The sequence below is a fragment of the Actinoallomurus oryzae genome, from assembly GCF_039541955.1.
Taxonomy (GTDB): domain Bacteria; phylum Actinomycetota; class Actinomycetes; order Streptosporangiales; family Streptosporangiaceae; genus Actinoallomurus; species Actinoallomurus oryzae.
Genome location: NZ_BAABHF010000012.1, coordinates 114,163 through 169,423, shown reverse-complemented (window position 1 = coordinate 169,423; position 55,261 = coordinate 114,163). Strand labels below are relative to the sequence as shown.

56 protein-coding genes (2 of these 56 running past the window's edge) are annotated in these 55,261 nt (G+C 71.3%); 25 read left to right on the top strand and 31 right to left on the bottom strand.

Going from position 1 to position 55,261, the window contains the following annotated elements; translation table 11 throughout:
• The 9 genes in view from ABEA10_RS08105 to ABEA10_RS08065 are tightly spaced (at most 19 nt apart) and all read right to left on the bottom strand, a layout consistent with a single transcriptional unit that may run on beyond the window.
• A protein-coding gene (locus ABEA10_RS08105) for a (Fe-S)-binding protein (RefSeq protein WP_329252367.1) crosses the window boundary here: on the bottom strand, positions 1–573 show its 5' portion. 129 nt of this gene lie to the left of the window's left edge; the window shows 573 of its 702 coding nt (coding positions 1–573); it begins with the start codon at positions 571–573; its stop codon lies beyond the left edge, outside the window.
• Positions 574–577: 4 nt separating this feature from the next.
• Complete coding sequence (locus ABEA10_RS08100; RefSeq protein WP_345459504.1) at positions 578–1,378, bottom strand: amidohydrolase family protein; 801 nt, start codon at positions 1,376–1,378, stop codon at positions 578–580.
• Positions 1,375–2,292 (bottom strand): aldo/keto reductase, encoded by a 918-nt coding sequence (locus ABEA10_RS08095; protein ID WP_345459501.1) that lies wholly within the window; start codon positions 2,290–2,292, stop codon positions 1,375–1,377. Before ABEA10_RS08095 ends, ABEA10_RS08100 begins: the two co-directional genes overlap by 4 nt.
• A 2-nt stretch (positions 2,293–2,294) precedes the next feature.
• On the bottom strand, positions 2,295–3,308 hold the full coding sequence (locus ABEA10_RS08090; RefSeq protein WP_329252357.1) for an ABC transporter permease: 1,014 nt from the start codon (positions 3,306–3,308) through the stop codon (positions 2,295–2,297).
• Positions 3,295–4,830: a sugar ABC transporter ATP-binding protein gene (locus tag ABEA10_RS08085; protein ID WP_345459498.1), complete on the bottom strand. Its 1,536-nt coding sequence runs from the start codon at positions 4,828–4,830 to the stop codon at positions 3,295–3,297. Before ABEA10_RS08085 ends, ABEA10_RS08090 begins: the two co-directional genes overlap by 14 nt.
• On the bottom strand, positions 4,827–5,876 hold the full coding sequence (locus tag ABEA10_RS08080) for a sugar ABC transporter substrate-binding protein (protein ID WP_329252353.1): 1,050 nt from the start codon (positions 5,874–5,876) through the stop codon (positions 4,827–4,829). The genes ABEA10_RS08085 and ABEA10_RS08080 overlap by 4 nt, the downstream gene beginning before the upstream one ends.
• Positions 5,877–5,886: 10 nt before the next feature.
• Positions 5,887–6,618 carry an SDR family NAD(P)-dependent oxidoreductase gene (locus ABEA10_RS08075; RefSeq protein WP_345459494.1) on the bottom strand — a complete coding sequence of 244 codons (732 nt, stop codon included), beginning with the start codon at positions 6,616–6,618 and terminating at the stop codon, positions 5,887–5,889.
• Between the two features lie 19 nt (positions 6,619–6,637).
• The gene (locus ABEA10_RS08070; protein ID WP_345459491.1) at positions 6,638–7,921 is read right to left on the bottom strand and encodes an enolase C-terminal domain-like protein; all 1,284 of its coding nucleotides are present in this window, start codon (positions 7,919–7,921) and stop codon (positions 6,638–6,640) included.
• On the bottom strand, positions 7,918–8,757 hold the full coding sequence (locus ABEA10_RS08065; RefSeq protein ID WP_345459488.1) for a fumarylacetoacetate hydrolase family protein: 840 nt from the start codon (positions 8,755–8,757) through the stop codon (positions 7,918–7,920). The genes ABEA10_RS08070 and ABEA10_RS08065 overlap by 4 nt, the downstream gene beginning before the upstream one ends.
• Positions 8,758–8,959: 202 nt before the next feature.
• On the opposite strand from ABEA10_RS08065, the gene ABEA10_RS08060 reads away from it, so the two are divergent.
• Both ABEA10_RS08060 and ABEA10_RS08055 read left to right on the top strand, forming a co-directional pair.
• A complete protein-coding gene (locus ABEA10_RS08060) occupies positions 8,960–9,679 on the top strand; it encodes a FadR/GntR family transcriptional regulator (RefSeq protein ID WP_345459485.1) in 720 nt (239 codons plus the stop codon).
• Positions 9,676–10,011, top strand: a complete 336-nt coding sequence (locus ABEA10_RS08055) for an L-rhamnose mutarotase (protein ID WP_345459483.1) — start codon at positions 9,676–9,678, stop codon at positions 10,009–10,011. Before ABEA10_RS08060 ends, ABEA10_RS08055 begins: the two co-directional genes overlap by 4 nt.
• A gap of 185 nt (positions 10,012–10,196) precedes the next feature.
• Here ABEA10_RS08055 and ABEA10_RS08050 read toward each other — a convergent pair whose 3' ends face one another.
• From ABEA10_RS08050 to ABEA10_RS08025, 6 genes are all read right to left on the bottom strand, one after another.
• Positions 10,197–10,832, bottom strand: a complete 636-nt coding sequence (locus ABEA10_RS08050; protein ID WP_345459480.1) for an MBL fold metallo-hydrolase — start codon at positions 10,830–10,832, stop codon at positions 10,197–10,199.
• A gap of 56 nt (positions 10,833–10,888) precedes the next feature.
• On the bottom strand, positions 10,889–12,148 hold the full coding sequence (lysA, locus tag ABEA10_RS08045) for a diaminopimelate decarboxylase (protein ID WP_345459477.1): 1,260 nt from the start codon (positions 12,146–12,148) through the stop codon (positions 10,889–10,891).
• Positions 12,145–12,423: an Lrp/AsnC ligand binding domain-containing protein gene (locus ABEA10_RS08040; protein WP_345459474.1), complete on the bottom strand. Its 279-nt coding sequence runs from the start codon at positions 12,421–12,423 to the stop codon at positions 12,145–12,147. Before ABEA10_RS08040 ends, lysA begins: the two co-directional genes overlap by 4 nt.
• 173 nt (positions 12,424–12,596) lie before the next feature.
• On the bottom strand, positions 12,597–12,890 hold the full coding sequence (locus ABEA10_RS08035; RefSeq protein ID WP_329262195.1) for an iron-sulfur cluster biosynthesis family protein: 294 nt from the start codon (positions 12,888–12,890) through the stop codon (positions 12,597–12,599).
• A 120-nt stretch (positions 12,891–13,010) separates the two neighbouring features.
• On the bottom strand, positions 13,011–13,961 hold the full coding sequence (locus ABEA10_RS08030; RefSeq protein WP_345459471.1) for an LLM class F420-dependent oxidoreductase: 951 nt from the start codon (positions 13,959–13,961) through the stop codon (positions 13,011–13,013).
• A gap of 12 nt (positions 13,962–13,973) precedes the next feature.
• Complete coding sequence (locus tag ABEA10_RS08025; RefSeq protein ID WP_345459468.1) at positions 13,974–14,747, bottom strand: SDR family oxidoreductase; 774 nt, start codon at positions 14,745–14,747, stop codon at positions 13,974–13,976.
• Positions 14,748–14,829: 82 nt separating this feature from the next.
• Here ABEA10_RS08025 and ABEA10_RS08020 point away from each other — a divergent pair, with 82 nt between their 5' ends.
• Positions 14,830–15,624 (top strand): SDR family oxidoreductase, encoded by a 795-nt coding sequence (locus ABEA10_RS08020; RefSeq protein WP_345459465.1) that lies wholly within the window; start codon positions 14,830–14,832, stop codon positions 15,622–15,624.
• A 9-nt stretch (positions 15,625–15,633) separates the two neighbouring features.
• On the top strand, positions 15,634–16,614 hold the full coding sequence (locus ABEA10_RS08015) for a phosphotriesterase family protein (protein ID WP_345459462.1): 981 nt from the start codon (positions 15,634–15,636) through the stop codon (positions 16,612–16,614).
• Here ABEA10_RS08015 and ABEA10_RS08010 read toward each other — a convergent pair.
• A complete protein-coding gene (locus ABEA10_RS08010) occupies positions 16,604–17,473 on the bottom strand; it encodes a LysR family transcriptional regulator (RefSeq protein WP_345459459.1) in 870 nt (289 codons plus the stop codon). The two genes, ABEA10_RS08015 and ABEA10_RS08010, sit on opposite strands and share 11 nt — an antisense overlap.
• Before the next feature lie 72 nt (positions 17,474–17,545).
• Between ABEA10_RS08010 and ABEA10_RS08005 the strand changes: the two genes are divergently transcribed.
• The 5 genes from ABEA10_RS08005 (at position 17,546) to menC (ending at position 23,409) form a co-directional block, all read left to right on the top strand.
• Positions 17,546–18,847 (top strand): MFS transporter, encoded by a 1,302-nt coding sequence (locus ABEA10_RS08005; protein ID WP_345459456.1) that lies wholly within the window; start codon positions 17,546–17,548, stop codon positions 18,845–18,847.
• Between the two features lie 198 nt (positions 18,848–19,045).
• Complete coding sequence (locus ABEA10_RS08000) at positions 19,046–20,098, top strand: MCE family protein (RefSeq protein ID WP_345459453.1); 1,053 nt, start codon at positions 19,046–19,048, stop codon at positions 20,096–20,098.
• A gap of 171 nt (positions 20,099–20,269) precedes the next feature.
• Positions 20,270–21,457 carry an RNA-guided endonuclease InsQ/TnpB family protein gene (locus ABEA10_RS07995; protein ID WP_345459451.1) on the top strand — a complete coding sequence of 396 codons (1,188 nt, stop codon included), beginning with the start codon at positions 20,270–20,272 and terminating at the stop codon, positions 21,455–21,457.
• Between the two features lie 90 nt (positions 21,458–21,547).
• On the top strand, positions 21,548–22,309 hold the full coding sequence (locus tag ABEA10_RS07990) for a GNAT family N-acetyltransferase (protein ID WP_345459448.1): 762 nt from the start codon (positions 21,548–21,550) through the stop codon (positions 22,307–22,309).
• Positions 22,306–23,409 (top strand): o-succinylbenzoate synthase, encoded by a 1,104-nt coding sequence (gene menC / locus ABEA10_RS07985; RefSeq protein ID WP_345459445.1) that lies wholly within the window; start codon positions 22,306–22,308, stop codon positions 23,407–23,409. The genes ABEA10_RS07990 and menC overlap by 4 nt, the downstream gene beginning before the upstream one ends.
• Here menC and ABEA10_RS07980 read toward each other — a convergent pair.
• Positions 23,406–23,945: a cysteine dioxygenase family protein gene (locus ABEA10_RS07980; RefSeq protein ID WP_345459442.1), complete on the bottom strand. Its 540-nt coding sequence runs from the start codon at positions 23,943–23,945 to the stop codon at positions 23,406–23,408. The genes menC and ABEA10_RS07980 overlap by 4 nt on opposite strands.
• Before the next feature lie 101 nt (positions 23,946–24,046).
• On the opposite strand from ABEA10_RS07980, the gene ABEA10_RS07975 reads away from it, so the two are divergent.
• Positions 24,047–24,934, top strand: a complete 888-nt coding sequence (locus ABEA10_RS07975; RefSeq protein ID WP_345459439.1) for a LysR family transcriptional regulator — start codon at positions 24,047–24,049, stop codon at positions 24,932–24,934.
• Positions 24,935–24,955: 21 nt separating this feature from the next.
• On the opposite strand, the gene ABEA10_RS07970 is transcribed toward ABEA10_RS07975, so the two are convergent.
• Positions 24,956–26,005, bottom strand: coding sequence for an aldo/keto reductase (locus tag ABEA10_RS07970; protein ID WP_345459436.1), 1,050 nt, complete (start codon positions 26,003–26,005; stop codon positions 24,956–24,958).
• An 84-nt stretch (positions 26,006–26,089) separates the two neighbouring features.
• Here ABEA10_RS07970 and ABEA10_RS07965 point away from each other — a divergent pair, with 84 nt between their 5' ends.
• Complete coding sequence (locus tag ABEA10_RS07965; RefSeq protein ID WP_345459433.1) at positions 26,090–26,713, top strand: TetR/AcrR family transcriptional regulator; 624 nt, start codon at positions 26,090–26,092, stop codon at positions 26,711–26,713.
• Between the two features lie 43 nt (positions 26,714–26,756).
• On the opposite strand, the gene ABEA10_RS07960 is transcribed toward ABEA10_RS07965, so the two are convergent.
• The 3 genes from ABEA10_RS07960 to ABEA10_RS07950 all read right to left on the bottom strand — a co-directional run bounded on the left by ABEA10_RS07960 (position 26,757) and on the right by ABEA10_RS07950 (position 28,942).
• The gene (locus ABEA10_RS07960) at positions 26,757–27,260 is read right to left on the bottom strand and encodes a dihydrofolate reductase (protein ID WP_345459430.1); all 504 of its coding nucleotides are present in this window, start codon (positions 27,258–27,260) and stop codon (positions 26,757–26,759) included.
• A complete protein-coding gene (locus ABEA10_RS07955) occupies positions 27,257–28,054 on the bottom strand; it encodes a thymidylate synthase (RefSeq protein WP_329252280.1) in 798 nt (265 codons plus the stop codon). Before ABEA10_RS07955 ends, ABEA10_RS07960 begins: the two co-directional genes overlap by 4 nt.
• 75 nt (positions 28,055–28,129) lie before the next feature.
• Positions 28,130–28,942, bottom strand: a complete 813-nt coding sequence (locus ABEA10_RS07950; RefSeq protein ID WP_345459421.1) for a crotonase/enoyl-CoA hydratase family protein — start codon at positions 28,940–28,942, stop codon at positions 28,130–28,132.
• Positions 28,943–29,081: 139 nt separating this feature from the next.
• Here ABEA10_RS07950 and ABEA10_RS07945 point away from each other — a divergent pair, with 139 nt between their 5' ends.
• From ABEA10_RS07945 to ABEA10_RS07920, 6 genes are read left to right on the top strand one after another with little or no spacing between them, the layout of a single operon-like run.
• Entirely contained in the window at positions 29,082–30,701 is a 1,620-nt protein-coding gene (locus ABEA10_RS07945) for an acyl-CoA synthetase (protein ID WP_345459417.1), read from the top strand.
• Positions 30,698–31,639 (top strand): Zn-ribbon domain-containing OB-fold protein, encoded by a 942-nt coding sequence (locus ABEA10_RS07940; RefSeq protein WP_345459414.1) that lies wholly within the window; start codon positions 30,698–30,700, stop codon positions 31,637–31,639. The genes ABEA10_RS07945 and ABEA10_RS07940 overlap by 4 nt, the downstream gene beginning before the upstream one ends.
• Entirely contained in the window at positions 31,636–32,679 is a 1,044-nt protein-coding gene (locus ABEA10_RS07935) for a thiolase domain-containing protein (protein ID WP_345459411.1), read from the top strand. The genes ABEA10_RS07940 and ABEA10_RS07935 overlap by 4 nt, the downstream gene beginning before the upstream one ends.
• Positions 32,680–32,683: 4 nt before the next feature.
• The gene (locus tag ABEA10_RS07930; RefSeq protein WP_345459408.1) at positions 32,684–33,841 is read left to right on the top strand and encodes a thiolase domain-containing protein; all 1,158 of its coding nucleotides are present in this window, start codon (positions 32,684–32,686) and stop codon (positions 33,839–33,841) included.
• A gap of 20 nt (positions 33,842–33,861) precedes the next feature.
• Entirely contained in the window at positions 33,862–35,439 is a 1,578-nt protein-coding gene (locus tag ABEA10_RS07925; protein ID WP_345459405.1) for an acyl-CoA synthetase, read from the top strand.
• Between the two features lie 19 nt (positions 35,440–35,458).
• Positions 35,459–36,103: a hypothetical protein gene (locus ABEA10_RS07920; protein ID WP_345459402.1), complete on the top strand. Its 645-nt coding sequence runs from the start codon at positions 35,459–35,461 to the stop codon at positions 36,101–36,103.
• A 9-nt stretch (positions 36,104–36,112) separates the two neighbouring features.
• Here ABEA10_RS07920 and ABEA10_RS07915 read toward each other — a convergent pair whose 3' ends face one another.
• Complete coding sequence (locus tag ABEA10_RS07915) at positions 36,113–36,544, bottom strand: hypothetical protein (RefSeq protein ID WP_345459399.1); 432 nt, start codon at positions 36,542–36,544, stop codon at positions 36,113–36,115.
• A 213-nt stretch (positions 36,545–36,757) separates the two neighbouring features.
• Here ABEA10_RS07915 and ABEA10_RS07910 point away from each other — a divergent pair, with 213 nt between their 5' ends.
• Positions 36,758–37,231 carry a MarR family winged helix-turn-helix transcriptional regulator gene (locus ABEA10_RS07910; RefSeq protein ID WP_345459396.1) on the top strand — a complete coding sequence of 158 codons (474 nt, stop codon included), beginning with the start codon at positions 36,758–36,760 and terminating at the stop codon, positions 37,229–37,231.
• 119 nt (positions 37,232–37,350) lie between these two features.
• Positions 37,351–38,385, top strand: a complete 1,035-nt coding sequence (gene add / locus ABEA10_RS07905; RefSeq protein WP_345459393.1) for an adenosine deaminase — start codon at positions 37,351–37,353, stop codon at positions 38,383–38,385.
• 61 nt (positions 38,386–38,446) lie between these two features.
• On the opposite strand, the gene ABEA10_RS07900 is transcribed toward add, so the two are convergent.
• The 5 genes from ABEA10_RS07900 to ABEA10_RS07880 form a co-directional block, all read right to left on the bottom strand.
• Positions 38,447–39,121 (bottom strand): hypothetical protein, encoded by a 675-nt coding sequence (locus ABEA10_RS07900; RefSeq protein WP_345459390.1) that lies wholly within the window; start codon positions 39,119–39,121, stop codon positions 38,447–38,449.
• An 8-nt stretch (positions 39,122–39,129) separates the two neighbouring features.
• Complete coding sequence (locus tag ABEA10_RS07895; protein ID WP_345459387.1) at positions 39,130–39,477, bottom strand: hypothetical protein; 348 nt, start codon at positions 39,475–39,477, stop codon at positions 39,130–39,132.
• 25 nt (positions 39,478–39,502) lie between these two features.
• Positions 39,503–39,844 (bottom strand): YbaB/EbfC family nucleoid-associated protein, encoded by a 342-nt coding sequence (locus ABEA10_RS07890; RefSeq protein WP_345459384.1) that lies wholly within the window; start codon positions 39,842–39,844, stop codon positions 39,503–39,505.
• 490 nt (positions 39,845–40,334) lie between these two features.
• Positions 40,335–40,784: a hypothetical protein gene (locus ABEA10_RS07885; RefSeq protein WP_345459381.1), complete on the bottom strand. Its 450-nt coding sequence runs from the start codon at positions 40,782–40,784 to the stop codon at positions 40,335–40,337.
• Positions 40,785–41,069: 285 nt separating this feature from the next.
• Positions 41,070–42,182, bottom strand: a complete 1,113-nt coding sequence (locus ABEA10_RS07880; RefSeq protein ID WP_345459378.1) for an NAD(P)H-dependent flavin oxidoreductase — start codon at positions 42,180–42,182, stop codon at positions 41,070–41,072.
• A 205-nt stretch (positions 42,183–42,387) separates the two neighbouring features.
• Here ABEA10_RS07880 and ABEA10_RS07875 point away from each other — a divergent pair, with 205 nt between their 5' ends.
• Positions 42,388–45,210 (top strand): ATP-binding protein, encoded by a 2,823-nt coding sequence (locus ABEA10_RS07875; RefSeq protein WP_345459374.1) that lies wholly within the window; start codon positions 42,388–42,390, stop codon positions 45,208–45,210.
• Between the two features lie 122 nt (positions 45,211–45,332).
• Here the strand turns inward: ABEA10_RS07875 and ABEA10_RS07870 are convergent, their stop codons facing one another.
• A complete protein-coding gene (locus tag ABEA10_RS07870) occupies positions 45,333–45,905 on the bottom strand; it encodes a DUF429 domain-containing protein (protein WP_345459371.1) in 573 nt (190 codons plus the stop codon).
• Between the two features lie 627 nt (positions 45,906–46,532).
• On the opposite strand from ABEA10_RS07870, the gene ABEA10_RS07865 reads away from it, so the two are divergent.
• Positions 46,533–48,983 (top strand): M4 family metallopeptidase, encoded by a 2,451-nt coding sequence (locus ABEA10_RS07865; protein WP_345459368.1) that lies wholly within the window; start codon positions 46,533–46,535, stop codon positions 48,981–48,983.
• Positions 48,984–49,133: 150 nt separating this feature from the next.
• On the opposite strand, the gene ABEA10_RS07860 is transcribed toward ABEA10_RS07865, so the two are convergent.
• A complete protein-coding gene (locus ABEA10_RS07860) occupies positions 49,134–50,108 on the bottom strand; it encodes a CU044_5270 family protein (protein WP_345459365.1) in 975 nt (324 codons plus the stop codon).
• 3 nt (positions 50,109–50,111) lie between these two features.
• On the bottom strand, positions 50,112–50,717 hold the full coding sequence (locus ABEA10_RS07855) for an RNA polymerase sigma factor (RefSeq protein WP_345459362.1): 606 nt from the start codon (positions 50,715–50,717) through the stop codon (positions 50,112–50,114).
• Between the two features lie 106 nt (positions 50,718–50,823).
• Between ABEA10_RS07855 and ABEA10_RS07850 the strand changes: the two genes are divergently transcribed.
• Positions 50,824–50,991 (top strand): hypothetical protein, encoded by a 168-nt coding sequence (locus tag ABEA10_RS07850; RefSeq protein ID WP_345459359.1) that lies wholly within the window; start codon positions 50,824–50,826, stop codon positions 50,989–50,991.
• Positions 50,992–51,057: 66 nt separating this feature from the next.
• Positions 51,058–52,410 (top strand): M1 family metallopeptidase, encoded by a 1,353-nt coding sequence (locus ABEA10_RS07845; RefSeq protein WP_345459356.1) that lies wholly within the window; start codon positions 51,058–51,060, stop codon positions 52,408–52,410.
• A 49-nt stretch (positions 52,411–52,459) separates the two neighbouring features.
• On the opposite strand, the gene ABEA10_RS07840 is transcribed toward ABEA10_RS07845, so the two are convergent.
• Positions 52,460–53,935: a hypothetical protein gene (locus tag ABEA10_RS07840; RefSeq protein ID WP_345459353.1), complete on the bottom strand. Its 1,476-nt coding sequence runs from the start codon at positions 53,933–53,935 to the stop codon at positions 52,460–52,462.
• A gap of 346 nt (positions 53,936–54,281) precedes the next feature.
• Here ABEA10_RS07840 and ABEA10_RS07835 point away from each other — a divergent pair, with 346 nt between their 5' ends.
• Together ABEA10_RS07835 and ABEA10_RS07830 are read left to right on the top strand one after the other, a co-directional pair.
• Complete coding sequence (locus ABEA10_RS07835) at positions 54,282–54,938, top strand: response regulator transcription factor (protein WP_345459350.1); 657 nt, start codon at positions 54,282–54,284, stop codon at positions 54,936–54,938.
• On the top strand, positions 54,935–55,261 hold the 5' end (the start) of the coding sequence (locus ABEA10_RS07830) for a sensor histidine kinase (RefSeq protein ID WP_345459347.1). The gene runs 792 nt beyond the window's last position; 327 of the gene's 1,119 nt are visible here — the first part of the coding sequence; its start codon is at positions 54,935–54,937; the stop codon falls past the right edge of the window. Before ABEA10_RS07835 ends, ABEA10_RS07830 begins: the two co-directional genes overlap by 4 nt.

Below are 55,261 nucleotides of genomic sequence, written 5' to 3'. Positions count from 1 at the left end.
GCCGGTGTCGAGCACGCCGCGTACCTTGTCGGAGCACATCGCGGCCGAGACCGCCGGGTTCTTCAGCGAGAACGTGCCGCCGAAGCCACAGCACTCCTCCGCCCCGCCGAGCGGGAGGAGCGTCAGCCCGCGCACCGAGGACAGCAGGTCCAGCGGGCGCGACCCGACCTTCAGCGAGCGCAGCGAGTGGCAGGTCGGGTGGTAGGTGACGGTGTGCGGGAAGTACGCCCCGACGTCGGTCACGCCGAGGACGTCGACGATGAACTCCGTCAGCTCGTAAACCCCGCCGGGCGGTGCGACGCCGAGGGTGGGGTACCACTCGCGGACCATCGCCGCGCACGAGCCGGACGGCACGATGACGGCCTCGTAACCGCCGAACGTGGAGACGAAGCGCCGGGCCATCGGCCGCGCGTCGTCGCGGTAGCCGGTGTTGAAGTGCATCTGGCCGCAGCACGTCTGGCCGGGCGGGAAGTCGACCTCGCAGCCGAGCCGCTCCAGCAGCCGGACGACCGCCTTGCCCGTCTCGGGGAAGAGCGTGTCGTTGACGCAGGTGAGAAAGAGCGCGACGCGCATAAGGTCAACTTAGTCCGTAGACCCGGCGGGCGGTTCCGCCCATCACCTCGAACGCGTCGTCGCCCGGGACCACCTCTTCGACCAGAGCGGTCACCTGGGCGGGCGTGGCCGCCAGTGTGCACACCGGCCAGTCGGAGCCGTACATCGTCCGGCTCGCGCCGAACACCGCCAGCACGTGACGCGCGTACGGCAGGATGTCGGCCGGTTTCCAGTCCGGTGCCGCCTCGGTGACCAGGCCCGACAGTTTGACGGTGACGTTGGGCAGGGCCGCCATCTCGGTGATCCAGCCGGCCCACGGCTCCCACATGCCATGTGCGATGTCCGGTTTGCCGGCGTGGTCGAGGACGAAGGACACCTCGGGCAGCCGGCGCGCCAGGTCGAGGGCCGCGGTCGCCTGCGGCGGCTTGACCAGCAGGTCGTAGACGAGTCCGGCGGCGCCGACGGCCGCGACGCCGCGTACCACGGACGGGCGGGTCAGCCACCCGGGGTCCGGCTCGTCCTGCGCGAGATGCCGGATGCCGACGAGCGGCCCGGCGGCCTTCAGGTCCGCGAGGCGCTCGGCCACGTCCGGTGCCGTGAGGTCGGTCCAGCCGACGACGCCCGCCACGGGCGCGGCGAGGAGCTCGCGGGTCTCCGCCTCGTCCATCACGGCCTGTACGACGACGCTCTCCCGCGCCGGAACGGCCTCGGTGTAGCGGGCGAGGTCGAAACGGCCCCGGATCGGGTCGGCCCACGGCCCGTCCATCCAGGAGTAGTCCCGTACGGCCGTGTCCCAGAGGTGGTGGTGCGCGTCAACGTGAATCAAAGCTCGTCCCAGAGGGTGTCGGGGATGTCCAGTTCGAGCAGGTCGGCGTTGTCGTCGACCTCGGCGGCGGAGCGGCAGCCGGCCAGCACGGAGGCCACGGCCGGATGCCGCAGCGGGAACCGCAGGGCGGCGGCGCGCAGCGGCACCCCGTACGCGGCGCAGGTCTCCTCCAGCCGCGTCACCCGCGCCCGCAGCTCGGGCGGGGCCGGCCGGTAGTCGTACCGGGTGCCGCCCGCGAGCAGCCCGGTGTTGTAGACGCCGCCGACGACGACCGACGTGCCGCGACGCTCGCAGGCGGGCAGCAGGTCCTCCAGCGCCGACCGGTCCAGGAGCGTGTAGCGGCCGGCGCACAGGACGACGTCAAGGTCGAGGCGTTCGACGAACCGGGTCAGCATCGCGGACTGGTTCATGCCGGCCCCGATGGCGCGGACGACCCCCTCCTCGCGGAGCGCGGCCAGCGCCGGGTACGCCGAGGCGTACACCTCTTCCTCGTGGTCGTCCGGGTCGTGCAGGAAGACGATGTCCACGTGGTCGGCCCCGAGACGCTCCAGCGACTCGTGCAGCGACCGCCGGACGCCCTCGGCGCTCCAGTCCCACACCCGGCGCAGCGGCGGCGGATCGGCGAAGTCCTCCGGTTCCGGCGGCTCGCCGGAACCCAGCGGGACGAGCAGCCGCCCGACCTTCGTGGAGATCACGCACCCGCCGGGCAGGGCGGCGCCGAACCGGCGCTCGCCCCGCCCGGCGCCGTAGTGCGGCGCGGTGTCGAAGTAGCGGATCCCCCGCTCGTACGCCCGCCGTACGGTCGCGGTGGCCTCGGCGTCGGAGACCGCCTGGTACAGGCCGGCGATCCCGGCACCGCCGAGGCCCAGCGTGGTGACCTCGACCGTCGTGTCACCGAGTCGGCGCAGTTCCATCCCTAGTCCTGTGCCTGTCCCGAGGTGATCCGGCTGATGATCAGGGCGATCAGGATGATCGCTCCGTTCAGCGCGTTGATCCACTGAGCCGGTACGCCGGCCAGGGTCAGCACGTTCTGGATCATGTAGAGCAGCAGGATGCCGGTGAAGGCGCCGAAGACCGTGCCGCGTCCGCCGTTCAGCGAAACGCCGCCGATGACCGCCGCCGCGAACACCGTGAAGATCGCGCCGTTGCCCTGGCTGGCGGCCACCGACGCGAGACGGCCGGTCAGGAGCAGGCCGCCGAGGGCGGCGAGCAGCCCGCCGAGCACGAGTGTCGACCACAGGACCCGGTCCACCCGGATGCCGGCCGCGCGGGCAGCGTCGGCGTTGCCGCCGACGGCGTACAGCGACCGGCCGAACCGCGTGTAGCCGGTCACCACGATCGCGACGGCGTACAGGATCAGGCAGATCCAGACCGAGGCCGGCAGGCCGATCCACACGGCGTTGCCCAGGTAGATCATCGAGCTCGGCAGGTTGAAGAACGTCTTGCCGCCGGTGATGCCGGTGAGCAGGCCCCGCAGCACGATGAGCATGCCGAGCGTGACGATGAAGCCGTTGAGGCGGAACCGCACGATCAGCAGGCCGTTCACCGCGCCGATGACCGCGCCGACGGCCAGCGTCAGCGGGATCGACCACGCGCCGGACAGCCAGCCGAGGCCGTGCGCGACGCCGGGCGCGAGCGTCATCCACGCCGCGATGCCCGGGGCCAGGCCGAACGTCGACTCCAGCGACAGGTCCATCCGCCCGCAGATCAGCACGAGCGCCTCGGCCAGCACCAGCAGCGAGATCTCCGACTGCTGCTGCAGGACGTTGACGAGGTTGTCCCAGTGCAGGAACACCGGGCTGACGAAGTAGCCGACGATCGCGATCACGATGATCGCCGGCACCAGCGCGAGGTCACGCAGGCGCGCCAGCCGGGGCGCGGCGATCCGGTTCCCGGCCGGTGCGGCGACGACCGTCTCAGTTTCCGTCACGGATGCCCTCCATTGCGGCGATCAGCTCGTGGTCGGCCCAGCCCCGGGGCATCTCGGTGACGATCTCGCCCTTGAACAGGACGATCACCCGGTCGCACGGCCGAAGGTCATCGAGGTCGTCGGAGACGACGAGCACGCCGGCGCCGCGTGCCGCGGCGGCCGAGGCCGCCGCGAGCAGCGTCTCCTTGGCCCGTACGTCGACGCCGGCGGTCGGCTGGAGCAGCACCAGCGCCGTCGGGTCGCCCGCGAGCGCGCGGGCCATCACGACCTTCTGCTGGTTCCCGCCGGACAGCGCGGCGACGGGCTGTCCGGGGCCGGCCGCCTTGATGGTCAGCCGCTCGATCGCCTCGGCGCCGAGGCGGTCGCGCCGCCGCGACCCGACGAACCCGAACCTGCCGAGGCGCTCCGGCACGGTGAGCGTGGCGTTCTCGGCGATCGACAGGTCGGGGACGAGGCCCTCTCGGTGGCGGTCCTGCGGGACGAACCCGGCGCCGGCCTTCAGCGCGGCGGGCACGCTGCCCGGCCGGGGCCGTACGCCGCCGATCTCGACCGTGCCCGAACCGGCGCGGCGCAGGCCGACGATGGACTCGCCGACGGCCATCTTCCCCGAGCCGCCCGACCCGGCCAGCCCGACGACCTCGCCGGCCGCGACCGTCAGCGACACGTCGTGGAAGACACCCGGCAGGCCGAGGCCGTCGACCCGCAGCGCCGGCGTGGCGCCCTCCGGCGGCGCCGGGCGTTCGGCGGGCGGCTCGATCAGGCCGGTCGCCTCCCCGGTCATCGCGGCGACGAGCGCCGGCTTGTCCAGCTCGGCCACGGGCGAGGTGACGATGTGCCGCGCGTCGCGCATCACCGTGACGGTGTCGCACACCTCGTACACCTCGTCGAGGTGGTGGCTGATGAACAGGAACGTCACCCCGGCCTCGCGCAGCGAGCGCATGCGGGTGAACAGCCGCTCGATCGCGCTGCCGTCGAGCTGCGCGGTCGGCTCGTCCAGGATGATGAACCGCGAGCCGTGCGACAGGGCTCGTGCGATCTCCACGAGCTGGCGCTGTTCGACGCTGAGCCGCTCGGCCGGGGCCCGTACGTCGACGTCGACCTCCCAGGCGTCGAGGAGCTCGCGGGCCCGGCGGCGGAGCCCGCCCCAGGAGATCAGGCCCGCCCCCTGCCGGTTCAGATAGAGGTTCTCGGCGACGGACAACGAGGGGATGACGGTGGAGCGCTGGTAGACGCAGGCGACGCGGCTGCGCCACGCCTCGCGGTCGGCCACCGGCGGCGCGGGCTCGCCGCCGAACTCCACCGATCCGGAGTCCGGCGGCACCAGGCCGGTGAGGACCGACACGAGCGTCGACTTGCCCGCGCCGTTGCGGCCGACGAGCGCGTGCACCTGCCCGCCGGTCACCTCCAGCGACACCTCATCCAGCGCGACGGTCACCCCGAACCGCTTGCTGATCGCGTGTGCTGCCGCGACCGGCCGTGTCGTCTCCGCACGGCCGGCCGCGGCGCCTTCGGGAGCCGTCATTTGATTTGATTGCCCCAGAGCGAGGGGTCGGTCGACTTCAGCGAGCCCGGGTAGGACCCGTCCTTGGTGACCAGCGGCGCGGGCAGCTGGTCCTCCAGCACGCCTGGCCGCGGCGCGACGATGGTCGAGCCGTGGTCGGTCTTGCCGGGGGAGAACTTCTGCCCGGCGATGGCGGCCTTGATGTAGTACAGCGCGTACTTGGCGTACAGGTCGGCGGGCTGGGACACGGTCGCGTCGATCTGCCCGGCCGCGATCGCCTTCATCTCCTCGGGGATGCCGTCGTTGGAGATGATCGCGATGTGCTTGGGGTTACTCGGCGGGACCAGCAGGCCCTTCTGCTTGAGCACGTTCAGCGTAGGGGCGAGGAACGCGCCACCGGCCTGCATGTAGATCCCGTTGATGTCGGGGTTGGCGGCGAGGGCGGTCTGCAGCTTGTTCGCCCCGACGTCACCCTTCCACTCGGTCGGCAGGCCGATGACCTTGATGTTCTTGTAGTTCTGCGCCATGCACTGGTTGAAGGCATCGGTACGGTCGCGGCCGTTGATCGAGGCCAGGTCGCCCTCCAGCATGGCGACCTTGCCCTTGCCCTTCAGCGTGTCGCCGAGGAACTTGCAGGCCTTCTGCCCGTACGCCACGTTGTCGGCGCGGACGACCATGTACACGTCACCCTTGTCGGGGCGGGTGTCGACGCTGACGACGGGGATCTTCTTCTGTTTGAGCTGGCTCAGGGTGGGGGCGACCGCGGCGGTGTCCTGCGGGGCGAGGACGACGCCCTTGACGCCCTGGCCGATGAGCGTCTGGACGTTGGCGGTGAGCTTGGCGATGTCGTTCTCGGAGTTGGTGGTCTTCAGGTCCAGGCCGAGCTGCTTGCCGAACTGCGGAACGTACTTGATGTACGAATTCCAGAAGTCGGTGTCCGAGCGGGGGTAGTCGACTCCGACGACCTTGCCCCCTCCCGCACCACCGCCGCTGCTGTTGTTGCAGGCCGACACCAGCAGCGCTGCGGCGGCGAGCGAGGCGCCGGCCGCGAGGGTCTTTCGCTTCATAGCGATCTCCTCAGGATTTGTCTGGTCGCAGTCGCAGGCCGTCCATGCCCCCGTCGACCGCCAGCGCCGTTCCTGTCGTGGCCGACGCGAGCGGGCCGGCCAGGTAGGCGATCGCCGCGGCGACCTCCTGCGCACTGACCAGGCGCCCGGTCGGCTGGCGGGCCTCCAACGCGGCCCGTTCCGCTTCGGGGTCGTCGGCCGCCTCCAGCAGCCGGCCGATCCACGGTGTGTCCGCGGTTCCGGGATTCACGCAGGTGACGCGGATCCCCTCCCGCAGGTGGTCCGCCGCCATCGCGCGGGTGAGCGACAGCACGGCACCCTTCGTCGCCGAGTACAGCGCCCGGGCCGGCAGCCCTGCGGTGGCCGCGATCGAGCAGGTGTTGACGATCGCGGCATGCTCGGATCGGCGCAGGTACGGCAGGGCGGCCCGGCTCGTCCGCACCATGCCGAACACGTTCACGTCGAAGACGCGCCGCCACTCGTCGTCGTCGTTGTCCTCGACCGTGCCCTGCGCGCCGATGCCCGCGTTGTTGACCAGGACGTCGAGGCCGCCGAGGTGCTCGGCCGCGTCCTCGACCGCCGCACGGACCTGCGCGTCGTCCCGGACGTCCGCCTTGACCCCGTACAGCGGCTCCGGCGGGCCGGACAGGTCCAGGCAGGCGACGGACGCGCCGCGTTCGGCGAGCAGCCGCGCGGTGGCGAGCCCGATGCCGGACGCGCCGCCGGTGACCAGCGCTCTCATGCCGGTGAACTCCACGGTGTCATGACCTCCAGACAGGGCCGTCGGGATAGGCGTACTCGGCTCGGCTCTCGGCCTTGATCTCGGCCGACATCCCCGGGGCGTCCGGCGCGAGATAGTGGCCGTCGCGCACCCGTACGGGATCGGTGAAGTGCTCGTGCAGGTGGTCGACGTACTCGATCACGCGGTCCTGGGTGGAGCCGCTGACCGCGAGGTAGTCGAACATGGACAGGTGCTGGACGACCTCGCACAGGCCGACGCCGCCGGCGTGCGGGCAGACCGGCACGCCGTACTTGGCGGCGAGCAGCAGGATCGCGACGTTCTCGGTGACGCCGGAGACCCGGCACGCGTCGATCTGCAAAAAGTCGATCGCGTCGGCCTGGAGCAGCTGCTTGAAGATCACCCGGTTGGCGACGTGCTCGCCGGTCGCGACCCGCACCGGGCGCACGCCCGCGCGGACCGCGGCGTGGCCGAGGACGTCGTCGGGGCTCGTCGGCTCCTCGATCCACCACGGGTCGTACGGCTTGAGCGCGTTGACCCACGTGATGGCCTGCTCGACGTCCCAGCGCTGGTTGGCGTCGATCGCGATCCGGATGTCCGGGCCGACCGCCTCGCGGGCCAGGCGCATGCGGCGTACGTCGTCGTCCAGGTCAGAGCCGACCTTGAGCTTGATCTGGGTGAAGCCGTCGGCGACCGCCTCGCGGGAGAGGCGTACAAGCTTGTCGTCGGTGTAGCCGAGCCAGCCGGGCGTGGTCGCGTACCCGGGATAGCCGGTGGCGAGCAGCGCGGCCTCGCGCTCGGCCCGCCCGTCCCGGGCCGTCCGGAGCAGGTCGAGGGCCTCGGCGGGGCGCAGCGCGTCGGTGAGGTACCGCCAGTCGACGAGGTCGACGACCTGCTCGGGCGGCAGGTCCGCCAGCAGCCGCCAGACGGGCTTGCCCGCGACCCGGCCGGCGAGGTCGAACGCGGCGTTGATCAGGGCGGCGGCGGCCATGTGCACGACGCCCTTCTCCGGGCCGAGCCAGCGCGTGTGCGAGTCGTGGGTCAGCCGCCGGGCGAACTCCCCCAGGTCGGCCGGGTCCAGCTCACGGCCCACGACGAGGGGCGCGTACGCCTCGATGGCCGCGGTGCACACCTCGGTGCCCCGCCCGATGGTGAAGCAGAAGCCGTGCCCCTCCGCGCCCGTGTCGGCGTGCAGCACGGCGTACGCGGCCGAGTAGTCGGGGTCGGGGTTCATGGCGTCCGAGCCGTCGAGCCGCCGTGAGGTCGGGAACCGGACGTCGTGGACGTCGAGCGATGTGATCCTCATGCCAGCCTCTGCCGCTGCCGGCCGAGGCCGTCGATCTCCAGCTCGACGACGTCGCCCGTGCGGAGGTACGGCGTGCCGGGGCGGGCCATCGCGACCCCGGCCGGGGTGCCGGTGTTGATGACGTCACCGGGGTCCAGCACCATGAACTGGCTGAGGTACCAGATCAGGTGGTCGATCCCGAAGATCATGTCCTTGGTGTTGCCGTCCTGGCGCAGCTCGCCGTTGACCCAGAGCCGCAGGCCGAGGTTCTGCGGGTCGGAGACCTCGTCGGCGGTGACGAGGTAGGGCCCGAGCGGGTTGAAGGTCTCGCAGGACTTGCCCTTGTCCCAGGTGCCGCCGCGTTCGAGCTGGTACTCACGCTCGGAGACGTCGTTGGCGATCGCGTAGCCCGCGATGAGGGCGCGCGCCTCCTCCGGCGAGTCCAGGTAGCGGGCGCGGCCCTTCAGCACGACGGCGAGCTCGACCTCGTAGTCGGTCTTCTCGCTGCCGCGCGGGATGAGGACGTCGTCGGTCGGCCCGACGACGGTGTTGACGGCCTTCATGAAGATGATCGGCTCGTCCGGGATCGCGGCCCCGGTCTCCGCGGCGTGGTCGCGGTAGTTCAGGCCGATGCAGACGACCTTGCCGGGCCGCGCCACGGGCGCGCCGACCCGCTTGGTGTTCTGGATCCGGGGCAGCTCACCCGCCTCGTACGCGGCCCGCAGATCGTCCAGACCGGTCGCGAGGAAGGCGGGGTCGATGTCGCGGGTCACGCCGGACAGGTCGAGGAGCGTCCCGTCCTCGGCCAGAATCGCGGGCCGTTCGGCGCCCTCCGGTCCGACACGCAGCAGCTTCACGGAGCCGTCCTTCCTGGATCGTGTACTGGTCCGACCTCTGAGTCAGTCATCGGACCTCTGGTACGGACATGACACCATCAACCGCCGATCTCCTGGCAATACCCTGTGACAGATTTGTTACATTGCACGGATTGGTCGGATCTGTCACGCTCGTACAGAATGCTGCTCAAGATGCTGATCAGGCGCGGGGAGGGAGGAGCGAGTGCCGGATGAGACCGCCGCCAGGACCACGGTCACCGAGCGGGCGATCGAGAAGATCAAGGCCAAGATCGCTTCCGGGGAGCTGGAGCCTGGGCAGCGGCTGCCGACCGAACGCGACCTCGCGGCCGAGCTCGGCCTGTCGCGCAGCTCGATGCGCGAGGCGATCCGGGCGCTGACCGTCATGGGCGTGCTGGAGGCCCGGCACGGCGCGGGCATCTACGTCACCCGGCTGGAGCCGGGCGACCTGCTGGAGACCTTCGGTGTGGTGGCGGAGATCTCGCGGGGCTCGACGCTGCTGCACCTCGTCCAGGTCAGGAAGATCCTCGAACCGGCGGCGGCCGCCGCCGCGGCGGCCCGCATCGACGAAGCCGGCCTGGCCCGCCTGCGCGCCGAGATGAACGCGATGGAGCGCGGCACGACCGCCGAGGAGATCGTGGGGCACGACCTGGAGTTCCACCGGATCATCACCGAGGCCGCGGCGAACCCGGTGCTGGCGGCGATCCTCGGCGGCCTGAACAGCCGCACCTTCCGCGCCCGGGTGTGGCGGGGGTACCGGGAGGAGGGCGTGTTCCCGCGGACGTTCACCGAACACGACCAGATCTACCGCGCCCTGGCCGAACGCGACCCGGACGGCGCCCGCGTCGCGGCGGCCGTCCACATCGGCGCGGTCGAGGACTGGGCCCGCCGCCAGGCCGGCGAGGATCCCTCAGGAGTCGAGTGAAGGAGGACGGATCGTTGCGGATCGCGCTGCACACACGCCTCGCACCGGGGCGTGAGGAGGAGTACGAAGAGGCCCACCGGTCGGTGCCGGCGGAACTCGTGGCCGCCATCAGGGCGGCGGGCGCCCACGACTGGACGATCTGGCGCGACGGCCTGGACCTGTTCCACGTCATCGACTGCGACGACTACGCGGCCATGCTGGCCGCCCTGGAGAACCTCCCGGTCAACGTCGCCTGGCAGGCCCGGATGGCGGGCTACCTCGACGTGATCCACGACTACTCCGACGCGGACCAGAGCCTCCCCGAGGTCTGGCGCCTCCCGCCCGAAGCCTGACCAGACCGTTGCGGTCGCGGCCGTTCTCGTCCTGACGGGCGGGCTGCTAGGCGCCCGGTTCGACCTCGTTGATGTCGCCTGGTACCCCGTCGGCGTCATCCCGTTGGTGACCGCGCATTGGTTCCTCCGGGCCCGCACCCGTTCCCGAACAGAGCTGACACCCGCTGAGCCCTAGCCTCAATGGACTAGATCTCCACGGACTCGCCCGGCCGCAGTCGTTGGAAGTCGGCGTCCTGTCGTTTGCCCTCGCCGGAGAGTTGGCTCTCCAGCAGGCCCAGGCCGGCCTCGTTCAGCAGGCCGTCGTGCACCGCGTACGCACGCCGGGGTTCGACCTCCCGCAGGTACTGGATCATCTCCGGGGCCTTCATCCACGGCGCCTGGCCGGGGACCAGCAGCGTCGGCGCCCGTACGACGGTGAACGCGTCGCCGGGGTGGAAGACCTCCTCGTCGATGAAGAAGCCCACGTTGTCCACCGGCGGCACGTCCGGGTGGACGATCTCGTGCTTCTGCCCGACGACGGAGACCTCGAAGCCCGCGATGGTGAGCGAGTCGCCCTCCCCGACCGCACGGACCCGGTCGCCGACGTCGCCGAGGATGCCGGCGACGGCCCGGCACGTGTAGACGGTGAGACGCGGATCGTCGGCCAGGGCCCGGCGCAGGCGCTCGGCCTCCAGGTGGTCGAAGTGCTCGTGCGTGATGAGCACGGCCTCGGCGCCTGTGATCGCCTCGTCCTCCGGCGTGAGGCCACCGGGGTCGATGACGAGAGTGCGATCGTCCTTGCGCAGGCGCACGCAGGCGTGGCCCAGCTTGGTCAGCTGCATTCCTCTCACCTCATCTTTCGGCTCCAACGATCTTTTCACGCCGTCCTGGTCCCGGCTCAGCCGACGTCGCGGCGGATCAGGTCTTCCAGGGTCTCGCGGCGGACCAGCGGCCGGGCGCGCCCGCCGCGTACGGCGACGACCGGCGGCCGGGCGACCTGGTTGTAGTTGGAGGCCATCGAGTGGTGGTACGCGCCGGTGCACGGCACGGCGAGCAGGTCGCCCGGCCGTACGTCCGCGGGCAGCGGCACGTCCGCGGCGATCACATCGCCCGCCTCGCAGTGCCGCCCGACGACCGTGGCCGGGGCCTCGCCCGCGCCCGACCCCGGCCCGATCCGGGCGACCGAGTAGCGGCTGCCGTACAGGGCGGGCCTGGGGTTGTCGCTCATGCCGCCGTCGACCACGACGAACGTCCGGGCGCCGTGCTTGACCGCGACGACCCGGTAGAGCGTCACGCCCGCGGACGCGACGATCGCACGGCCGGGCTCGACGGTCAGCGATGGTGCGGGGACCCCGCGTACGGCGCACTCCTGCGCGACGGCCGCGACCACGCGGCCGGCGAAGGTGTGGACGTCGAGGCCGTGCTCGTCCGGCCGGTACGCCACCGCGTGGCCGCCGCCGAGGTTCAGCTCCGGCAGGCCGCCGAACCCCGCCATGAAGGCGACGAGCCGCCGCGCCGCCGTCTCGTAGCCGTCCGGCTCGCCGATCTGCGAGCCGAGGTGGCAGTGCAGGCCGGCGAGCGCGAGCGCGGGCTGGCCGAGCACGCGGCGTACGACGTCGCCGGCGGCGCCCGAGGCGAGGGACAGCCCGAACTTCTGGTCCTCGAGGCCGGTCGCCATCGCGCGGTGGACGTGCGGGTCGACCCCGGGTGTCACCCGTACGAGGACCTTCCGCGGGTGACGGCGGTCGCCGGCCAGCGCGGCCAGGCGCGCCACCTCCCCCGCCGAGTCGACCACGATCCGCCCCACGCCGTACTCCAGCGCGGCGGCCAGGTCCTCCGGCGTCTTGCCGTTGCCGTGCAGCAGGATCCGCTCGGCCGGGAAGCCGACCGACCGGGCCAGGGCGAGCTCGCCGGCGGAGCACACGTCGAGCCACAGGCCCTCCTCGTCCACCCAGCGGGCCATGGCCCGGCAGAGGAACGCCTTGCCCGCGTACGCGACGCGGTGCGGGTGGAGGGCCTTGCGGTACTCACGGCACCGGTGCCGTACGTGCTCCTCGTCGAGGACGTAGACGGGGGTGCCGAAGCGCTCGGCGATCTCGGTGAGGGGCACGCCGCCCACGGAGTGCGCGGGATCGGCGGTGAGGGGCCAGATGTTCATCGGTCGCCCAGGGGCACGCGGTGCAGGACCAGGGTGGTGGAGGTGTGACCGCCGGCGTTGCGCAGCTCGTTCACGGCGCTGTCGAGGTCGGCGAGGGCCGGGCAGGTGAGGCGTACCTCGTAGTCGCAGTCGCCGGCGAGACGCCAGGCGTCCATGACGGCGGGTTCGGCGCGCAGGTGCCTCTCGAAGACCTCGTGCTCGGCGCCGCCCACCAGCCGCACTCGGACCAGCGCCACCAGTGCGCTCGGCGCCGGCGGGTGCCCCATGACATCCATGCGAGCGACGTTAGGGACGAAAACGGCAGGTCGGGCGGGTACGTACGGATCCCTCACGCCCGCGGGCGCGTCATTGACGCGTTCCTAACGGCCCCCCGGAACACCAGCCGGAACGCCGTTCGGAACGCCGATCGCCCCGGACCAGGCGGTCCGGGGCGATCGGCTCCGTTCGGTCAGACGGACTTGTCGGCGAGGCGGAACGTCACATCTCCCTGTTCGTCGACGCTCGCGTCGAGTGTCATCTCGTCGAGGATCGACGCGGCGTCCGGTTCGAGGTAGACACGCGCCCCCTGTTCCTCGACGACCTCGTCGCCCGCCTGGGGGCCCTCGGCCACCGCCAGGGCCAGTGTGCCCGCCTGCTCGGGCTCGGACTGCGTCGCGATCCGCAGCCCGGTCTGCGGAGAGAGCTCGGGTTGGCTTGTGACGGTACGGATCACCTGAACCGCCGAGTCGGTCAGCGTGAGCACAGTCAACAGCTCCTTCTGGTCGGGTTTGTGAGCCACACGACCGGGGCCGTGCTTGCGCCTGCCATGCCCCGCATCACGACCCGCAAACGTCGGGATTCGCCACGTAACCGGTGTCACGCTTCACGTTCGCGGCGCGAGCGCGCGCACCGCCTCCAGCAGGTCGACGCCCTCGGCGGGCAGGACGGCGAGGATCGGGGTGTCCAGCCCGGCCTCGGCGTACTCCCGGACGCGTTCCCGGCAGGCCTCCGGCGAGCCGTGCACGATCAGCTCGTCCACGACGTCGTCGGGAACGGCCGCCAGGGCCCCCTTGCGGTCGCCCTCCGCCCAGGCCTTGTTCATCGCGGCGAGCCGCTCGCCGCGGCCGAGCCACTCGTGGAAGGCCGCGTACGCGGGCACGGTCAGGTACGCGGCGATCATCCAGCGGCCGAGGGCGCGCGCCTCGTCGGCGTTCGTGGTCGGGCAGACGAAGATCCGCGCCAGCAGTTCCTTGTCCCCGCCCACCTCGGAGCGCACCTGGCGTACGTCCGCGGGCGACAGCCAGTTGGTGATCGCGGCGTCCGCCTCGCGGGCGGCGAGGCGCAGCATGCCGGGCCGCAGGGCGGCGAGTGCGATCTTCGGCGGAACCTCCGGGACGTTGTCCAGCTTGAAGCCCTTGACGTTCAGGGCCTCGTCGGTGACCTTCTCCCCGGCCAGCGCGCGGCGCAGGAACCGGAGGGTGTCGCGCACCCGCTGGTACGGCTCGGTGAACGGGATGCCGTTCCACCGCTGCACGATCGCCGGCGAGGACGTCCCGATGCCGAGCACGAACCGGCCCGGCGCGAGGCCCGCGAGCGTCGCCGCCTGCTGGGCGAGCAGGCCGGGACCGCGGGTGTAGACCGGGACGATGGCGGGTCCCAGCCGGAGGCCGGGCGCCCACTGCGAGGCCAGGGTCAGCGGCGTGAACGCGTCGGTGCCGTTGGTCTCCGCCGACCACGCGTCGGTGTAACCGAGGTCCTCCAGTTCGGAGACGATCTTCTGGTGCCGCGCGAGCGGCACGCCGGTGAGCGGGATCGTCAGTCCCCATCGCGACATGCGGGGCCCTCCTCAGGCGATCACGGGGCGGATCGTGCCGCCGCCGTCGACGACGATGGTCTGCCCGGTCATCCAGCTCGACGCGTCGCCGGCCAGGAACACGATCGCCTTGGCGATGTCCTCGGGCTCGCCGATCCGGCCGAGCGGCATGAACTTGTTGATCTGCGCCTCGTTCTCCTCCCACAGCGCCTTGGCCAGGTGGGTCCGCACCAGGCCGGGGGCGATCCCGTTGACGCGCACCTTCGGCGCCAGCTCCATGGCGAACTGCCGGGTGAGGTGGATGACGGCGGCCTTCGTCGCGTTGTAGTACCCGATGCCGTGCTCGGTCACCATGCCGCCGACCGAGGCGACGTTGACGATCGCCCCGCCGCGGTCGGCCATCGACAGCTTCCACACGAGCTGGGTCCACAGGACGATGGCGAACTGGTTGACCTCCACGGTCTTGGCCGCGCGCGAGGCGTCCAGGTCGACCATGGGGCCGTAGTACGGGCTCGTGCCCGCGTTGTTGACCAGGATGTCCACGCCGCCGAACTCCTCGACGGCGGCCCCCACACAGGCCCGCGCGGCGTCCTCGTCGCCGACGTGGGCGGCCTTGGGGAGCACCCCGGCGCCCGGATGCGCGGCCCGGATCTCCGCCGCGACCTCCTCCAGCGCGTCCTGTTTGCGCGAGGACAGCACCACGTTGCACCCCTGGGCGGCGAGCGCCACCGCGGTCGCCTTGCCGATGCCGCGTGACGCGCCGGTGATCAGCGCGGTTCTGCCCGCCAGGCCGGTCTCGAGTCCCATGCTGCTCTCGCCTCTCGCTCCAGGCTTCTCATGCTGATACCCGAATCAGGTTCAGCCTAGTGACAAATGTTACGTTCCTGCCATGCGGGTGACTGGGAAGAACATCGTGATCACTGGCGCCGCGAGCGGGATCGGCGCCGCGCTGGCCCGGAGGTTCGCCGCCGAGGGCGCCGCCGGGATCTGCCTCGCCGACCTCGACGAGGACGCCGCCGCCCGGGTCGCCGCCGGGCTGGAGTGCCGTACGGTCGTGCGCCGCACCGACGTGGGCGAGGAGTCCCAGGTGCGTTCCATGGTCGAGGCCGCCACCGGCGAACTGGGCCCCGTCGACCTCATGTGCTCCAACGCGGGCATCGGCACCGGGGCCGGGCTGGAGGCCACGGCCGAGCAGTGGGCGGCCGCATGGGCGGTCAACGTCCAGGCCCACGTGTACGCCGCGCGCGCCGTGCTGGCCTCGATGCTCGAACGCGGCGAGGGGTACCTGCTGCACACATGCTCGGCGGCGGGCCTGCTGAGCCAGCCGGGTGACGCGCCGTACGCCGTGACCAAGCACGCCGCCGTGGCGTTCGCCGAGTGGCTCTCGCTGACGTACGGCGACCAGGGCATCCGGGTGAGCGCGCTCTGCCCGCAGGGCGTCCGGACGCCGCTGCTCACCGGCGGCCTCGACGGGCACCTCGCGGCCAAGGCGGTCGCCGCCGCGGGCAAGGTGCTGGAGCCCGAGGAGGTGGCCGACACGGTGATCGCCGGGCTCGAGGCGGAGAAGTTCCTGATCCTGCCGCACCCGGAGGTGGCCGAGTACGTGCGCCGGAAGGCCTCCGACCACGATCGGTGGCTCTCGGGCATTCGCCGGATGGTGGCAGGGATCCAGAATCGGAGTTAGTTTCTGGGCATGCCCACGGTCGAGACCGTACGCGGAGCCGTCGACGTCGCCGAACTCGGGCCGACGCTCATGCACGAGCACGTGTTCTTCGTCGGCACGGAGTACCTGCAGAACTACGGCGCCGGCTGGTGGGACGAGGAGGAGCGGGTCGCGGACGCGATCGAGCGCCTGCGGTCGGTGGCGGCCCGCGGCGTCCGTACGTTCGTGGACCCGACGGTGTGGGGCGGAGGCCGCTACATCCCGCGCATCCAGCGGATCAACGAGCAGGTCCCGGAGCTGAACATCATCGTCGCGACCGGCTACTACCACTACACCGACGCGCCGATCCAGTTCATGAACCGCGGTCCCGGGCTGATCTTCGACGAGACTCCCGACCCGCTCGCCCGGGAGTTCGTCCGCGACATCGCCGAGGGGATCGCCGACACCGGGGTCAAGGCGGCGTTCCTCAAGTGCGCCGTCGAGCACCCCGACCCGACCCCCGGCGTCGAACGCGTCTGCCGCGCCGTGGCCTACGCCCACCGGGAGACCGGCGCGCCGATCACCGTGCACACCAACGCCCACCAGCAGACCGGCCGCTGGGTGGTGGACCTGCTCCGCGCCGAGCACGCCGACCTGACCAAGGTGGTCATCGGGCACAGCGGCGACTCGGGCGACCTGGACTACCTGACCTGGCTGGCCGACACGGGCGCGCTGCTCGGCATGGACCGGTTCGGCCTCGACGCGTTCCGTACGACCCCCGAACGCGTCGAGACGATCGTGGCCCTGTGCGAACGCGGCTACGCCGAGCGGATGGTGCTGAGCCACGACGCGATGTGCTGGATCGACTGGTTCGGCGACGACTTCACCGGGATTCGGGACCAGCTGATGCCGAACTGGCACTACGAGCACATCCACAACGACGTCCTGCCGGCCCTCCGCGAGGCCGGGGTGAGCGAGAAGGACATCGGCACGATGCTGGTGGACAACCCGCGCCGCTACTTCACCCGGTAGGCGCGGCGGCGCGTTCGAGCACGAAGCGGCGGAAGTTCTCCACCACCGGCGGGCGTGTGCGCCCCTCCACCCAGACCAGGCCGATCGTCCGCCGCGCGCCCGGGATCTCGCGCTCCGCCACCCCCGTCACCGGGTCACCGGGCGGGACCAGCGCGACGCCCAGGCCCGCCGCGACCAGGCCGCGCAGGGTCGTGGCCTCCTCGCCCTCGAAGGCGATCTCCGGCCGGATCCCGGCCTCGCGGAACAGCGCATCGGCGATGGAGCGCAGGCCGTACCCGCGCCGCATCACGATGAACGGCTCGTCCGCCACGTCGGCGAGGCTCACGCGGCGCGCCTCGGCGAGGCGGTGGCCGGCGGGCATCGCCAGGCGCAGCCGTTCGGTGGTGAGCGGATGCCAGGCCAGTCCCTCCGGGCGCGGGCTGGTGATCGCCATGTCCGCGCGGCCGTGGACGACCTCCGCCTCGAGGTGCTCGGCGCTGCCCTGGGTCAGCCGGAAGCGCACCCTCGGGTGCGCGGACCGGTAGGCGCGGAGCAGTTCCGGCACGAGCGCGGTGCCCTGCGTGTGCAGGAACGCCAGGCCGACCTCGCCGTGCTCGGGGTCGGCGGCCTGGGCGAGCGCCCGCCGGGCCGCCTTCTCGGTGTCGACCAGCCGCTCGGCGTACGCGCGGAAGATCTCGCCGTACGCGTTGAGCCGGAGCGTACGGCCCTCCCGGTCGAACAGCGGGGCGTGCAGCTCGCGTTCGAGCCGGGCGATCGCGCGGGACAGGCCCGGCTGGGAGACGCGCAGCTCCTCGGCCGCCCGCGTGACGTTGCCGATCTCCGCCACGGCGAGGAACCAGCGAACCGTCACCAGATCCATGCGTCCCAAGCATAGCTTTCCGATAAAAGTTTCATTGGACGCATCAACGCTGCGTCGCGCACTGTGGAAGACGTGCGCTCGTCTCCCGTCCCCGGCCCGTTCCGTCGCGACCTCGAAGATCCTCGCGAACGGCACCGCCGCGGCTCCCCCGGGCTGCGCCGCGTCAACCTGGCGCTCTTCGTCGCCGGGCTGACGACGTTCATGTCGCTCTACTGCACCCAGGCGCTGCTGCCGGCCCTCTCCGCGTCCTTCCGCGTCTCCCCGACCACCTCCAGCCTGCTCGTCTCGCTCACCACCGGCACGCTCGCCCTCGCGGTGATCCCGGTCAGCGCGCTGTCGGAGCGGTTCGGCCGGACCCGCGTCATGCTGGTCTCCTCGGCGATCGCGGCACCGCTCGGCCTGCTGATCCCGCTGTGCCCGTCGTTCCCGGCGCTGGCCGCGGTGCGCGCGGTGCAGGGCGTCGCGCTCGCGGGCGTCCCCGCGGTCGCCATGGCGTACCTGGCGGACGAGGTCCATCCGGAGGCGCTCGGCGGCGCGATGGGCCGCTACATCGCCGGCAACACGGTCGGCGGGCTGGCCGGGCGGCTGCTGCCCGGCTTCGTCACCGATCTGGCCGGCTGGCGCTGGGGCCTGGCCGCGACCGCGCTCGCCGTCACACTGCTCACCGCGGCGTTCTGGGCCCTGCTGCCGCGCTCGCGTTTCTTCACGCCGTCGCGGCCGGGCCTCGGCGGGCTGGCGCGCCACCTGGCCGACCCCGGCATGCGCCGCCTGTACGTGGTGGGGCTCGTCCTGATGGCCATGTTCGTCACGGTCTACAACTACCTGGGGTACCGCCTGATCGCCTCCCCGTTCGGCCTGCCGGAGTCGGTCGTCGCGCTGGTGTTCCTCATGTACCTCGCGGGTACCTTCAGCTCCCCCGTCGCGGGATCGCTCGCGGACCGGATCGGACGGCGGCGGGTGCTGCTGGGCGCGTGCGCGCTCGCCGCCTGCGGACTGCTGCTGACCCTGCCGGACTCGCTGCCGGCGGTGGGCGCCGGCCTCCTGGTCATGACCACCGGCTTCTTCGCCGCGCACACGGTCGCCAGCGGCTGGGTGGGGCGCCGCGCGACCACCGCGAAGGCCCACGCGTCCGCCCTCTACCTGTTCGCCTACTACCTCGGCAGCAGTGTCGGCGGGTCGGCCGGCGGCCTGGCGTACGAGCACGGGCACTGGGCGGCGACCGTGGTGTACGGCGTGGCGCTGCTCGCGGTCGCCCTCGTCGCGGCGGTGGGGGTGCGCGTTTCCGCCGGTGGGGGCCGTGTGCGAGGGCCGGTCGGCACGACGGCCGCCGCGGACCGGACGGGCGTGATGTCCATCACTCCCCCACGTCAGTAAGGCGTTGCTGACCTGGGGGAACGCGATGGCGGAGCTTTCTTCCGTATTTTTCCCGGCTCTCGTCCTTGTCGTGGGAAAATACGCGTCAGTAGGGTTCACGGACGCGATGGTGACCGCGACGGGGCGTGAAGGCCTCACGTGACCGGGCAGGTCCCCGCCGCGTCGCAGGCTCTGAGAATCGACGCGAGGTGCCCCCGCATGCGTCCCTTCCGTGAACGTAATCCGCTGCCGATGGGAATCGCCGGACTGGCGACCGTCGGCGTCGTCGCGGCGCTCGCCTTCAACCTCCAACACTTCTCCGGGGGCACCACTTACTCCGCCGCGTTCAGCGAGGCCGCCGGGCTCAAGTCGGGCGAAGAGGTGCGCATCGCGGGCGTCAAGGTCGGCAAGGTCGAGAGCGTCGACCTCGAACGCGACCACGTGAAGGTGAAGTTCACCAGCGGCCGGCCGTTCGGCACCGACACCCGCGCGCAGATCAAGATCAAGACTCTGCTCGGCTCGCACTACCTGGCGCTGGAGCCGAAGGGCCCCGGACACCAGTCGCCGCACCGGGAGATCCCGGTGTCGCGCACCACCGCACCGTACGACGTGGTGCCCGCGCTCCAGGACGCCAGCGCGCAGCTCGGTAAGATCGACACCAAGCAGCTGGCCCAGTCGTTCGACACGCTGTCGCAGACGATGCAGGGGTCCTCGGAGAACGTCCGCGGCACCCTGGCCGGGCTGCAGAAGATCTCGCGTGCGGTCGCCTCGCGCGACGACGAGCTGTCCGAGCTGCTCCAGCACACCAACAACGTGACCAAGCTGCTCGCCGACCGCAGCGGCGACCTGGCCACGCTCGTCAGCGACGGCGGGCTGCTGCTCCAGGAGATCAACACGCGCCGGCAGGTGATCAGTCAGCTCCTGACCGGCACGGTGACGCTGTCCCAGCAGATCACCGGGACGATCCAGGAGAACCAGGCCACGCTCGGCCCCGCGCTCAAGAACCTCCACCGCACGGTGAACATCCTGACCCGCAACCAGGAGAACCTCGACAAGTCCCTCCAGGCGATGGCGCCGTTCACCGGCGAAGTGGCCGACTTCACCGGCACCGGCCGCTGGTTCGACGTCTACCTGCAGAACCTCATCCCGCTGCCGGCGTCGGTGAAGCTCCCCGGCGCGTCGGGCGGAAAGTCGAGCGGAAAGAGCAAGTCCGCGGCCACTCCGAGCCCGTCCAAGCCGTCGAACGGGAACCCGCTGCCCATCATCAAGTGAATCCTCCGAGGAGACTCCGCCGTTCAGTTCAGGGTGGGGAGGAATCGGACCCCTGCGGAGCAGGGCATAGTTAGCCCAACCGCCGTCACGACGATTCGGCGTCCAGTCCCGAAAAACCCACATGTGGTTACACGCTGACGCGATAGTTTGCGGTCTGTGACCATCCCCGGTGTGAAGCGTGCTTTCAAGTACCGCTTCTATCCCACCGATGCGCAGGCAGCGGAACTGTCGCGCACGTTCGGGTGCGTGCGGAAGGTCTACAACCTGGCGCTGGAGGCCCGCACCGACGCCTGGAAGTCGCGGCGGGAACGCGTCGGCTACAACGCCACCTCCGCGATGCTGACGGCCTGGAAGAAGACCGAGGAACTGGCGTTCCTGAGCGAGGTGTCCAGCGTTCCGCTGCAGCAGGTGCTGCGGCATCTGCAGACCGCGTTCACGAACTTCTTCGCCGGACGGGCCAGGTATCCGCGGTTCAAGGCGAAGAAGAAGTCCCGTAAGTCCGCGGAGTACACCGCCAGCGGGTTCCGGTTCCGGGAGGGGACACTCACCCTCGCCAAGATGGCAGAGCCGCTGGGCATCGTCTGGTCGAGGCCTCTTCCGCAGGGCGTGAAGCCTTCGACGGTGACGGTGTCTCAGGATGCGGCGGGGCGCTGGTTCGTGTCGCTGCTGTGCGAAGACCCCGACGTGCGGCCGCTCCCGGCGGGCGGTGACGCGGTCGGGGTGGATGCCGGGCTGGAGCATCTGCTGACGTTGTCCACCGGGGAGAAGGTCACCAATCCCCGGCATGAACGCCGGGACCGCAAGCGTCTGGCCAAGGCGCAGCGGGAACTGTCCCGCAAGGCCAAAGGGGATGGTTCCAACCGGGCCAAGGGCCGGCGTAAGGTCGCCCGGATCCACGCGCGGATCGCCGACCGGCGCCGTGACGGTCTGCACAAGCTCACCACTCGACTCGTCCGCGATAACCAAGTGGTCGTGATCGAGGACCTGACCGTTGAGAACATGCTGAAGAACCACGCACTGGCCCGCGCCATCTCCGATGCCGCGTGGAGTGAGTTCCGGCAAATGTTGGAGTACAAAGCCGGATGGTATGGCCGCGAGGTGATCGTGGTCGATCGCTGGTTCCCCTCCTCCAAACTGTGCTCGGCCTGCGGAACCGTGGCCGAGGCGATGCCCCTCAACGTCCGCATGTGGACGTGCGGCTGCGGCACGACCCACGATCGGGACGTGAACGCGGCGAAGAACCTTCTGGCCGCCGGGCTGGCGGTGTCGGCCTGTGGAGCCGGTGTAAGACCTCAACGGGACTCCTCCCGGTCGGGGCCGTCGGCACTGAAGCAGGAAACCCCACGGCGCGAGCCGTAGGAATCCCCCTCGCTCACGTTCACGAGGGGGAGGAAGCCAACAAGTGAGCCCGGTCGTGCGCTCGATCCGATGACGCGGCACGATCGGGTTATGGACGTACGCGAGCTGACGACGCCCGATGACCTGCGCACGGCCTCGGAGGTGCTCGCCGGGATCTGGCGGCCCACCGACCCGATGCCGTACGAGATGATGCGCGTCCTCCAGCACCTTGGCGGCTATATCTCGGGCGTCTTCGAGGGCGGCGCGATGGTGGGGGCCTGCGCGGCCTTCCCTGCCGCCGACGGGAGCCTGCACTCGCACATCACCGGCGTCGCCGCCCGCGGCCGGGGCGCCGGCTTCGCGATCAAACGGCACCAGCGCGAGTGGGCGCTCGCCCACGGGATACGGACGATCACCTGGACGTTCGACCCGCTGGTCCGGCGCAACGCGTACTTCAACCTGGCGAAACTGGCGGCACGGCCGACCGAGTACCTGCCGGACTTCTACGGCGAGATGCCGGACGAGCTGAACGCGGGCGATCCGAGCGACCGCCTGTTGCTCTTCTGGCACCTCGACGCTCCGGAGGTGGCCTCGGCCATGAAGGGCGATCCGCCGGCCGAGCCCCCGCCCGCCGGAGTCACGGTGCTCACCGACGACGCGGTCGGCCGCCCGGTCGAGCGCTCATCGGCCGGCGCCACCCGGATCGCGGTCGGCACACCCGCGGACGTCGCCGCGCTGCGCGCCGATGACCCGCCGCTCGCCCTCGCGTGGCGGCGGGCCCAGCGGACGGCGCTCGCCGGCGCACTGGACGCCGGGTACCACGTGATCGGGTTCAACCGGTCCGGCCACTACCTCCTGGAGGTCTCCCGATGAAGCTTTCCGGCGTCGAGCTGCGGCGGATCCGTCTCCCGCTGGTGTCGCCGTTCCGCACGTCCTTCGCGACCGAGACCGAGCGGGAGATACTGCTGGTACGGGTCGTCGGCACGGAGACCGAGGGCTGGGGCGAGTGCGTGGCCATCACCGAGCCGCTGTACTCCCCCGAGTACGTCGACGGCGCCGAGCAGGTCATCCGCGACTTCCTGGTGCCCCGGCTGCCCGCGGACGTCACGGCGGGGGCGCTCGGCCCGGCGTTCGCGCCGGTCAAGGGGCACGAGATGGCCAAGGCCGCGGTCGAGATGGCGGTGCTGGACGCGGAGCTGCGCGCCGCCGGCATGTCGTACGCGGCCTACCTCGGCGGCACGGTGGCCCGGGTGCCCGCCGGGGTGTCGGTCGGGATCATGGACTCGATCCCCGAGCTGCTGGACCACGTCGAGCGCTACCTGGCCGAGGGATACGCGCGGATCAAGCTCAAGATCCAGCCGGGCTGGGACATCGAGCCGGTGCGCGCGGTACGCGAACGCTTCGGCGACATCCTGCTCCAGGTCGACGCGAACACCGCGTACACGCGGGCCGACGCGCGGCACCTCGCGGAGCTGGAGCCGTTCGGGCTGCTGCTCATCGAGCAGCCGCTGCCCGAGGACGACCTGCTCGGACACGCGAAGCTCGCCTCCACCCTGACCACGCCGATCTGCCTGGACGAGTCGATCGTGTCGGCGCGCGCCGCCGCGGACGCGCTGTCGCTCGGCGCGTGCTCGATCATCAACGTCAAGGCCGGCCGGGTCGGCGGCTACCTGGAGGCGCGCCGGATCCACGACGTCTCCGTCGCGCACGGGGTGCCCGTCTGGTGCGGTGGCATGCTGGAGACCGGCCTCGGCCGCGCGGCGAACCTGGCGTTCGCCGCGATGCCCGGATGCACCCTGCCGGGCGACGTCTCCGCGTCCGAGCGCTACTACACGCGTGACATCACCGAACCGTTCCGGCTGGTGGACGGCCTGATGACCGTGCCCTCCGGACCCGGGCTCGGGGTGGAGCCGATCATGGACTACCTGGACGAGCTGACCGAGTCCAAGCGGTTCGTACGGCTCGGCGCTTAGCCGCGTACGGGGAGTTCGTAGATACGGCGCACGCTGGAGTCGATGCGGGAGATGTCGGTGCCGTAGATGTGGATCGAGAGCGCGGTGATGTCGCCGGAGTTGCGCACCCGGTGGATGTCGCCGGGCGGGGCGAAGCCGCTGACGTCTCCCGGCATGTTGTCGTTCACACCCGCGCTGAGCAGGTGGTCGCCCTCGTGGACGAACAGCTCCTCGTGCTCGATGCCTTGAAGGACGCCGAAGACGCACCAGGTCACGTGGTCGTGGATCGGCGTTATCTGGCCGGGGCGCCACACGAGGCCGACGATGGAGAACGCGCCGTCGGGCGCGGCGTACAGGGTGTGACACTGGTAGTGGTCGGGGTCGCCGAGCCGCTCCTCCGCGGTCATCACGTCGGGAGTGGGCAGGTGCCGACGCAGTTCGCCGGCGACGAGCAGTGCGGTCTCCCGCCAGCCGACGTGCCGGTCCACGGCGCCGCGCACACCCGTCACGAGGTCCTGCAGTCCGGGCCGTACGTCTCCGCGCACCAGTGTTGCCATTTCGGCCACCTCCTTCTCGCTCCATAGTCCCTCCCGGGCCAATCATCGGTCTAATGCCAACATCGACGCAGAGCGATAGATCTGGTTGATATGTTGGCTCTGTGCTGGATGTTTCTCGACTGCGCGTGCTCGTGGCGATCGCCCGTACGGGGTCGGTGACGGCTGCGGCGAAGCAGCTGCACTACTCCCAGCCGTCGATCAGCCACCACCTCGCCCGGCTGGAGGCCGAGACCGGCGCCCAGCTCGTACGCCGTGTCGGACGCGGCATCCGGCTGACCGAGGCCGGCCGCACCCTCGCCGAGCGCGGCGCCGAGATCCTGGGCCGCCTGGACGCCGCCGAGGCCGAGCTCTCCGCGCACGTGGGCCTGAGCCAGGGCCGGGTACGGCTGGCCGCGTTCCCGTCGGCGCTGGGCACATTCGTGCCGCGGGCGGCGGCGCTGCTGGCCGACCGCCATCCCGGCCTGCGGGTGAGCCTGAGCGAGGCCGAGCCGCCAGAGGCGATCCGCATGCTGCGCGCCGGCTACGTCGACGTCGCCGTGATCTTCCGCTACGACCGGGAGAACGAGGACGACGGCATCACGGCCCGCCGGTTGCTGGACGAGCCGAGTTACCTGGTCACGGCGGAGGAGACCACCCCCGACCTGACGGCCCACGCGGAAGCGGAGTGGATCGCCGGCTGCGACCGCTGCCGCACACATCTGCTCGCCATGTGCGCGCGGGCGGGCTTCACCCCACGGGTGTCGTTCACGACGGACGACTTCGTGGCCGTCCAGGCGATGGTCGCCGCGGGCCTGGGCGTGACGGCCCTACCGGGCCTGCCACTGCTGGCCGCCCGCAACGAGGCGGTGCACACGGCCGTGCTGCCCGACGCGACCCGCCACGTGCTGGCCGCGACGTACGGCGAGCCGCCCGAGCCCCCGGCCACCGCCGCCCTGCTCGACGCGTTGGCCGAGGCGGGCGCCGCGACCGGCGAGTTCCACTCCGTCTGACCGCGCTCGCCGCGCCGGCGGTCAGCGAGCGCCGGCGCCGGTGAGCGGGGGATTCAGGCGGGCGAAGCCCTCCTGGCGCTCGTAGGGGAAGTACGGGTACGGAGCGGGCGTCGCGCCGGCCCGGTCCAGGCGGGCCACCTGGTCCGGGGTCAGCGACCAGCCGGCGGCGCCGAGGTTCTGGCGCAGCTGGTGCTCGTCGCGGGCGCCGATGAGGACCGACGCCACGGTCGGGCGCTGGAGCAGCCAGTTGATGGCGATCTGCGGGATCGCCCGGCCGGTCTCCTCGGCGATCTCGTCGAGCGCGTCGACGACGTCGTACAGCCGCTCCTCGTCCACGGGCGGGCCGAAGGCCGCCGTACGGTGCAGGCGGCTGCCCGCCGGCAGCGGGCGGCCCCGGCGGACCTTGCCGGTCAGCCGGCCCCAGCCGAGCGGGCTCCACACGACCGCGCCGACGCCCTCCCGCAGGCCGAGCGGCATCAGCTCCCACTCGTAGTCGCGGCCGACCAGCGAGTAGTAGACCTGGTGGGCGGCGTAGCGGGGGTGGCCGTCGCGGTCCGCGACCGCGAGCGACTTCATCAGCTGCCAGCCGGAGAAGTTGGACACGCCCGTGTAGCGGATCTTGCCCGCGCGCACGAGGTCGTCCAGCGTGGCGAGCACCTCCTCGATCGGGGTACCGGCGTCGAAGGCGTGCAGCTGGAACAGGTCGATGTGGTCCGTACCGAGCCGGCGCAGCGCGTCCTCGCAGGCCTTGATCAGACGGGAGCGCGACGTGCCGGCGTCGTACGGGCCATCCCCCATCGGCAGGCCGGTCTTGGTGGAGATGATCACCTGGTCGCGACGGCCCTTGATCGCCGCGCCGAGCACCTCTTCCGACGCGCCGTCGGAGTAGACGTCCGCGGTGTCGAACATCGTGACGCCCGAGTCGAGGCAGATGTCCACGAGCCGCCGCGCCTCCCGCGCGTCCGTGTCGCCCCAGTTGCCGAACAGCTCACCCCGGCCGCCGAACGTGCCCGCGCCGAAACTCAGCGCGGGCACCTGGAGCCCGGACGCACCCAGCCGTCGATAGTCCATGCGACTCCCCTTAATGGTCCTGTAGTTCCGTTAGTGCCAGGACAGTAGCACGAGAGGGGCGCTTAATGGAACTATGGACCCGTTATGGAGGAACCTGGCTCGATCCGCCCCGGCGGCCGTACGGCACGCGTCCGGGCGGCGGTGCTACGCGCGGCCGGCGACGCCCTGGCCGAGCGCGGCTTCGCCCATCTCGACCTGACCGACGTCGCCCGCCGCGCCGAGGTCGGCAAGACCACCGTCTACCGCCGCTGGGGCACGGTGACCGGCCTGGTCGCCGACCTGCTCACCGACATGGCCGAACAGTCGCTCCCCCGCGCGCGGACGGGTTCGCTGGAGGGCGACCTGCGGGCGAACGCCCGCCTCGTCCGAAAGACGCTGGCCGACCCACGTCAGGGCGCCCTGTTCGGCGCGATCATCGCGGCCGCCACCTCCGACACCCGTACGGCCGAGGCCCTGCACCGGTTCTACGCCCGGCGCATCCGCGAATGGGTCCCCTGCGTGGAAGAGGCGATCGACCGCGGCGAACTGCCGGAGGGCACCGACGCCGAGGAGGTCGTCCGCGCGGTGTCGGCCCCGCTGTACTACCGCTTCCTGGCCAGCGGCGACCCACTGGACGAAGCCACGGCCGACCGCGCGGCGAAAGCGGCCACGGCCGCGGCCCGGGCAGGCGCGTACATCAAGGACGAGCAGGCGCGTCCGATTCTCTGAGCGATGTCGGTGACTGCGGCATCGTCGCCACGCTCGGTGGTCGTCAGCGGGTGTATCTGCGGGTGCGGTAGCGCAGGCCGGACTTCGAGAGTTGCCAGCCCTGGTCCTCGGTGACCTTCCAACCCGGGTCCAGTGGCGGGGCGTACGTGTCGCCGGCCACCGGCGTGTCGACTTCGGTCACCCAGAGCATCGTGGCGTGGCCCAGGGCGGCTCGGTAGATCTCCCCGCCGCCCATCACCCAGCACTCCGTGGCGGCGGCCGGCTCCGGCGACTCGGCCGCGAGTTCCAGTGCCTCGGCGACGGACCCGGCGCGTTCCGCGCCTTCGGCCTTCCAGTGCGGGTCGCGGGTCACCACGATGTTGCGCCTGCCGGGGAGCGGGCGGAACCGCGGAGGCAAGGAATCCCAGGTCCGGCGCCCCATCACCACGGGATGGCCGAGGGTGACGGCCTTGAAGTGCGCCACGTCCTCGGGCAGCCGCCACGGGATCGCGTTGTCCGCCCCGATCACGCCGTCGAGCGTCTGTGCCCAGATCAGCCCGACGTTCATACCGCGACCGGGGCCTTGATGGCCGGGTGGTGCCGGTAGTCGAGCACTTCCACATCGGAGTAGGCGTAGTCGAAGAGCGAGTCGGCCTGGCGCAGACGCAGCCGGGGGAAGTCGAACGGCGTGCGCGAGAGTTGCTCGGTCACCTGCTCGACGTGGTTGTCATAGATGTGGCAGTCGCCGCCCGTCCAGATGAAGTCGCCGGGCGTGAGGCCGACCTGCTGCGCCACCATGTGCGTGAGCAGGGCGTAGCCGGCGATGTTGAACGGGACGCCGAGGAACAGGTCCGCGCTGCGCTGGTAGAGCTGGCAGGACAGCCTGCCGTCGGCGACGTAGAACTGGAACAGCACGTGGCACGGCGCGAGTGCCATCTTGGTCAGCTCGGCGACGTTCCAGGCGGAGACGAGCATCCGGCGGGAGTCCGGGTCACGGCGCAGAGTGTCGAGGACCTCGCTGATCTGGTCGATGTGCCGGCCGTCCGGGGTTGGCCAGCTGCGCCACTGCGCGCCGTAGACCGGGCCGAGTTCGCCGTTCGCATCGGCCCATTCGTCCCAGATGGTGACGCCGTGCTCCTGAAGCCAGCGGACGTTCGACTCGCCCCGCAGGAACCACAGCAGTTCGTACACGATGGACTTCAGGTGCACCTTCTTGGTGGTGATCAGCGGGAACCCCTGCGACAGGTCGTAGCGCAGTTGGTGCCCGAACACACTCCGGGTGCCCGTGCCCGTCCGGTCGGCTTTGGCCGTCCCGGAGGTGAGTACCAGCCTCAACAGGTCTTCGTACTGGGTGTCCGCCACAACCGTCGAGTCTACGGCCGGGCGCCGGAGCACACGCGCCGAGCGGTCCCCGCAACGCCGGCGTCGCGGATCAGCTCACGCGCCTGTGAAGTTCGGGGGGCGCTTCTCGCGGAAGGCGCGGGTGCCCTCCTTGGCGTCCTCGGAGGCGAAGACCGGCCAGCCGATCTCGTCGGAGATCTTCAGGGCCGCGTCCTCGTCGAGCCCCTCCGTACGGCGGTAGGTTCGCAGGATCGCCTGGACCGACAGCGGGCCGCAGGCGGCGATGTGGTCCGCCGCCTCACGGGCCGCCGTCAGGGCCTCCCCGTCCGGCACCACCCGCGTGATCAGGCCCATCCGCAGGGCCTCCTGCGGGGTCACCGGGCGGCCCGTCAGCAGGATGTCCATCGCGAACGTGTACGGGATCTGCCGCGGCAGCCGCACCGCCGAGCCGCCCATCGGGAACAGGCCGCGCTTCGCCTCGAACAGGCCCAGCGTCGCACCCTCGGCGACCACGCGGATGTCGGTGCCGAGCAGCAGTTCGGTGCCGCCGGCCACCGCGTAGCCCTCGATCGCGCTGATCAGGGGCTTGCTCGGCCGGGTGTCGCGGAGCAGTCCCTTCCAGTGGAAGTCGGTCAGTTCGGCGGCGCGGCGCCGGACCCGCTCGTCCGCCGACGGCTCGCCCATCGCCTTCAGGTCGGCGCCGGCGCAGAAGTGACCCTCCGCCCCGGTCAGGATGCCCACCCGTACGTCGTCGGTGGCGTCGATGTAGGCCCAGGCGTCGGCCATCCCCACGAGCATGTCGGTACTCAGCGCGTTGCGCGCCTCCGGCCGGCGCATCGTCACCGTGACCACGTGACCCTCGCGTTCGACGACGCAGTGTGCGGTGCTGATCGGCAGCGGCTCGGCCATGACCGACTCCTCAAGGACCGGTAACGAGAACGGATTCTAGTGTTGAGATCACGCATCGAACAGGGGTTGTCCCCCAAAACGAGAACATGATTCACTGCGGTTCAGGGCACCTCCGTACGCGAGAAGCAGGAGGGATTCGATGGGCTCGCTGGGCTTTTGGCGGCTGGCCGCGAACGACCCCGGCCGGGTCGCGGCGGTCGATCCGGACGGCACCACCTACACGGCCGGTGAGCTCCTCGCACGCGCCAACCGCCTCGTCCACGGCCTGCGGGACCTCGGCCTGCGGCCCGGCGACGGCATCTGCGGCCTGGTGCCCAACGGCGTCGACGGGCTCGTCCTCTACCTCGCCGCGCTCCAGGCCGGCTGGTACTACACCCCGATCAACTGGCACCTCACCGGCCCCGAGATCGCCTACATCGTCGCCGACAGCGAGGCGAAGGCCTTCTTCGTGCACGAGCGCTACGCGGCCCAGGGCGTCCCCGGCGCGGCGGAGACCGACGAGCGGCGCCGGTTCGCGATCGCGGGTGAGCTGCCGGGGTTCCGGCCGCTGGACGACCTGGTCGACGGGCGGCCCGACACGCTGCCGGACGAGCGTACGGCCGGTGCGACCATGCACTACACCTCCGGCACCACCGGACGGCCCAAGGGCGTACGCCGGGCCCTGTCGGGCATCGATCCCGACGACTCGGCCGAGCTGATGACGTTCCTGCTGACGTTCTTCGGCTTCACCCCGGGCCCGCCCAACGCCCACCTGGTGACCTCGCCGAGCTACCACACGGCGGTGACCCAGTTCGGCGGCTCGGCGCTGCACATGGGCCACACGCTCGTCTACATGGACCAGTGGGACGCCGAGGAGACGCTCCGGCTCATCGAGCGGTACCGGATCACCAGCACCCACATGGTGCCGACCCACTTCAAGCGGCTCCTCACGCTCCCTCGCGAAGTGCGGGAGCGCTACGACGTCTCCTCCATGCGCTGGGCGATCCACGCCGCCGCGCCCTGCCCGGTGCCGATCAAGCAGGCGATGCTCGACTGGTGGGGCGACTGTATCTGGGAGTACTACGCGGCCACGGAGGGCGGCGGCACCATCGCGAGCCCGCAGGACTGGCGGGAGCATCCGGGCACGGTCGGCAAGGCGTGGCCGATCAGCGAGCTGCTGATCGTGGACGACGACGGCGCCGAGGTGCCCGCCGGGACGCCCGGGACGATCTACATGAAGATGGCCGGGATCGAGTTCGAGTACAAGGGCGACGAGGAGAAGACCAAGGCCTCCCGGCTCAAGGACCATTTCACCGTCGGCGACATCGGTTATCTCACCGAGGACGGCTTCCTGTTCCTGTCCGACCGCAAGGCCGACCTGATCATCTCCGGCGGGGCGAACATCTACCCGGCCGAGATCGAGAACGAGATCATGGTCCACCCCAAGGTCGCCGACGTCGCGGTCTTCGGCATCCCCGACGAGGACTGGGGAGAGCAGATCAAGGCCGTGGTCGAGCCGGCCGCGGGCGTACCGCCCGGCCCGGAGCTGGCGGAGGAGATCCTCGCCTCGCTCGACGGACGGCTGGCCCGGATGAAGTGGCCCAAGTCGTTCGACTTCGTCGAGCACATGCCGCGCGAACCCAACGGCAAGCTCCTCAAACGCCGCCTGCGCGATCCCTATTGGAAGGACCGGGATTTGAGCGGCGAGCCGACGAGTGAGCGGAGTGGGGGCGAGGGACGAACTCCCGCGGAGCGAACGAGGAGGGAAGCGCGACCATGAACACGCAATTTGACTCGCTCACCGCGGACCACGCACTCGAATTCCCCGGCGGCTACACGCGCTCCGTCGGGCCGGTGATCGGGCGGTTCCTGACCGAGCTTCGGGACGGGCGGCTCGTCGGCGTCCGTACGGCCGACGGCAGGGTGCTGTTCCCGCCCGTGGAGTACGACACCGACGGCACGGCGGTCACCGGGGAGTTCGTCGACGTCGGGCCCGAGTGCGTCGTCGGCGCGTACGCCTGGGTGCCGCGTCCGCGCCCGGGCCATCCGCTCGACCGGCCGTTCGCGTGGGCGCTGATCACTCCCGACGGCGCGGACACCGCGATGCTGCACGTGCTGGACCTCGGCGTCTTCGAGCCCGGGGCGAAGCCCCCGAAGACGCTGCGCGCCGGGCTGCGCGTGCGCCCGAAGTGGCGGGCGGAGCGCACCGGCACGGTCGGCGACATCGAGGCCTTCCGGCCCGACGTGACCATGATCAACGCTCCGGTCCGCGCGGACTACCGGCTGAGCGCGGGCCGGGCGCTGAGCCGGTTCCTCGGCGGCGTCGCCGAGGGGCGGCTGCTGGGTCACCGCTGCCGGGTCTGCGGCAAGGTCTACGTGCCGATGAAGGGAATGTGCCCGGTCGACGGCGTACCGACCACCGAGGAGGTGGAGGTGCCCGACACCGGCACGGTCACGACCTTCGCGGTCAACAACATCCCCGACCCGCGCGCGCCCGACGTGCCGTTCGTGTCGGCGTACGTCCTTCTCGACGGCTCCGACATCGCGATGGTCGCGCTGGTGGCGGGCGTACCGGCCGATCAGGTCCGGATGGGCATGCGGGTACGCGCCGCGTGGCGCCCGCGCGAGGAGTGGGGTCAGACGATGGCCAACATCAAGTGGTTCGAGCCCACCGGCGAACCCGACGTCCCCTTCGACGACATCAAGGACTACCTATGAACGACATCGCGGTGGTGGCGTTCGCGCAGACCGAGCATCGGGGCGAGGACTCCGGGCTGTCGGAGGTCGAGATGCTCGCCCCGGTCATCACCGAGGTGAAGCAGAGCACGGGCCTGAGCCGGTTCGGCTTCACCTGCTCCGGATCGCTCGACTATCTCGCCGGGGCGCCGTTCTCGTTCGTCTCGGCGCTCGACGCGGTCGGTGCGTGGCCGCCGATCTCCGAGAGCCACGTCGAGATGGACGCCGCCTGGGCCCTGTACGAGGCGTGGGTGCGGCTGCGGCACGGCGACATCGACACCGCGCTCGTGTACGGGTTCGGCAAGTCGACCCAGGTCGTGCGAGAGGACGGCGAGTCCGGCCTGCCGGAGCTGATGACGCTCCAGCTCGACCCGTACTATCTGGCGCCGCTCGGACCCGACCAGACCTCCCTGGCCGCGCTCCAGGCGCGGGCGTACCTCGACGCCGGGCACAAGGAGGACGACCTGCGCGCCGTCGCCGTACGCTCGCGTGCCGCCGGGCGCGCCAACCCGTACGCGCTCGACCTGGCCGAGCCGGGTGAGGAGGAGTACGAGGTGGCGCCGCTGCGTCCGTCGGACTGCCCGCCGGTGACCGACGGCGCGGCCGCGATCGTGCTGGCCACCGGCGACCGGGCCCGTGAGCTGTGCGAACGGCCCGCCTGGATCCGCGGGATCGACCACCGTACGGACGCGCACGCGTTCGGCGCCCGCGACCTGGCCCGGTCGGAGTCGGCCGCGCTCGCCGGGGAGAAGGCCGGCGCCCGCGACGTCGAGGTGGCCGAGCTGCACGCGCGGTTCAGCCACGAGGAACTGATCCTGCGCGACGCGCTCGGCCTCGGCGACGACGTGCGCGTCAACCCCTCGGGCGGGCCGCTGGCCGCCGACCCGGTGATGGCGACGGGCCTGATCCGCGTGGGCGAGGCGGCGGCCCGGATCCGCAGCGGCGAGGCGGGCCGGGTCCTGGCCCACGCGTCGCACGGCCCCTGCCTGCAGTCGAACCTCGTGTGCGTGATGGAGGCGTAGAACCATGGGTGAGGCGTGCGCCGTGATCGGCGTCGGGCAGACCGAGTACCGGTCGCGGCGTCAGGACGTCTCGATGGCCGGGCTCGTACGGGAGGCGGCGCTACGGGCGTTGGAGGACGCCGGGCTGACGTTCGGCGACATCGACGCCGTCGTGGTCGGCAAGGCGCCCGACCTGTTCGAGGGCGTGATGATGCCGGAGTCCTACCTCGCGGACGCCCTCGGCGCGCGGGGCAAGCCGATGATGCGCGTGCACACGGCGGGCTCGGTCGGCGGGTCCACCGCGCTGGTCGCGGCCGGGCTGGTCCAGGGCGGGGTGCACGACCGGGTCCTGGTCGTCGCGTGGGAGAAGCAGTCGGAGTCGAACGCCACCTGGGCGCTGTCGACGCACCCGCCGCTGACACCGTCGATCGTCGTGGGCGCCGGCGGCTACTTCGCGCCGCACATCCGCGCGTACATGCGGCGGACCGGCGCGCCCGCCCACATCGGCACGCTCGTCGCGGTCAAGGACCGGCGGAACGCGCTGAAGAACCCGTACGCGCACCTGCGCATCCCCGGCATCTCGCGCGAAATGGTCGAGTCGACGCCGATGCTGTGGGAGCCGATCCGCTACCTGGAGACGTGCCCGTCCAGCGACGGCGCCGCCGCGATGGTGCTGGCCTCCGCGGACGCGGCGCGCCGCGCGCCGAACCCGCCCGCGTGGGTGCACGGCGGGGCGATGCGGTCCGAGCCGATCTTCTTCGCCGGGCGCGACACGGTGAACCCGCGGGCCGGCCGGGACTGCGCGGCCGACGTGTACGCCCAGGCGGGCATCACCGACCCGCGGGGCGAGCTCGACTGTGCCGAGGTATACGTCCCGTTCTCCTGGTACGAGCCGATGTGGCTGGAGAACCTCGGCTTCTGCGGCGAGGGCGAGGGCTGGAAGCTGACCGAGGCCGGCGCGACCGCGCTCGACGGCGACATCCCCTGGAACGCCTCCGGCGGCGTACTGTCCTCCAACCCGATCGGCGCGTCGGGACTGATCCGGTTCGCCGAGGCGGCGCAGCAGGTGCGCGGGCTCGCCGGCGAGCACCAGGTGGACGGCGCGCGGCGGGCGCTCGGCCACGCGTACGGCGGCGGCGCGCAGTTCTACGCCATGTGGGTGGTCGGGTCGGACCGGCCCTGAGCGACCGGCGGAGGGACGCCATGGAGTTCAACCATGCCGACCTGTTCGAGGGGGTCGCCGACGCGATCGGGGGCCGTACCGCACTGGTCGCCTCCGGTACGGACGGCGTCGTCCGCCTGACCTACGCCGAGCTGGACGCGCACGCCAACCGGCTGGCCCACCACCTCGCGGAGGCGGGCGTCGGCCCGGCCGACCACGTCGGCGTCCACCTGTACAACGGGCTGGAGTACGTCGCGACCGTGCTGGCGGCCCTGAAGATCCGTGCCGTGCCGGTCAACGTCAACTACCGGTACGTCGCGGCGGAGCTGGCGTACCTCTACCGCGACGCGTCGCTCGTGGCGCTGGTCTACGACGCGGCGTTCGAGGAGAGGGTGACCGCCGCCGCGCCGGAGGCCCCGACGCTGCGGCACCGCGTGGTCTGCGGCGGATCGTCGCCGTCGGCGGTCGGGTACGCGGACGCGCTGTCGTCGTCCTCCGCCTCGCGCGACTTTCCGGCGCGCAGCGGCGACGACCTCTACATCATCTACACCGGCGGCACGACGGGGATGCCGAAGGGCGTGATGTGGCGGTGCGAGGACCTGTTCATGGCGTTCGGCGGCGGCAACCCGTACGGGGAGCCGCGTGCGACGCCGCAGGAGGTGATCGACGCGGCGTGCGCCTCGGGCGGCGTGACGATGATGACGACCGCGCCGCTCATGCACGGCGCGGCCCAGATGACGATGTTCCTGACCTGGTGGATGGGCGGGACGATGGTCTTCAATCGCCGGTTCACCGCCGCGGAGACGCTGCGGACCATCGAGCGGGAGAAGGTCGTCACGGTCGGCATCACCGGCGACGCGATGGGCCGGCCGCTCGCCGAGGAGATCGCCACGGGCGCGTACGACCTTTCGTCGCTGGCGGCCATCAGCTCGACCGGCGCGATCCTGTCCGGCGCCGTACGGGAGCGGCTGCAGGCACTGCTGCCCCAGGTGATGATCATCGACAGTTTCGGCTCGTCGGAGTCGGGCTACACGGCCTCGGGGGTGGAGGGTTCCACGCCGGAGTCGGGCCTGCGGTACCGGCCGAACAACGCGCATATTCAGGTGCTGGACGAGAGTCTGCGTCCGGTCGCGCCCGGTTCGGGCGTCATCGGCCAGGTGGCCAAGAGCGGCCCGATCGCCCTGGGGTACTGGAAGGACCCGGAGAAGACGGCGCGGACGTTCGTGGAGATCGACGGCACGCGCTGGCTGCTGACCGGCGACATCGCCACGGTCGCGGCCGACGGGACGATCTCGATCTTCGGGCGGGGGTCCCAGTGCGTCAACACGGGCGGTGAGAAGGTCTTCCCCGAAGAGGTCGAGGCGGTGCTGAAGGGCCATCCGTCGGTCTTCGACGCGGTGGTCACCGGGATACCGGACGACCGCTTCGGCGAACGCGTGGCCGCCGTGGTCCAGCCGTACGACGAGGCGCCGACGGCGGCGGACCTGGACGCCCACTGCCGCGCCCGGCTGTCGGGCTACAAGGTCCCCCGCACGTACGCTTTCGTGGAGCGGATCGAACGCTCCCCGGCGGGCAAGGCCGACTACCGCTGGGCCCGAAAGATCGCCCAAGAGGCGTGACCGCGAGCGGATGGGATCCATGGACGGCTTCGCCCGGAGACTTCGCGCGACACGGGCGTTCGCGGCGGAGCGCGGCTGGACCTTCGCCGCCTCGGGCCGGGAAGAAGACGCGCTACTCGACCAGCTGCGCGGCGAGCCGTTCCACCTGCCCGAGCGGCCTCCGGACGCGTTCCCGTACCCGGTGCTCGGCCGTCACCGGCACCGGCTGTCGGAGGTGATGCGCGGCGCGTACCGGGACCGGTCCGCGGTCGTCTTCGCGTACACGCGTGAGCGGGAGATCCTCGATGACGGCTTCGGGCGCCGTGGCCGGGAGAACTCCGGCCACTGGGTCGCCGCCCTGCTGGACCTGCCGGCTCCGGTGCCGCGCCTGCAGGTGACGCCTCGCACGCCGGCGCCACCCGCGCGGCCGGGTGTCACGATCGGCGATCCGCGCGTGGACGGGCGGTTCCACGTCCACACCGACGACCCCGCGTGGGCGGGTGAGGCCCTGCGCGACCTGGCCACGGTTCTGCTCGACGGGCCCGCCCTGGCGTGGCGGATCTCGGGTACGGGCATCCTGACGTGGGCCCCGGCGCGGCTGACGCCCGGCATTCCCCTCGACCAGGTCGACGTCACGCTGGACCGGCTGGCCACGATCGCCGGGCGCCTTGTGCCTCTGGTCTGAAGGGCGCACTCAGGCGGCGGTCGCCTCCGCGGCGCGGGCCTCCCAGACGAGGCCGAGCTTCGGCTCGTCGTCCGGGGCGTCGGCGTCCTTCGGGAGGCTCCAGATCACCTCGTACGTCACCGTGTGGTCGTGGCCGTCGCCGTGGCCGGTCCACCGGCCGACGCCCTGGTCGTAGCGCGTTCGGCCGGTGAAGTCGGCCAGGGTTCCGGTGAAGACGGGGAACGGCATGAGGGACGGGGTGCTCTCGAAGATCGAAAGGCGCAGCCGCTGGGCGAGGGGGCCGGTCGCGTCACCCTGGGAGTACATCGCGACGCCGGCGTCGGCGGGGCCGTTGAACGTGACGGAGACGGAGACGGTGCCACGTGCGCCGGGTTCGACGCCGTGCAGGGGCAGCCAGGTGGCGGACGTCACATCGTCGGTGAGGAGGATGGCTGGGGTCATGCGCACCTCGATTCAGTTAGGCAGCCTAATTAACATAACCGCCGCTGACCTGCTGTTATTCCATCAACAGGGCGACGGAAGTGGCGTCAGAGGCCGGTGTGGCGGTGCGACTCCCCGTGCCGGTGCGGTCACGCGCGGCGGCCTCCGCGCCGGTAGACTCAGAACCAGTACACTCTCTATCTCCGAGAGATGAACCCTGCGGAGGTGGGTCCCATGACGGCGCCCGACCGGGCGCGGCTCATCGAAGAGCTGGGCCACCAAGCACGCGTCCGCACCCTGTGGACGGTTCTGCTCCACAACGCCATCGCCAGCAGGTCGGGGACCAACGTCACCGACATGCAGTGCATCAACCTGCTCCAACTGCGCGGCCCGATGACGCCGGGCCAGCTCGCGGACGCGATGTTCCTCACCACGGGCGGCGCGATCACGGCGGTGATCGACCGGCTGGAGAAGGCCGGCATGGTGCGCCGCCGCCGCGACGAGGAGGACCGCCGCCGGGTCATCGTGGAGGCGACCGAGGGCGCCCCGACGGTCGAGCTGAGCGAGCGGTTCGCGCCGGTGGCCGAGGCGTACGGCAAGCTTCTCGACGACTACACCGACGAGCAGCTCACGGTCATCCTCGACTACCTGAGCCGTACGAACGAGGCGGCCCCGGAGATCATCGAGCGGGTCAGGCAGCTCGGCTGACCGAGGACCGGGCACCACGGCCCTCGCGGAGTGCCTTATCGCGGAATCTGCCACGTTTGTGTCAGATACCGCTATTTACCCTCGCCTGAACGGATCAGCCGCTGTTAGCTTCGGGGGCCATGACCGCCCTTGACGATTTCATCGACGCACTGCCGAAAGTGGAACTTCACGTTCACCTGGTCGGTTCCGCCTCACTACCGACCGTGCTCGAGCTGGCCAACCGGCACACCGGGCACACGGTCCCGACCGAGGAGGAGGCGCTGCGGAAGTTCTATGAGTTCCGCGACTTCCCGCACTTCGCCGAGGTCTACCTCGCCGTCAACGGCCTCATCCGCGAGCCGGAGGACGTCGCCGCGCTCGTCGTCGGCGCGGCCCGCGACCTCGCCGCGCAGAACGTCCGTTACGTCGAGCTGACCGTCACGCCGCACACGCACGTCGTCATGATGGGGATGCCGGCGCCCGCGGTCACCGAGGCGCTGGACGTCGCCGCCCGCGAGGTCGCGGACCTGATCGAGGTCGCCTACGTCTTCGACATCCCCGGCGAGTACGGCGACGAGGCGGCCCGCGCGACGATCGACCACGCGCTCAGCCACCCGCCGCGCAGCCTCGTCGGCTTCGGGATCGGCGGCATCGAGCAGGACCGGATCGGCCACGAGGAGGCGATCCGCGACGCGTTCCGCGCGGCCGTCGCGGCGGGCCTGCACAGCGTGCCGCACGCGGGCGAGATGAGCGGGCCGGAGACGATCTGGGAGGCGATCCGCGAGCTGCGCGCCGAGCGGATCGGCCACGGCATCCGCTGCGTGGACGACCCGGAGCTGATGGCGTACCTGCGCGAGACGCAGCTGCCGCTGGAGGTCTGCCCGACCTCGAACGTCTGCACGCGGCAGGTGCCCTCCATGGCCGCGCACCCGCTGCCCCGGCTGCTGGAGGACGGCCTGTACGTCACGCTGAACAGCGACGACCCGCCGATGTTCAACACGACGCTGACGAATGAGTACCGGGTCGCAGCGCGCGACCTCGGCCTCGGCGCGGACGGCGTGGCCCAACTGGCCCGCAACGGCATTCGCGCGTCGTTCCTCCCCGAAGGCCGTAAGCAGGCGCTCCTCGCCGAACTCGACGCCGTACGTCCCGCCGGGCCGGTCGAGGCGGACTGACCGCCCGGAGCGCCGAACGACATCGTCGGCATCATCCTCGGCTCGAAAGACGTCTATCCCGCTAACGGCCGCCGGACTCGACCCAGAACTGGTAGCCGTCAGGAGCGGTCTTCACGTATTCGGCGCCGCCGGGGAGGGCGCCGGTCGTCTTCGTGGCGTTGTCGGAGACCCTGTCCAGGGCCTTCGTGGCGGAGGTGATGATTTTGACCTGAGCGTCGATCAGGTCCTGCGTGTGCTGGTTCAGCTTCTTGAGCGAGTCCATCGCGGTCCTGATCGCCGCGGAGTCGGTCTCCACGTCGGACTCGCTCTCGCCGTGAATATGGAAGAAGAGCACCGTGTGGTAGGCGCCGCCCAGCATGTGCCCGCCGCGGGAGAGCACGTCCTTGGCCACCTTCAGCGTCTTGTACGCGGCCGTTTTGTGGTTGGCGATGATTCCGGCGATGTTGTTCAGCGCTCCGGCCACCGCCCGTCCCTGCGCCGCGACGGTGTGGAAATGCTTACGCGGGTAGTTCTCGTAGAACTCGGTGAACGCGTCGAGCGGACGATCGTTCCCGCGCTCCCAGGTGGTGGTGGGGTCCCAGACCGTTCCGGACGCCTTCATGGGCGTGTCCACCATGGCCTTGTACACGCCCTCGGCCTTGCCCCAGCTCTTGGCCAGAGAAGCGAGCTTGTCCTCGTTGATGGCGATCGGCGTGTATCCCACGAGGCGCGCCGTTTCGACGAGGTCATCCGGCATCTTTATCATCAGGCGTCCAGTCTCGATGGGAGCTTCACATCGAAGACATCACGCTTGTTCTCGTCTTCGGTGGCCGCGAATATCTTCGCCATCTTGTCCAGGCAGTCCCTTATCTCCAGCCGTTCGTTGATGGTCAGGATCTGATCGACCCGGAAAAGGCTGTAGCTGAGGTGACTGTAGCTCTGGGAGAAGTTCTGCGTCCTGGTGTCTTTGTCGGAGGCGAATTCCGTGTAGGAATCGGGATAGTACGGACTCGTCACGGCCAGCAGATCGTCCTGGTTGTCCAGATAGACGTCGTCCACGCCTCTCATCACCGCGTCGCCCGTCTTCCGCAGCATGTCCGGGTCGTTGGTCAACGACCGTCCGTCATCTCCCATTGCGTCAACCGTCCATTCGCTTGAGGATCTCGGCGCCCATCTGCTGGTATACGGCCGTCTGGCGGAGGTACTCGGCGTTGATGTCCTCCAGATCGCGGGACAGGCGCTGCACCGCCTCCTGGTCCGCCTCGCGTCGGTGATCGGCGACTCTCCGCAGCAGTTCCCCCTGCGCGGCCGACAGCGCTTCCAGGACGGCGTCGGCGAGGTCGTCCATGGCGAGTCGCCTCGCCTTCGGGTCGAAGGCCACGGACTTGATGAGGCCATCGGCTCCGAACGAGACGCGGACCATACCGTCGGCCGCGGTCCCGGTGACCGGCGAGTCCTGGCGCTCGGAAGCTGTGCCCATCGGCTCCATCTCTTGCCGGGCGGGCGGCATCCCGAGGCCGGCCCGATCCTGAAAAGGATCATGCTAACCGGACCAGTCACTCATCTGGTGGGATATCTCGCGACGACGAGCAAAATCGGACAGTCGACAGGTCAGTCCTCGGTGAGCTCGCCGAGGCGCTCCATCGTCTCGATGTACTCCTCGACCATCGCGTAGATCACCCGCGAGACCGGCTTGACCTGGTTCATGGTGCCGGGGGACTCGGGCGAAGCGACACCTCCGGGGTGTCGGCCTCCTCCCTTCCGGAGGAGCGTAAGAAAAAGATCCGGGCCGAGATCGACACCTAGCTCGCCGAATTCGGGGGCGACAGCGTCGCGTAGGGCCGGCGATATGCCGGACCGGCGTATCGGCCCGCCCGGCCCGGCGTCGGCACAAGGGGAGACTCCCCGGTCGGTACCCGGCGACGCGCTGGCCGCGGATCAACCCGAACGGTGAAGCCGCACGGACCGGGCTATCCGGCCTTGCGCTTGTCGAACTCGGCCGCGACCGCGTGGATGGAGCCCCGGCCCTCGAGCTCGACGCTCTTTCCGTCGGCCATGCTGATCGTGACCGGCTGCCAGCTCTTGCCGCCCTCGACCTTGATGGACGTGATGCGCTCCAGCGGAATCCGGCCGAGATGCTCACCGACCCGGTTGAGCATCGGGTCGGCAGCCCACACGTGCAGGGCGTCGTCGCTGATGCCGAAGACGACGGCGGCATCGAGCGGAATGTCGGTCTGTTCGGTCATCTTCTTCGCCGCCGCGCGCGCGGCCGGCCTGGCGATCAAGTAGTTGCCGAGCGGCGAGAGCATCCGCGCGGGGCTGAGCGCGCTGTCAACCCTGGCGTACGCGGCCGCGGCGATCTTTTCGTCGCCGAGCTGCTCGGTCAGAGCGCCGGCCAGCTCAGCGTCTTTCGCATGCATCAGTAGTTCCTTTCGGTCGGAGGCCGATGGCGCAGGCCGTCCCAAGTGGTCATCGCCGCGAACGTCCCCGCCGGAAATCCGCGCACATAGGTCATCGCCGGGTTGGTGGTACGCCACCGGGTCTCCGGCGTCTCGTCGGGATCATGACGGCCGCCTGAGCCGGGCCGTTTCATCCATGCCACCAGCGTTGCGGCAGCGGGCGCCCCACGCGATCGGCGATCCGGTCATTCCCGTGTCCACCGAACGATGGACACGGCCCGGGGTGAGGAACCCCACGAGGGCCGGTCAGCCCTCGGTGAGCGTGCCGAGGCGCTCCATCGTCTCGATGTACTCCTCGACCATCCCGTAGATCACCCGCGAGACGGGCTTGACCTGGTTCATGGTGCCGACGATCTGGCCGACCGGGAAGGTCGTCAGCTCGCCGGCGCCGGCGCGGTTGATGCGCTGGAGCGCGTCGGAGATCAGCATGAACTGCATCGGCATCGGGAGCGTGCCGGGCGACTCGGGCGCCTCCCACGCGTCGGTCCACGCGGTCTTGAGCATCCGCGCCGGCTTCCCCGTCCAGGATCGCGAGCGTACGGTGTCGCGGGAGGTCGCGGCGAGGAGCCGGTCGCGCGACGCCTCCGGGGTGTCGGCCTCCTCGACGGTGAGCCAGATCGAGCCGGTCCACACGCCGTCGGCGCCGAGCGCCATTCCGGCGGCCATCTGGCGGCCCCGGCCGATGCCGCCCGCGGCGAGCACCATCGTGTCCGGGCCGACGGCGTCGACCACCTCGGGGATCAGCACCATCGTGGAGATCTCGCCCGTGTGGCCGCCGGCCTCGGTGCCCTGGGCGACGATGACGTCGACGCCGACATCGACCTGCTTGCGCGCGTGGCGGGCGCTGCTGGCCAGGCCGGCGACGGTCACGCCGTGCCGGTGCGCCTCCTCGACGACGTCCGCCGGAGGTGGGCCCAGGGCGCTCGCGAGCAGCCCGATCGGGTGCTTCAACGCCACTTCGACCTGGGGGCGGGCCGTGGCGTCGGTCCAGCCGAGCAGGTAACGCCCGGCGCGCTCCTCGGTGAGCGGGGCGATGCCGTGCCGTTCGAGCAGCTCGTTCACGAACCGCCGGTGCTCGTCGGGGATCATGCCCTGCAGCCCGCTGAGGATTTCCCCCGCGTCGCCGAGGCCGGCGCCCTCGTACTTGGCCGGCATGACGACGTCGACGCCGTACGGCCGGCCGCCGACGTGCTCGTCGATCCAGGCCAGCTCGGTCTCGAGCTCGTCCGGAGTGAAATAGAGGGCGCCGAGGACGCCCATGCCGCCCGCGCGGCTCACCGCCGCGACCACGTCGCGGCAGTGACTGAACGCGAAGATCGGGTACTCGATACCGAAGAGTTCCGTGGCTCGTGTCCGCACGTCTTCGACAATACACACAAAACTGTAACGTGTTCTAGTTCCAAGTACGGCCAGCCAGGGCGCGCGCACCGACGGTAGGTGGAACACGTACCAGATTCCCCGCATGAGACGACCCCAACTCGAGGTGTTGACGGCGGTATGCCCGGTTGTTAACTTTCGCGCCTGGGCTCACGCTGAGAGTGCAGCGTCCGGAGGGCCGACGCGCATGACCGAAGCGATCGGAGCGGTCCGCGGGAGAACCGGCCCGCCAACGGCGGCGGGATCGGTCGGCGGGCTCTCGGCGCATGCCCTCGTGGACCGCGGGCCGTTACTCGCGGAGGCCCGCGCGCAGCTCGCGACCGGCGGCAGCGTGCTGCTGACCGGTCCGGCGGGCATCGGGAAGTCCACGCTGCTGTCCGCGCTGGCCGCCGAGGTCACCGGCCACCGGATCCTGCGCTGCGCGCTGTCGGAGACCGAGCGCCACCTGCCCTTCCTCGGCCTCATCGACCTGCTGGCCGGCACCGGCGACGAGATTTTCCACGCACTGCCCGCGCCCCAGCGCGCCGCCCTGGAGTCGGCGCTGCTCCGGCGCAGCGACCCGGTCGGCGAGCGCGACGGGCTCGGCCTCCGGATGGCCGTGCTGGCCACCTTCCGCGCCCTGTGCGCGAGCGACCCGGTGCTGATCGTGGTCGACGACGCCCAGTGGCTCGACGCGCCCAGCGCCGAGTTGCTGGCGTTCATCGCGCGCCGCGCCCGCGGAATGCCGCTGCGGGCCCTGGTCGGGCAGCGCTCCGGGGCGGGCGGCACCCGGCTGTGTCCCCCGCCGGTCCGCGCGTTCGACGTGCCGCCGATGACCGCCGCCGAGATCACCCGGCTGCTCGGCGAGCGCGAACTGCCCCGTGCCGTACTGGCGAAGGTCCATCGCGCCAGCGGCGGCAACCCTTTCTTCGCCGTCGAGCTGGGCCGCGCGCTCGCCGAACACGACGGCCCGCTGGACCCGGCGGCGCCGCTGCCCGTACCCGACAGCCTGCGCTCCCTCATGCTCGGCCGGCTGCTGGCCCTGTCGGCCGGGGCCCGGCGCACCCTGCTCACCGCCTGCGCGGTGGCCCGCCCCACCATCGCCCTGCTGCGCGGCGCCGGATGCCCCGGCGCCGACGCGGACCTCGCCGAGGCGCGGGAGGCCGGCATCGTCGCGCCGGGAGAGGGCGTCCGGTTCACGCATCCCCTGCTGGCCGACGTCCTATACGCCGAGGCTCCCGAACGCGACCGGCTCGCCGTGCACGCGGCGCTGGCCGACGTCGTCACCGACCCGGTCGAGCGGGCCCGCCACCTGGCTCTCGTCTCTCCCGGCCGTGACGCGGAGGTGGCCGCCACGCTGGGCGAGGCCGCCGCGGCCGCCCGGCGGCGGGGCGCCCCCGCGGCGGCGGCACGGCTCGGCCTGCTGGCCGCCGACCGCACCACGCGGGCCGAGGAGGAGACCGGACTGCGGCTCACGGCCGCCGAGGACGCCCTGGCCGCGGGCGAGTACGCGCTGGCCCGCGGCATCGCCGAGGAGGTGCTCGCGCACGCCTCGATCCCGGCCGAGCGCGTACGGGCCTGGATCGTGCTGCTCGACTCCGGCGGCCAGGCGCTCGCCGAACTGGACGACGTCTTCCCCCGCGCGCTCGCCGATGCCCGCGACGACCCCGCGCTGCTCGCCCCGCTGCACTACCGGCTCGCCTGGCGGGCGTGGCTGGTGAAGGGATCGGCGGCACGGGCCCTCGACGAGGCGGCCACCGCGGCCCGGCTCGCCGCCGAGGCGGACGACCGCCGTACCGAGGTGCTGGCGCTGACCAAGCAGGCGCTCGCGGAGTTCGGCACCGGACGGCCGGCGGCCGAGCGCACCCTCGAACGCGCGCTCGCCGGCCCGCAGGACCCGGCCATCCGGTTCGACCACAACGGCCCGGTGTACCTGCGCCACCGGCACCACCTCCTGCACGACCGGGTGGAGGAGGCACGGGCGGAGCTCCGCTCGCTGACATACGCGGTACGGCAGCGGGGCGCGGTGGAGAGCCTGTTCATGTGCCTGTACGGGTCCTCGCAGGTGGAGATCTTCCGTGGCCGCTGCGACCGGGCGCTGGACCTGGCCGAGCAGTGCCTGCGGCTCGCCGAGGACAGTGAGCTGAGCCGGGGGCCGGCCTGGTGCGCGGTGGCCTTCGCCGAGGCGGCCGGCGGCTCGCTCGACCGCGCGCTGAGCGCGGCCGAGCGCGGCGTCGCGCACAACGAGGACGACGGCGACCTGCTGTTCCTGCCGCACTCGCTGCACGCTGCCGGGCACATCCGGCTGCTGCGCGGCGACGCGGCCGGAGCCGCCGAGGCTTTGCGCCGCGTACGCCGGCTGGAGCGCACCCAGGGCCTGGTCGAGCCGGCGATGCGCCGCTGGCACGCCGACCTGGCGGAGGCCCTCGTCGCGACCGGCGCAACCGATGAGGCGGCCGAGCTGATCGAGGAGACCAGACGCAACGCCGTACGCCTCGGCCGCCGCGGCGTGCTGGCGGTGCTGGAGCGCGCGTCGGCCCTGGTGACGGCGGCACGCGGCGACCTGGAAGGCGCGGCCGAGGGCCTGACCCGCGCCGTGGACGCCCTGGCCGCCTCACCGTACCCGCTGGAGGAGGGCCGGACCCGCCTCGAACTCGGCCGCCTGCGCACCCGGATGAACGACCCGGCGACCGCCCGCGAATCGCTGCGCGCGGCCCACCGGATCTTCTCCCGCACGAAAGCCGCGCCCTGGGTCGCGGCCGTCGCCGCCGAACTGGACCACCTGGACGTGGGCGTACGCAGGACGACGGGCGAGACCGACCCGCTGCGCACGCTGACCGGCGTCGAACGCCGCGTGGCGGTCCTGGTCGCCGACGGCGCGACGAACCGCGAGATCGCGACCCGCCTGTTCGTGAGCGTGAAGACGGTGGAGGCCGCCCTCACCCGGACGTACCGCAAACTGGGCATCCGCTCCCGCGTCGACCTGGCCCGCCTCGCCGCCGCCCACCGCTCCGGCGACCGTCCCGGCTGAGACGGAGGCTGCGGCGCACCAGCCGTCCAGTCTCCTCGCGAGGATCCGCGAGCCGCCAGGTCATCGGTGGTGCGGCGACGTCGTCGAGCCGGGCCTTTCCCGGCTCGACGGGGAAAGGACGGTCAGACCCAGATCGCGCACCGGAGCCCGTCGCTGAAGACCTCTGGATTGTCCGGAAGGCTCTCGGCCTCGCCCTCCAGCACGCGCCGTGCCGTCCAGGCGGCCGCGGCGGCGTCGAGGACGTCGTCGACCTTGGCCGCCGCGCCCGCCGGTCCGAGGTCGCCGGTGAGGACGATGCCGGCGTCGGCCAGCAATCGCCGGCGGGTCTCCGCGCCCGCCCACGTCGTCTTGCGCGGCAGCGGGCGGCGGTTCGCCATACGGGCGAAACACACCTCGGGATGGACCTCGACGACCCGGAAGGGCGCCCGCCTCACCCATCGGTCGACCTCGCGGATCCTGGTCCGCAGCGCGAACGCCTGCGCCGAGACACCCGCCCCGGCCAGGCCGCGGTTGACGCGCACCGCCTCCGGGTGCGTGTCCGCCTCGATGGCGGCCCGTACGGGCGTCATGAACACCGAGGCCCTCCGCGCACCGACGTACGCCCGCGCGAGCAGGTCCGCCTGCCGCGGCCCGCGGTCGGCCAGCCCGATGGGCATGTCGACACCCACCACCGCGACCGGCCCGTCCTGAACCACGCTCGTGAGAAGACGGTCGATGTCGGCACCGAAGTACGCGGCGGGAGGACCGCCCCCTAGGCGGGAGGACCGCCCCCTAGGACCACGCCCACCCATCCGGACGCACACACGTCGGCCCCGAGTACCCGCCGCTCGCCCATACCGCCGACCACCTCCCTGAACCCGGCCGATCAGCCGCCGGAGACGGCGCGGTGGTGAGGGATCCCCTCACCGTGCCAAGCCCAACGAGCCGAGGGGCCTCGCCGACACGGCGACGGTCCTCGGACGGCGCGCCTAGGGATATCCCTACGGCTCGCGGTTGGGCCTTCACCGCTTCGGCCTTCGTACGGAGACTCCTGCCCAGGAGGCGGCGAACGGCGTCACTTCGCCCGAGATCCGGAAGGAGGCTCGCCGCCGGAACACGCCCGCCGGGGCCGGAACGCGCGCCGGGGCCGGCGGGCGGTGACCGGGTCGCCGCCGCGGTGCCCGCTCCCCGGACCTCCCCCGCCAAGGCCCTCCGGAGCGGGCGGCACGCCCGCCAGGCCCCCGCGACCACGGCCGTCCCTCCGGGGCGGCCTCCGGCCCTGTCCTTTCCGCCGGCCCGCCATCGCGGGCCCGTCGCTCACCGGCGAAAGGAACCCTCCGCCCATGTCCAGACCACGCATCGCGACGGTGTCGGCGACCGCCGTACTCGCCGTCGTGGCCGCGCTGACGGTGACCCCGTCCGCCGGCGCCTCACCGCAGCGCCCCGCCGCCCCCAAACCCACCGCGAACGCGGGGCGCTCGGCGTTCACCCCGGACGACTTCACCACCGACCCGCCCGCGAGCACGCGCAAGCGGGCGATCGCCGACGCGCGCAAGGCGCTCTCGGCGCACAAGGGCACCGCCCGCGTGAAGGCCGGTGACGCGTTCACGCCGCGTACGGTCGTCGTCGCAAAGAACGGCGCCGCCGACGTCCGCTTCGACCGGACCTTCCACGGGCTGCCCGTGTACGGCGGCGACCTGATCGTCCACCTCAAGCCGGGCGGCTCCTACCGCGCGCTGAACATCGCGACGCCCGCCGCCTCGGTGTCCACCACCCCGAAGATCGCCGCGTCGGCGGCCGCGAGCACGTCCCGCGCGCGGCTGCGCGGCACGGTGACCTCGGTCGGCAAGCCGCACCTCGCGGTCTGGGCCACCGGGCGGTCCTCCCAGCTCGTCTGGGAGACCGTCGTGCGCGGCGTGCGCGCCGACCAGACGCCGAGCGTCCTGCACGTCCTGGTCGACGCGTTCAAGGGCAAGGTCGTGACCCAGCGGGACGAGGTCGACACCCTGCTCTCCCCCGCCCAGGAGAAGGCCGCCGCCGCGCGGAAGGGCGTCACGCCGCTCGTCGCCGGCACGGGCAACTCGATCTACAGCGGTACGGTGCCGATCGACCTCACCCAGTCGGGCGGCACGTACCAGATGAGGGACCCGTCGCACGGCAACGGCTACACCACGAACCTGAACCACTCCACGAGCGGCACCGGGACGATCTTCAGCAACTCCACCGGGACGTTCGGCAACGGCAGCAACAGCGACGCGGCGTCGGCCGGCGTCGACGCGCACTTCGGCGCCGCTGAGACGTTCGACTACTACAAGAACGTGCACGGTCGTAACGGCATCTTCGGCAACGGCGCGGGCGTGCCGTCGCGGACTCACTACGGCAACAGCTACGTCAACGCCTTCTGGGACGGCTCGCAGATGACGTACGGCGACGGCTCGGGCAACGCCCGTCCGCTCGTCGAGATCGACGTCGCCGGGCACGAGATGAGCCACGGCGTCAGCGGCGCCCTCACCGGCTGGGACGAGACCGGCGAGACCGGCGGCATGAACGAGGGCACCAGCGACATCTTCGGCACGATGGTGGAGTTCTACGCGAACAACTCCCACGACACGCCCGACTACACCATGGGCGAGCTGATCAACATCAACGGTGACGGCACGCCGCTGCGCTACATGTACAACCCGTCGCTCGACGGCGCGTCGCCGAACTGCTACACGAGCGGCAACGGCTCGCTGGACCCGCACTACTCCCTCGGCCCGCTGGCGCACTGGTTCTTCCTGCTGGCCGTCGGCAGCGGCAACCATGGGTACGGCAACAGCCCGACCTGCAACAGCTCCACGGTCACCGGCATCGGCAACGACAAGGCCGCCAAGATCTGGTACCGCGCGCTCGCCTCGTACGCGAGCAGCAGCGAGAACTACGCCCGCGCGCGCACCGACTCGCTGAAGGCCGCCGCCGACCTGTACGGCACCCACTGCACCGAGTACAACACGGTGAACGCCGCCTGGGCGGCCGTCAGCGTCACCGGCACCGATCCGGTCCCCGGCACCTGCCCCGGCCAGCCCGGCAGCCCGTCGGTGACCAACCCTGGCAACCAGACGAGCACCGTCGGCACGGCCGTCAGCCTGCAGATTCAGGCGAGCGACCCGAACGGCCAGACGCTGACCTACAGCGCCACGGGCCTGCCCGCCGGCCTGTCGATCAACGCCTCCACCGGCCTGATCTCCGGCACGCCGACCACGACCGGCACCTCATCGGTGACGGTGACCGCGAAGAACACCGCGAACGCGACCGGCTCGACGACGTTCACCTGGACGGTGAACCCGGTCGGCGGCGGGTGCTCCTCGGCCGGCGACAAGGTGAGCAACGGCGGGTTCGAGTCCGGCACATCACCGTGGACGACGACCTCCGGGGTCGTCTCGACCAACGGCAGCGGTGAGAGCGCCCGCTCCGGCACGCACTTCGCCTGGTTCGACGGCTACGGCACCACCCACACCGACACCGCCACCCAGTCGATCAGCATCCCCTCCGGATGCCACGCCTCCCTCACCTTCTACCTCCACATCGACACCAGCGAGAGCGGGTCCACCGCCTACGACAAGTTCACCGTCAAGATCGGCGGCACGACCCTCGCCACCTACAGCAACGCCAACGCCGCCTCCGGCTACACGGCCAGGACCTTCGACGTGTCCTCCTACGCCGGCCAGACGGTCACGTTGTCGTTCAGCGGCACCGAGGACGCCTACCTGCAGACCAGCTTCGTCCTCGACGACGTCGCGGTGAACGCGTCCTGACCCGTACGGCCTGAAGGGCCCTGGACGAACGACCCGGTGAGCCGCGCACGAGTCGCCGCGCGGCTCACCGGGCCGGAGGCCGCGCCGTGGGTGAGGTCCGTCGCCGCCGAACAGCACCACCGGACGCGGGCGTACGCAGGCCGGCGGAGGTCAGGATCGCCGGCCGGGCCTGTCGACGATCGCGACCTTGACGATGACGCTGGCGCCGGTGACGGTGCCTGCCTTGATGACGCGGACGCCGGCTCCCTTGTTCCGCATGCGCAGATCGGCGCTTAGGACCGTCTGCTCGCCCCGATAGGTGTAGGCGATGGGGTCCAGCAGAACCTCCTCGTTCAGCCGTACGCCTCCCATCGCGGCACTGGTCTGACCGACGACGGCGATCGCGGCCCTACCGCGCAGATCCGTGACGCCCTTCCGGACGGTCACGCCTGGGAGTTCCTTCATGGCCTGGAAGATCGTGGCCTTGAGTCTGGGCGGCAGCACCCCGTCTTGAAGGATCCGGCTCAGGGCCCAGAAGTCCGTCGTCCTGTCGGTCGCGGGACGGTGCGACCGGACCCATCGCAGCAGCGCCTCCGGCTCGACGGGCAGCTTCGCGACCGAGGCATAGCTCTGCGGCGGGAACGCCGAGACGTGCGTGGGCTTGCCGATGACGCCGTCCAGCCCGGTGTCGACGACCTGATCACCGCTGGCGCGGGTCCAGCGATAAGAGTCCCCTCTCTGCGGCGAGGTCTGGTCCCTGGCCTCCAGTCGATCGATCGACTGGATGTGCTGGTACACCCACTGGTCGGGGCGTGGCGCGGTGAAGGGGGCCGACGCCGCCGCGCCGGCCGCGCGGTCCAGCACCACCTCGGCCGCGGTGACGGCCCGTACATGACCGCCGCCTCCGCCGTCCTCGCCTCCGGTGCTCAGTGCGACGATGCCCCCGGCGGCGATCGCCGCGGCCGAGCCACCGGCCACCGCCACTCGCCAGGCGAGCCGGGGCGCGCGCCGCCGTGGACGCGTGGACCGCGGCCGGGCGGGTTCCTCGAAGCTCGCTGTGAGCCGTGTTCTCGCGGCCTCCGCCGCGTCCGGCGTGATCGCCGGAACATCGCGGCGTAGATCCCCGATCAGCTGCATCTCGTCCATGTATCAGCACTCCTCAGGCGTGTGGATCGAAGGGCCGCCGCCGAGCGCCTTGCGCACCTTCCGCCGCGCCCGGTGCAGGCGGGACCGGACCGTGCCGACGGGAATGGAGAGGGCTTCGGCCGTCTCCTCGTAGCTGAGGTCACCCCACGCCACGAGGAGCAGCACGTCGCGGTCCCCCCGGGACAAGTCCGCCAGTGCCCCCGCGAGCCGGCGTTCCTGGCCCTGTGCGGCCACCCGGCGGGTGATCTGGTCGGCGAGTGGCTCGGGAAGCGGGTCCACCCCGGTACGGCGGAGCGCGCGCAGATACCGCACCTCATCGCGACGGTGCCGGGCGACCAGCGAGGTGGCGATGCTGTAGAGCCACGGCAACGCCTGACTGTGCGTGAGGTCGTAGGACTCCCGGCGCCTGAAGGCGATCAGAAAGGTCTCGCCGACGATGTCGTCGGCCGCCTGCGTGCCCAACCGCCGGGCGACGTAGCGATGGATCGCACGGTGGTGCCGATCGAAGAGCGTCGCGAAGCACTCGGAGTCGATCCACGACCGGCGGATCAATTCGGCGTCGTCGACGCCGGCGCTCTGCTGCGGACTCACCGGCATCGCCGACGGCATCCCGGCCACCCCCGTCGAAGGCGCCGCGGTCGTCTGCCCGGGATCGGCCGTCGCGCGTCGGGCGGCCGCATGGCGGGTCGTCTCACAGAAGGATCCCTTCGCAGGAGTGACCATCATCGACAGGTCTTATGCCGAAGGGCGCCGTCGGGTTCTCCGCGCCTTCGACGTGTCCTCCCACGCAGGCCGGACGGTGACGCTATGGTTCAGCGGCACCGAGGACTCGTCCCTGCAGACCGGCCTCGTCCTCGACGACGTCGCGGTGAACGCGTCCTGACCGTGATCCGGCAGGGCCCCGGGCGCATCGTCACCCGTGGCCCTCGCATCCTCGGGGAGTTCCAGTATGAGAACGAAGATCGCGATTGTCGCCACCGTGGTGGCGGCGATGGCGCCGCTCACCGCCGCGCGGGCGGCGAGTGCCACGCACCAGGTCGCCGATTCGACCCGTACGCCGGAGTCGCCGTCGTACACGGTCAGCCTGACCAGCAACGCCACCGGCGGCACGTGGACCGGGCACGAGTCGGTGACCTTCACCAACGCCTCCGCCACGCCGCTGACCGAGGTCCACCTGCGGCTGTGGGACAACTACCACGGCAGTTGCCCGTCGACGCCGGTCACGGTGACGAACGTGACGGGCGGCACGGCGGGCGCGCCGGAGGTCGGCTGCACCGCGCTGAAGGTCACCCTGCCCGCGCCGCTCGCTCAGGGCGCGTCGGGCACGGTGGGCTTCGACCTGCGCATCGTCGTGCCGAGCGGCGCCGACCGGTTCGGCCACGACGGGGCGTACTACTTCCTCGGCAACGCGCTGCCGGTGCTGGCGGTACGCGACGCGTCGGGCTGGCACCTGGACCCGTACACGAACCACGGCGAGTCCTTCTACTCGCTCGCGAGCGACTGGACCGTCACGCTCGACCACCCGACCTCGCTGAAGGTCCCGGCGACGGGCACCTCCACGGACCGGGCCGGCGCCTCGGGGCGTACGGTGACGACCGCGACCGCCGCGAAGGTGCGTGACTTCGCCTGGGCGGCCGGACCCTTCGCGGCGACGTCGGGCACCTCCCCGGGCGGTGTGAAGGTCAACGTTTACCGGGTGAGCGGCATCTCCGCCGGCTCGGCGACGTCGATGCTGAACACGGCCACGGCGGCGCTGGACGCGCACGCGCAGCGGTTCGGCGCCTACCCGTACGGCGAGGCCGACGTCGTGCTGGACAACAACTTCTGGTTCGGCGGCATGGAGTATCCCGGGTTCGTGCTGGACCTGGTCGGCTCGACCTCGCTGGCGCACGAGCTGGCCCACCAGTGGTGGTACGGCATCGTGGGCGACGACGAGTACAACAGCCCCTGGCTGGACGAGTCCTTCGCCGACTACGCCACCGACCTTTACGAGGGCAAGACCGGCAACGGCTGCTGGAACAGCGTGTCCTGGGCGTCGTCGGACGAAAAGATCACCAACTCGATGGCGTACTGGGACGCCCATCCCGGCCGGTACGCCATGGTCGTGTACGGCTACGGCAAGTGCGCGCTGCACGACCTGAGCCGGGTACTCGGCACCACGGCCATGACCAGGCTGACGCACGACTACGCCCGGTCGCACTGGTACGGCGTCTCGACGACCGCGGAGTTCAAGGCGGCGGCGCAGGCGCTGACCACGACCGACCTGACGTCGTTCTGGAGCCGGCACCGCATCGATGGCTGACCGATCGGTCCGTCGTGGGCGGACGTCACCGAAGCGCGTCCGCTCCGGCTCAGCGGGCGGCACAGCTCTCCCTGCGCCAGGCGACCCACTGGCTCGGCTTGTGGTCGGCGACCGTCCAGCCGTCCGGATGGCCGGGCCACGTGGATGAGGCGGCACCGCCCGGCCAAGCGGTAAGCACGGTACAGGTCTGAGCGCGCGGGGCCGCGGGATTCAACCATCCGACCGTCGTCCACCCGACGCGGTAGCGCAGATTCATGACGGTCCACCAACGGAGATCATGGGCGACCTCCACCCCGCCCTTCCCGCTCAAGGCATGGCGGAGGTCGCCCGCGGGGCGGACGAAAGTGGCGCGCGCGTGCAGGATGAATCCTCCGTTCACGAGGAGAAGCAGCGCCACCACGAGGATGGGCAGCCTGCGGAGCAGGATCATGCCGCCGAAGAGCGCGCCCGCGACGAGGCCTGCGGTGAGCATGTCGAGAGAGCGCCGGTTCCCGGTCAGGTAGGAGGTCTCGGGAAAGTCGAAGCCGATGAAGGTGTACTCGTGCAGCCGCGGCCCCGCATACGTCGTGACGGCGAGCGCGGCCCCGGCCAGGACTCCGACCGTGGCCGGGACCGCGGTGATCATTGTGCGGCGGCCGGCCCGGACCAGCGTCGCGGCTCCGGCGAGTGACAACGGGATCGCCACGCAGGCGAGATAGCGGCCGTAGGCGTAGTTGCCGATCCGGTGCTCGTCCGGCAGTGCCGCCGTCGTGGCCAGCGCGATGCCCGCCGTGACGGCGATGGCGGCGGCCGCCACCAGCCGCAGCGATCGGTCGGCGCGCTGGGAGAGCAGCCGCGCGACGGTCGCCACCAGCCCAAGACCGGCGAGTCCGTAGGTCGCGACGATGAGGTACCACACCTGGCCGCAGGCACCCGAGAGGGTGCGGAGCAGTCCGTCGGCGGAGGTGAGCCGGGACCACAGCACGGCGCTCAGGTCGCGTGGCCCGTCAGGCCACATCGCGTGGAGGAGCAAGGCGTTCAGCCGGCTCGCGCCGACGTAGCCGACGGCCGCGACACCGGTCCCCACCATGGTGTGCCGACGCGGGACCCACCCGCGGACCAGCAGGAAACCGAGCACTCCGGCGTGCACGAGCAGAATCACGGTGCCCCGGGCATGCACCGCGTACGCATAGGCGGCGGCCAGGCTCGCCACGGATCCGGCCAGGCGGCCGCCCGTGTCGGCGAACCGCATCAGCGCCAGCAGCCAGCAGGCGACGACGGCGGGCAGGATGGCGTCGGCCAGCGCCCACGCACCGAAGAACACGTTCGCCGGCAGCAACGCCACGGCGAACGCGATCCCGAAGGCGGTGGCCGGGCGCAGCCCCAGCCGTCGCGAGATCGCCAGCGACAGCGGGAAGACCGCCGCGCCGATGACTGCGCCGATCACCAGCACCAGCCGGTACGCGGTCGTGGGGTCCGCGGTGACCCAGTAGACCGGGCTGAGGAGAAGCGGGTATCCACCCTGGTAGAACGTCGAATACGACATGTCTCCACCCGGACCGCCGGCCAACCGGCGCGCGGCCAGCAGATAACCCGCCTCATCGGGAAAGGCCGCAGGCGCATGCGCGTGCCAGGACGTCCACACCCGGAGGACGACCTGGGCGAGCCAGCCCAGCAGGACGAGCCACGTGGCTTTGCTCCGACGGCTCCGGCCGCCGTCGTTCGCGGCAGAAGAGATGGCTGGAGGGACCAGTGCGACAGGCCCGGTAATTTGCATGGTCACGGGCCGAAAGTTCAGCCAATCGCCGATAATCCGGTCATAACCAGATCTGGTTACGCCCGCGTTATCCCTCCCGAGGCATCCTGGGCGGCCAGGTCGTTCAGGAGGGGCAGTGCGGGTACTGATCGCCGAGGACGAGCGCATGCTCGCCGAATCGATCGCCGAGGGTTTGCGCGCCGCGGCTCTGGCCGTGGACATCGCCTATGACGGTGGGGCGGCGCTGGAGCGGCTCGGGGTGAACGACTATGACGTGCTCATCCTCGATCGGGACCTGCCGGTCGTGCACGGTGACGAGGTGTGCCGGCGCCTGGCCGTCTCGGGGACGCTCGTGCGGGTGTTGATGCTCACCGCCGCGATCGACGTGCGCTCGCGCGTTTCGGGCCTGATGATGGGCGCCGACGACTATCTGACGAAGCCGTTCGCCTTCGAGGAACTCCTCGCCCGCGTACACGCTCTGGGCCGCAGGTCCCGGCCCGCCGATCCGCCGAAGCTGGAGCGGATGGGGGTGCTGCTCGACCAGGCCCACCGCCAGGTCTTCCGGGACGGCCGGTACGTACCCCTGGCCCGCAAGGAGTTCGGCGTGCTCGCCGAGTTGCTCCGGGCGAACGGCGCGGTGGTCTCGGCCGAGAACCTGCTGGAGAAGGTGTGGGACGAGCACACCGATCCGTTCACGAACACGGTGCGGGTAACGGTGATGAAGCTGCGCCGCAAGCTCGGCGACCCTCCGATCATCGAGACCGTCCCGGGAGTGGGGTACCGAATTCGATGAAGCTGACGATCCGCCTGCGCGTCGCGCTGCTCTGCGGCGGTCTTTCCCTCCTCTGGGGCGCCGTCCTTCTCCTCGTCGTTTACCTGCTGCTGCGGAGCCACCTACGGAGCGAGACCGAAGCGCTGATCCGCGCAGCAGACGAGAACACAGGCTTGGGAAGCCAGGGGTGGCTCGGCAGCACCGCCCATCACGCCGCCGACACCACCATGGATTCACTGTTGTTCTGGGGCGTCATAACGATCGTGCTGGTCAGCGCGGCGGCGGGCTGGTTCGGCTGGCTGGCGGCGGGCTGGGTGCTGCGGTCGCTGAATCGTGTGACCGAG

What these genes read in the sequence shown, in the direction of transcription:
- ABEA10_RS08095 (WP_345459501.1), bottom strand. Translation starts at nt 2,292, where the DNA reads ATGGAACTGCGCCGACTCGGTGACACGACGGTCGAGGTCACCACGCTG.
- ABEA10_RS08085 (WP_345459498.1), bottom strand. Translation starts at nt 4,830, where the DNA reads ATGACGGCTCCCGAAGGCGCCGCGGCCGGCCGTGCGGAGACGACACGG.
- ABEA10_RS08080 (WP_329252353.1), bottom strand. Translation starts at nt 5,876, where the DNA reads ATGAAGCGAAAGACCCTCGCGGCCGGCGCCTCGCTCGCCGCCGCAGCG.
- ABEA10_RS08075 (WP_345459494.1), bottom strand. Translation starts at nt 6,618, where the DNA reads ATGAGAGCGCTGGTCACCGGCGGCGCGTCCGGCATCGGGCTCGCCACC.
- ABEA10_RS08070 (WP_345459491.1), bottom strand. Translation starts at nt 7,921, where the DNA reads ATGAGGATCACATCGCTCGACGTCCACGACGTCCGGTTCCCGACCTCA.
- ABEA10_RS08050 (WP_345459480.1), bottom strand. Translation starts at nt 10,832, where the DNA reads ATGCAGCTGACCAAGCTGGGCCACGCCTGCGTGCGCCTGCGCAAGGAC.
- lysA (WP_345459477.1), bottom strand. Translation starts at nt 12,148, where the DNA reads ATGAACATCTGGCCCCTCACCGCCGATCCCGCGCACTCCGTGGGCGGC.
- ABEA10_RS08040 (WP_345459474.1), bottom strand. Translation starts at nt 12,423, where the DNA reads ATGGATGTCATGGGGCACCCGCCGGCGCCGAGCGCACTGGTGGCGCTG.
- ABEA10_RS08030 (WP_345459471.1), bottom strand. Translation starts at nt 13,961, where the DNA reads ATGTCGCGATGGGGACTGACGATCCCGCTCACCGGCGTGCCGCTCGCG.
- ABEA10_RS08025 (WP_345459468.1), bottom strand. Translation starts at nt 14,747, where the DNA reads ATGGGACTCGAGACCGGCCTGGCGGGCAGAACCGCGCTGATCACCGGC.
- ABEA10_RS08020 (WP_345459465.1), top strand. Translation starts at nt 14,830, where the DNA reads ATGCGGGTGACTGGGAAGAACATCGTGATCACTGGCGCCGCGAGCGGG.
- ABEA10_RS08015 (WP_345459462.1), top strand. Translation starts at nt 15,634, where the DNA reads ATGCCCACGGTCGAGACCGTACGCGGAGCCGTCGACGTCGCCGAACTC.
- ABEA10_RS08010 (WP_345459459.1), bottom strand. Translation starts at nt 17,473, where the DNA reads ATGGATCTGGTGACGGTTCGCTGGTTCCTCGCCGTGGCGGAGATCGGC.
- ABEA10_RS08000 (WP_345459453.1), top strand. Translation starts at nt 19,046, where the DNA reads ATGCGTCCCTTCCGTGAACGTAATCCGCTGCCGATGGGAATCGCCGGA.
- ABEA10_RS07990 (WP_345459448.1), top strand. Translation starts at nt 21,548, where the DNA reads ATGGACGTACGCGAGCTGACGACGCCCGATGACCTGCGCACGGCCTCG.
- menC (WP_345459445.1), top strand. Translation starts at nt 22,306, where the DNA reads ATGAAGCTTTCCGGCGTCGAGCTGCGGCGGATCCGTCTCCCGCTGGTG.
- ABEA10_RS07980 (WP_345459442.1), bottom strand. Translation starts at nt 23,945, where the DNA reads ATGGCAACACTGGTGCGCGGAGACGTACGGCCCGGACTGCAGGACCTC.
- ABEA10_RS07970 (WP_345459436.1), bottom strand. Translation starts at nt 26,005, where the DNA reads ATGGACTATCGACGGCTGGGTGCGTCCGGGCTCCAGGTGCCCGCGCTG.
- ABEA10_RS07965 (WP_345459433.1), top strand. Translation starts at nt 26,090, where the DNA reads ATGGAGGAACCTGGCTCGATCCGCCCCGGCGGCCGTACGGCACGCGTC.
- ABEA10_RS07960 (WP_345459430.1), bottom strand. Translation starts at nt 27,260, where the DNA reads ATGAACGTCGGGCTGATCTGGGCACAGACGCTCGACGGCGTGATCGGG.
- ABEA10_RS07950 (WP_345459421.1), bottom strand. Translation starts at nt 28,942, where the DNA reads ATGGCCGAGCCGCTGCCGATCAGCACCGCACACTGCGTCGTCGAACGC.
- ABEA10_RS07945 (WP_345459417.1), top strand. Translation starts at nt 29,082, where the DNA reads ATGGGCTCGCTGGGCTTTTGGCGGCTGGCCGCGAACGACCCCGGCCGG.
- ABEA10_RS07940 (WP_345459414.1), top strand. Translation starts at nt 30,698, where the DNA reads ATGAACACGCAATTTGACTCGCTCACCGCGGACCACGCACTCGAATTC.
- ABEA10_RS07935 (WP_345459411.1), top strand. Translation starts at nt 31,636, where the DNA reads ATGAACGACATCGCGGTGGTGGCGTTCGCGCAGACCGAGCATCGGGGC.
- ABEA10_RS07930 (WP_345459408.1), top strand. Translation starts at nt 32,684, where the DNA reads ATGGGTGAGGCGTGCGCCGTGATCGGCGTCGGGCAGACCGAGTACCGG.
- ABEA10_RS07925 (WP_345459405.1), top strand. Translation starts at nt 33,862, where the DNA reads ATGGAGTTCAACCATGCCGACCTGTTCGAGGGGGTCGCCGACGCGATC.
- ABEA10_RS07920 (WP_345459402.1), top strand. Translation starts at nt 35,459, where the DNA reads ATGGACGGCTTCGCCCGGAGACTTCGCGCGACACGGGCGTTCGCGGCG.
- ABEA10_RS07915 (WP_345459399.1), bottom strand. Translation starts at nt 36,544, where the DNA reads ATGACCCCAGCCATCCTCCTCACCGACGATGTGACGTCCGCCACCTGG.
- ABEA10_RS07910 (WP_345459396.1), top strand. Translation starts at nt 36,758, where the DNA reads ATGACGGCGCCCGACCGGGCGCGGCTCATCGAAGAGCTGGGCCACCAA.
- add (WP_345459393.1), top strand. Translation starts at nt 37,351, where the DNA reads ATGACCGCCCTTGACGATTTCATCGACGCACTGCCGAAAGTGGAACTT.
- ABEA10_RS07900 (WP_345459390.1), bottom strand. Translation starts at nt 39,121, where the DNA reads ATGCCGGATGACCTCGTCGAAACGGCGCGCCTCGTGGGATACACGCCG.
- ABEA10_RS07890 (WP_345459384.1), bottom strand. Translation starts at nt 39,844, where the DNA reads ATGGGCACAGCTTCCGAGCGCCAGGACTCGCCGGTCACCGGGACCGCG.
- ABEA10_RS07885 (WP_345459381.1), bottom strand. Translation starts at nt 40,784, where the DNA reads ATGCATGCGAAAGACGCTGAGCTGGCCGGCGCTCTGACCGAGCAGCTC.
- ABEA10_RS07875 (WP_345459374.1), top strand. Translation starts at nt 42,388, where the DNA reads ATGACCGAAGCGATCGGAGCGGTCCGCGGGAGAACCGGCCCGCCAACG.
- ABEA10_RS07865 (WP_345459368.1), top strand. Translation starts at nt 46,533, where the DNA reads ATGTCCAGACCACGCATCGCGACGGTGTCGGCGACCGCCGTACTCGCC.
- ABEA10_RS07860 (WP_345459365.1), bottom strand. Translation starts at nt 50,108, where the DNA reads ATGGACGAGATGCAGCTGATCGGGGATCTACGCCGCGATGTTCCGGCG.
- ABEA10_RS07855 (WP_345459362.1), bottom strand. Translation starts at nt 50,717, where the DNA reads ATGCCGTCGGCGATGCCGGTGAGTCCGCAGCAGAGCGCCGGCGTCGAC.
- ABEA10_RS07845 (WP_345459356.1), top strand. Translation starts at nt 51,058, where the DNA reads ATGAGAACGAAGATCGCGATTGTCGCCACCGTGGTGGCGGCGATGGCG.
- ABEA10_RS07840 (WP_345459353.1), bottom strand. Translation starts at nt 53,935, where the DNA reads ATGTCGTATTCGACGTTCTACCAGGGTGGATACCCGCTTCTCCTCAGC.